The following is a 57,671-nucleotide window of genomic DNA, read 5'->3' as shown; positions in this document are numbered from 1 at the left end:
AGTACAAGGAATTTACTTATGAAGAACTTGAAAAAATAAAATAAAAAAACTTCCGATAATAACTAAGCTTTCGTCTTGTCCGCAGGACAGAAGATGAAAGCCCGTTGAACGGAAGCTCCGGTAGCTTTTCAGCAGTATGATGGTCCTCTTATGGGGATGTCGTTTTTAGAATTTAGAGGTGCAAAGCAGTTTTTCAGAAGGACTGCTTTTTTTGTGGTGTTGGGTAGCCTTTGGAAGTGGTTTCTGCGGGGTTTTACTGGCTGTAGGGCACAACTTCCCTTACCCGCAAGTTTATTCCGCAGACAAAGGTTGGGTGACGAAAAGAAAGTCCTGCGGCGGACCGCGCTGCCCGAAAACAGCAATGGTCACCAGGTTTCCCTCCTTGCAGCACCGGCATTTATTGAGCAGCGTTTTGGGTGTGAAGCTTGATATTCCTTACTTCCATACAGCGCAGTCCGCAACCGTAGATCAGGCCGATGAGCAGTTTGTGTTTCAGGAGTTCGGCACTTTGAAGCATTCGCCAGATTTCTTCACGGCTTAAAATAGTGGGAAGTTTTTTCACTTTTGGAATCGCGGGAAGATGGAGGTAGCTGTAAGGCAAGCCTTCGGTTTTCAGCAAAAACCGCAGTCCATAAACGGTATGTTTGAAGTACGTTTGTGACGGAGTTTTGGAGCGCTGTTGAAGTTCAAAAAGGTAATCTTTGATGTCTTCCGGGTCTAATTCGGTAGGGACTTTACCGAAATGAAGCGCTAATGCTACAACGTGACGGGAATAATTTTCGAAGGTACGCTTGCTTCTGCCCAGGATGGAAATATTTCTTTCGAAGCGTTGCAGAAGTTCGGCAAAACCGTTAACTTCGCTCGAGGCACGGTTCAGGAATTTGTTTGTCCTTAAATCCTCCGGAGATTTTTTTTTGTAGCCATTTGATGAGTTTTTAAAAGGTTAATAAAAACAAAGTTACTAAAACGGCGAATGGGAAAAGCTACCGGAGGTTTAGTTCAACAAGGGTTTGGCAATAGCGGGCGGAACGTCAAAAGTTCACGTTTTGTGCTTCGGTAGAAATTTGTATTTTAGTTGAAAGTTTCGGCTTCGATTTGCCCGCCATCGCCAAGCCCCGAAACGTTAGCGGTAATTTAACCTCAGAATAGACATTTATGTTAAAGATCGACATTAAAAAAGAATATAAATCAATTGCTCCTTGTACTTTTGAATTACCTTGTTTTTCAGTATTGACAGGTTTAAATGGTAGTGGAAAATCTCACTTATTAGAAGCTATATTTAATCAAAGCCAAAATACCGTACATAAGGACGGCGTACTTGTCAAAAATATATTATATATTCAATTCAATGGTTTAAATCCTAAAATTGAAGAAAATTGTGACCCTGTAACAATTACAACTTTCGTAAAAGACTTTTATCAAAAGTTTAAGAACGCATTAAATAATTCTAATTACCAAAATAATAAAAATAAAGGTACATTTTTACAAACTTTTTACAACCCGAATGAAATGCGTATAGCTACAAAATTCGTAGATAAAATTGATATTCCTTTTGATGAAGTTGACGAAAATTATTTAATTGACATTTTCGATACGTCAATGATGTCTCAAGATGATTTTTTTACGGGGCAATTCGCATTAATTTTCAAAAATTATCATAAACTTTTAGAAGAAAACAAAATAAATAAGTATTATAAAGACCAAGGTCATACCGACATTTCTCATATTTATTCTGAAGAAGAGTTCAATCAAAAATACGGAATACCACCTTGGGAATTTGTAAATAGTATTTTAGAAAGTATTAATGTTCCGTATAGAGTTAATTCTCCTTTAGGTACAAGAATGGATGCTTCATATACTTTTAAATTAATTAGTATTGATGGTACTTATAATATTTCACCTCAAGATTTATCAACAGGAGAAAAAGTTTTAATGTCATTAGCTTTAGCAATATATAACTCTAATGGAAAAATTAATAAACCAGACTTATTACTAATTGATGAACCTGATGCACCGCTCCATCCATCGATGTCAAAAAAAATGGTTGAAATTCTAAAAGAAAAAATAGTTGAATTATCAAATATACCTATAATTATTACTTCACATTCTCCAACAACTATAATTTGTTGTGATGGGTCAGCAGTTTACAAAATGGAACGAGGAGTTTCAACTCCCATAAAAACGTCAATACAAGACGCCATCGAAACTCTTTCATCAGATATCCCATTTTTAAAAATTTCAAATGATAATAGAAGACAAGTTTTTGTGGAAAGTAAATACGATGTAAAATATTATGAATTAATAACAAATATCTTAAATCGAATAGCTACAATGCAATCAGAACCTATTTACATTCCTGCTAGAACAAGTACTGGTTCAAATTGTACTGATGTAATAAATGTTGTAAATAATCTCTTTGATAATGGAAATGAACAAGTCTATGGAATAATTGATTGGGACACAACTAACATATCACTAAACAGGATAATAGTTTTAGGAGAAAACGAAAGATATAATATTGAAAATTATATACTTGACCCTTTATTAATGGGCTTGTTTTTTCTACGAGAAGCTAAAATTACATATCAAGAAATGGGATTAAATGGCTATAGTTCTTATGCCGATTTACAATCATTAAAAAATGATGATTGCCAAATAATCATTGATTTTGTTTTAACTAAACTTGGAATAGATTTGTCAAATAAAACTAATTACTTTACACATAACGAAACTGAATTATCAATATGCTTAGATTTCAATATTTATCAAGGACACGACTTAGAAACATTATACAAAAGTAAATTTCCATTCCTACATGTTTATCAAAGAGAAGATACTTTAAAAGCTGAAGTAATTAATAAAATTATAAACGATTTTCCGTATTTAGCACCGAAAGAATTATACCAAACAATTCTGAAAATAAAATAAACTACAGCTAACACACGCTACAAGCAATTTGGGCATTTGGCTTAATTGAAAGATTGGTTTGTATTTGGAAGATTTGGCAAATCCGAAAGATAACGCTGATTTAATCCCAAACTGCTTGTAGCGCGAGAACGTTACCGGCAAGCCTAAAGAACGACAAAACAAAAATGAACGACAGAAATAAACATAAAGTAACGGGACAAATGAAACAACAGACAGCCGACACAAAAGCCAACGCTTCTGTATTTTATTTTTCCTCACCGCATATTTTTTAAAAACAATTTTAGCCAGCTCGCAAATGGCACATTTGGTTTTGCCCGCCAGAAGCAAAACCTTTTGCAAATCAAAAGAGCCATTTTTGCCAACGCACCGATAAGATGATAAATTTGACATATTAACAAGATACTGAAACCATTAAATGCAAGGAAAACAACTTAGAAAATTAGAAGCTGAGCTATGGAGAGCGGCCGACCAGTTAAGAGCAAATAGCAAACTGACAGCATCGGAATATTCGATGCCTGTTCTCGGATTGATTTTTTTGAGACATGCTTACAACCGTTTTCAGAAAGTAAAAATTGAAGTTGAAAAAACCTTGCCTTCGCATCCTCAAAGGGGCAAACGACCTTTAACCAAAAAGGACTTTGAAGAACAAAACTCAATGTTTCTGCCCGACAAGGCTCAGTTTGATTATTTGGTTTCACTGCCCGAAAGTGCCGACATAGGCGAAGCCATTGACAACGCAATGAAACTGATTGAGGACGAATACGACAACCTCAAAGGCGTATTGCCAAAAAATTTCTCCATTTTCAGCAAAGACTTGTTGCGTGAACTGCTCCGCATTTTCAATAAAGAAGTATTGCAAAAAGCCGAAGGCGATTTGTTCGGGAAGATTTATGAATACTTCCTCAACAAATTTGCGATGACAGGTGCTCAAGAAGGCGGAGAGTTTTTTACGCCTATGAGTTTGGTGCAAACCATTGTAAACGTCATTGAACCCGACCACGGCATTGTGTTTGACCCTGCCTGCGGTAGTGCGGGTATGTTTGTGCAAACGGGTTATTTTATAGAAAGCGAAGGACTGAAACCTGCCGAAAAGGTTACCTTTTACGGACAGGAAAAAGCCGAACTCAATACCAAACTGGCAAAGATGAACCTTACCGTACACGGATTGGAAGGCAACATCCAGGAAGGAAACACTTTTTACGAAGACAAACACAACCTCGTGGGAGGAGCTGACTTTGTAATGGCAAACCCACCGTTTAATGTCGATGGCGTGGACAAATCCAAAGATGCAGTAAAAAAAGACCCTCGTTTGATGATAGACGGCAAAGTAAACTTGCCGAAAAACGATAACGCCAATTATTTGTGGATTCAATATTTCTATAACTATCTAAAACCAACAGGAAGGGCCGGTTTTGTAATGGCTTCGTCTGCCAGCGATGCCGGGCATAGTGAAAAAGACATTCGGGAAAAGCTGGTAAAAACCGGTGCAGTAGATGTGATGATGGCTATTGGCAACAACTTTTTCTATACCCGTACATTGCCTTGTACGCTGTGGTTTTTCGACAGAGCAAAAGAACAAGATATTGAAAGAAAAGACAAAGTGCTGATGCTCGATGCCCGAAAAATTTACCGCAAAGTAACCAGTAAGGTAAACGACTTTAGCCCCGAGCAATTGCAAAACCTTGTTTGCATTGTAAACCTGTACAGAGGCAACACCGAAAAGTTTGAAAGCACCGTAAAAGGCTATTTACAAACTTCTGCCGACTTAGCCGCAGCAACAGCCGAAGCCACCACCGAACTGCAAAAGCAATTGCAGAAAGTATTGAAAACCGTTAGCGACTTTGCTACCAAATACGCCAAAGAAAATAAAGAAGCAAAGGCGTTTGTAGATGCTTTGAACATTGAAGAAACCGCAAGCATTTACGAACAACAAAACAAGTTGATAGCAGAAGCGAAGAAAGCAAAGGCCGACATCAATATTTTAGAAAGCATTGCCCACTTGTGCAAAACGCTACGCAAACCACAAGACAAACTGATTAAACAGTTGCTGGATGCCATAAGCACAGCTGCCAAAGAATACCAACTGAGCAAAAATAAAGACTGGAAAGAGCTTAACCTGAAAGAACAACTCGACCAACTAAAAGCCCTGCAACAGAAACTCAGCGGCAACCCCGATGAAGAAGAACCCGGTTTGCTGCACGAAACCGAATATTTCTACAAACAGGCCCATTGGCTTACAAGCCGTTTCCCCGATGGCGTTTATACCGATGTGGAAGGTTTGTGCAAAGTTGTAACCCAAAAGGAAATAGAAGCCAAAGATTGGAGCCTAAGCCCGGGCAGATATGTAGGCGTGGACACCGCTACTGATGATGACTTTGACTACGAAGAACGCCTGAACGAAATACATATTGAGTTGGACGGACTGAACGAAGAAGCCATTGCATTGGCAAAAACCATTTCTGAAAACTTTAAAGAGTTGGCGATATGAAGTGGGAGAAAGTTGAAATAGGAAAGGTTTCAAAAGTGATTTCAGGTTTTGCTTTTAAGTCGAAAGATTTTCAGCCTATTGGGACTCCTATTGTCAAAATAAAAAGTATAAAGGATGAAAATATTGTATTGGATGAAGGTGATTGCGTTGATTCAGCTATTGAACTTCCTTTAAGATTTCATTTAAGCAAAGGTGATATTTTAATTTCACTCACAGGCTCGCATATTACTCTACCGTCATCTGTTGTTGGACGAGTTGCAAGATATAGACACGAAATAAATTCATATCTAAATCAGCGAGCAGGAAAGTTCATCAACATTGATAATGAAAGATGTCATAAGGACTATTTGTTCTACTTTCTTTTACAAAAAGAAACATTAACCAAAATTGCAAATAAGGCACAAGGAGCAGCGAATCAGGCAAACATTAGCCCTGGTGATGTTGAAGGGGTTGAAATTAATCTTCCCCCACTCCCCACCCAACGCAAAATCGCATCCATTTTATCAGCTTATGATGATTTGATAGAGAATAATTTGAAGCGGATAAAGTTGCTGGAGGAGAAGGCGTTTTTGAGGTATAAATCAGAATTTGATTTTTTCAAGCCTTCAAATGAAATCAATAAAATTCCAGAAGGTTGGTCTGTTAAACGGGCAGATGAGATTTTCAAAATTAACATTGGCAAAACACCACCAAGAGAACAGTCGGAATGGTTCAATGATGATGATTCAAAAGTTAAATGGGTTTCGATAAAAGACATTAACAATTCAACGGTCTTTGCCTTTGAAACAAGTGAAACCGTGACTGAAATGGCAGTGAGCAAATTCAATATGAATGTTGCAAAAGCACATACAGTTTTGTTGAGTTTCAAACTTACAGTTGGAAAAGTTGCAATTACAACTGAGGATATGACAACCAATGAAGCGATTGCTCATTTCAAAATTGAAGATGAAAATCAAATGTGTTCTGAATACATATATTTCTACCTAAAGAACTTCCCTTATGATTCATTGGGTAGCACATCTTCAATTGGAACAGCGATAAATTCAAAAGTTGTTAAAGCTATGCCTGTATTGTTGCCGCCTAAAAAGGTTATCAATGATTATAAGAAAGATGTTGAAAATGATTTCAACCTAATTCAGAACCTTTTGAAACAAAACACCAAACTCAGAGAGGCACGGGATATTTTATTACCTAAATTAATGAACCAACAAATAGGAGTTTAAACTATGGCTTGGCTACTGTATTTCATATCGTTAATTCCTTTGTTCGGGTACTTATTTATAAAGTACTTCGACAAGGCTGTTTTTACTTTAATAAATCAAGGACAGTTTGATAAAATCACCTGTGGTCAATATGCTTTTATTGTTTCACTCATCCTTTTTATAATTAGCGTATTGCTCATTTGTATTTTAAAATATCGTTCACGAAAGAACTTTGAAATACATGGCGCAAAAATAACATCAGCACCACAAAATATAAATCATGAGCTTATTGGAGTTCTTTCTGCTGTTGTTCTACCTTTTTTAACTGTAAATTTCAATACCACAAATGAAATATTTGCCAGTCTTTTCATGCTACTAATCATAGGCGTAATTACAACGCGGAGTACTATTTATTATAAAAACCCTGTATTGGCAATTCTAAAACTCAAAATCTATCAAATTGAAATCGAACATAAAGAATTTAAAGAAAATAAAACCGTAAATGTTATTTCATTCTACACACTTCAAGTAAATGATTCATTGTACTTAAAGGAAATGGGCGATAATGCTTACTATGCAAAAAAGACAGGCAATGGATAAAAACGAATTACTTCAAAAAGTCGCCTTTTTAAAGGACAAAGACAAAGTGGCTGCAAAGCTTTATTTCCATTATAACGATGGTAAAGATGATTTTTTGCTTGAAGCTCCAACGAATAACGCCACAGTTGACCAGAAAATATCGGGCATTTACACCGATAGCGTAGTTTTGAAGTTCAACGAAAATCGTAGTTTCCAATTACTTGATATTTCTAATGTAGAGGAGTTTGATACTACTGCTACACACTATTATTACGATAAAGATTATCCTGATGATTTGGCTTTTCTGTTTATGCACAAACAAGGAAAATTTATTTTTAAAAATCATCCTTATGCCAATATTAAAGGGTATTTAATCAATTTGACTTACGGCAAAGATTCAATCTCACTATATAAATACAGACACAATTTCGATATTCATATTAAGCCTACCTTATTAACATTGATAAGGGTTGACAATGAATTAGTTTCGCCTTCAAATGAATCTATTATCATTAACGAAAAATTTGATTATGCAATCATTAATGAATATTTAATCGCAATGAGTCTTTCGACTTTGGAGCGAAAAATAAAATTTGATGAAAGGGTCAATCGTCAATCTGAAGAAGTAATTCAATCAATAAAAGATAACGAGGTTCAAATAGTTGAAGGTTTTGATAAGTTAACAGAGTTTTTAAAGGATGATTTTGGCTTTGCTAAAAAATTGAAGTCAATTGATTTTAATGGTTTATTGTGGACAACTCCTTTCAATGATGTTAAATCACAAATTGAATCAAGGTCAAAGCTGAGCAAGTATTTAAAATTCAATAAAAAAGGAGACAAATTTTATATAAGTAGTAAACAGGCAGCAAGAATTTTCTTCAAATTGTGTAACAATGAGGTAATGGAATCGGTGTTAAATGGAGATGTTCATTTAGTTGGCGATGTTGAATCAATAGACGAATAGTTATGACACGTCAAGAAGCCGAAATACAATTACAAAAGCTGTTTGGGTTCAAGCAGTTTCACGATTTGCAATGGCAAGTGATTGAAAACTTACTTGCAGGCAGGCGTGTGTTGTTTATTGAAAAAACTGGTTTTGGAAAATCATTGTGCTTTCAGTTTCCTGCCACCCAATTGCAAGGTGTTACGATTGTTTTTTCTCCCCTTATTGCTTTAATGCGTGACCAGGTGCGAAGCATGCAAGAGAAAGGCATTCGTGCTTCTGCTATCAATTCCAGTCAGGAAGATTTAGAAAATGCCACCATCATTGCTAAGGCACAAAATAACGAACTGGATATTCTTTACATCGCTCCTGAACGTATGGAGAATGCAACTTGGATAACTGCTGCACGGGAAATGAAAATTGCAATGGTGGTAATTGACGAAGCCCATTGTATATCAATGTGGGGGCAAAGTTTTCGACCCAATTACCGAAGAATTGTAAACCTTGTAAGGTTATTGCCAAAGAATTTTCCGGTATTGGCAACTACAGCAACGGCTACGCCAAGGGTTCAGGAAGATATAATTGAACAGGTTGGAACTGATTTAATTCCAATTAGGGGACAATTGTTGCGATCAAACATACGCTTGTTTGTAGTAACAGTGCAAAGTGAAGATGAGAAATTCTTTTGGCTTGCGGAGTATTTGCCTAAATTGAAAAAGACGGGCATTGTGTACACAGGAACTCAGGCCAACACCGATATTTTTTCAAACTGGCTTCAGTTTTTGAAATTCAATTCTGCGGCATACAGCGGTCGTTTAGATGCAGAAAGCCGAATGCGGGTAGAATCTGATTTTATCAACAACAAATACGATTGCGTGGTTTCCACCAATGCACTGGGCATGGGCATTGATAAACCCGATATTAGATTTATCATTCATACCCAAATTCCACAGTCGCCTATTCACTATTATCAGGAAATTGGTCGTTCGGGCAGAGATGGTCAGGAAGCCTTTGCCATCTTGTTGTACAATCCAAACGCGGACCAAGAATTACCGAGAAGTTTTATAGATGGAAGCAAGCCTTCGGTATCAAAATACGAAAAGGTAATTGCAGTGACTAAAAAATCTTTGTTAGGCAGAAATGAAATCATCAAAGCTACAAATTTAAAACAAACACAGGTAAGCGTAATTCTGGCGGATTTAATTGACCAAAAAATCATCAATGAGCAAATTGTTGATAAAAGTAAAAAGTATTTCTTCAACCCAGATGCGCCAGCGTTAGACCCTTCGGCATTTGAAACATTGAGAAATGCGCAGAATCAGGAGTTGGACAGGATGCTCGAATACACAGGTATTACTTCCTGTCGGATGCAGTATTTATGCAATTATTTGGGTGATGAAAGGCAAAGTACTTGTGGTGTTTGTGATATTGATGCATGTCAGCATATGCGTGTAGTAGTATCAGATGCTATGAAACAGAAATTACAAGAATTCAGGGAAACATTTTTTCCTGTTTTAGAAGTAGAAACCCAGCGTAGCAATATCATTAATGGTGTGGCAGCTTCCTATTACGGTGTTTCTAATGTAGGTGCTGCATTGCGACATTCCAAATACGAAGGTGGTGGAGATTTTCCCGATTGGCTTTTACGCTTAACATTAAAAGCTTATAGAAAATACTATGGAGACCCAAAGATTGATTTGATTGTATATGTTCCACCAACCGAATCAGGAGATTTAGTGAAAAACTTTGCAGAGAAAGTATCTTCGGTTCTAAATATTCCGATTTCTCATAAATTAGTTAAATCTTCTGCAACAGAGCCTCAAAAGGTTTTTCAAAGTGGCATATCAAAAAAAGACAATGTGCATGGAAAATTTATATATCAAAATCCTGAGGAAATTGTTGGGAAAAGTATTTTATTAGTAGATGATATTTTCGATAGTGGTTATACTATCAAGGAAATAGGCCAATATTTAACAAACATAGGAGCAATACAGATCGCTCCTTTAGTAATTGCAAGAACCGTAGGTGGTGATATTTAAAAAAATTGAAATGAACGAATACATTGACAAAACATATTGGATTGCGGTAGCTCATCTACCCAAGTGGAATGCAGAAAGAACAAACCGCTTTATTATTCAGATAATCCACGAAAATAAAATATCGTGGGCTGATTTTTTTGAACTGGATAAAAAGGGTTGGAAGGAATTATTTGCCTTTACTGAAAAGGAATTGACGGACTTGGAATATGCCAAGAATGATATGCCCCGCCTTGCATTTATAGCTGAACAGTTGCAAAACGAGGGCTTCCAAATCATCCCTATTAATTCGCCTGATTATCCAGTTGTGTTGAAGGAAAATTTGAAAATCAAAAGTTCACCGCCTGTTTTGTATATCAAAGGCAGAAAAAGTTTGCTTCAGGAAGATGCAGTGGCCATTGTAGGCTCAAGAAAAGCTGGTGCAAAGGCACTTGAATTTACAGACTATGTTGCTAAAAAAAGTGTGAAAGAATTTAAAGTTGTTGTAAGCGGGTTTGCCAAAGGAGTTGACAAACAAGCATTGGACAGCACTATTGAAGCCAATGGGAAAAGCATTATTGTTTTACCACAAGGAATTCTAACGTTCCAGTCTGGCTTTAAAAAATATTACGAACCCATTGTAAATGGGAATGTTTTAGTATTAAGTACATTTTTTCCAAAAGCAGGATGGGATGTTAGCTTGGCAATGGCAAGAAATGCTTATATATACGGATTGGCAAAGGAAATATACGTTGCAGAATCAGACAGTAAGGGCGGTACTTGGGAAGGTGCTATGGATGGATTGAAACGACAACGTAAAATTTATGTCAGATATCCTGAATCAAAGGAAAAGAATGCTAATTTAAAATTGGTTGAATTAGGTGCATTGTCTGTAAACATGGATGGAGAAATTGTAGATTCAAAGGTGATACCCTCAAAGGAGTTATTTGAAGCCGCGACTAAAAATGAAGTGAGCGAACCATCAGCAACTTATGAAGCTGGTAAACAAAATATTGAAAAAGACATACTTGAATTATTAAACAAAGGCACATACACAACTAAGGAAATTTTACTGGTATTGAAATTAGATTGGGATAGCAGAAAACTAACAAGTTTTTTAAAGAAGAACCCAAATGTAAAAGCAATAGCAGGAAAACCAGCAAAGTTCACCCGAAATGATGTGATATCACCTTCTTTATTTGGATAACATGACTTGGGAATACTCAGAAGATCATTTAATAGAACAAACTGCGATTGATTTATTTTTCAATCAGTTGGGTTGGGATACGCTATTGGCTTACAACAAAGAAAGCTTTGGCGAAGGCAGCACTTTGGGCAGATTAAACAAAAAAGAAGTTGTGCTGAAACGAATTTTCTTTGAAAAATTGAAACAGTTTAATCCCAACTTGCCAGAGCAAGCCTACAATCAGGCATACGAAAAACTCACTGAGGAAAGCATCACCAAGTCGTTAGCTGAAATTAATTATGAGAAACATCAATTATTAAGAAACGGCATTCCTGTTGATTTTATAGATACAGAGGGCAACCTCAAGGGATTGCCGAAACATAAAACGCTAAGGATTTTTGATTTTGACAATGCCGACAACAACAACTTTTTAGCCGTTCGCCAACTGTGGGTTCAGGGCAAAAGCAACCGAGAACGCAGACCAGATATTATAGGTTTTGTAAATGGGATTCCGCTGCTGTTCATAGAACTAAAAGCAGCTCACCGCCAATTAGAAAACGCGTACAACGATAATTTAACCGACTATAAAGATGTCATTCCAAAACTATTTTATTACAACGCTTTTGTAATATTGAGCAACGGAATAGAAAGCCGCATTGGAAGCGTTACCGGCAAATACCAGCACTTTCACGAATGGAAACGCATAACAGAGGAAGACGAAGGCATTGTGGCACTAGATAGAATAATTGTAGGCGTTTGCGAGAAGAAACGCTTTTTAGATTTATTCGAGAACTTTATTCTGTTTGATAATTCATTGGGCAAAGTGGCAAAACTTATTGCCCGAAACCATCAGTTTATTGGCGTAAACAAAGCAATTGAAAACATACAGCACAAAGAAGAACTCTACAAATTGGGTAAAATCAGTTTGGAAGAAAAACAAAAACTCGGGGTGTTTTGGCATACGCAGGGTAGCGGAAAATCTTACTCAATGGTTTTCTTCTGCCAAAAAATCCACCATAAGTTTACAGGCAGTTATACCTTCTTAATTGTTACCGACCGAAACGAATTAGACAACCAGATTTACGGAACTTTCAGCGGAGTGGGTGCAGTGCCACAAATAAAAGCAGGCACTAAAGATTCATTGAAAGCCAGCAGCGGAAAGCATTTGAGAGAATTACTCGGTGGCGAGCACCGCTATTTGTTTACACTCATTCATAAATTCAACTTTGAAGAAGAAATAACCAAGCGGGATAATATCATTGTTATTTCTGATGAAGCACACCGAACACAAGGCGGAAACTTAGCAATGAACTTGCGAAATGCTTTGCCAAACGCTTCCTTTATCGGGTTTACAGGAACACCACTTTTCAAAGATGATGAAATTACCAAGCGGATTTTTGGTGATTACGTATCCCGTTACGATTTCAAACGAAGTGTGGATGATGGTGCAACCGTTCCACTTTACTACGAAAACAGAGGCGAGTATTTAGGATTAAAAAACCCTGTCATCAATGAGCAAATACGAGCCGTAATAGATGCCGAAAGCGAAGATTTGGACAGTGACCAACGTAGCAGGGTTAAACAACTTTTTGCACGAGAATATCCAATACTTACCGCTAAGAAACGATTAGATGCCATTGCCAAAGACGTAGTATGGCATTTCTGCAACCGTGGCTACAAAGGCAAAGGAATGTTTATCGCATTGGATAAACTCACTGCCGTGAGAATGTATGATTTAATCACGCACCATTGGAAACTGACCGTTGAGCAATTGGAAAAAGAAATTTCGAAAGGAAAATATGGCGACCAGGAACTTTTGGAGAAAAGCCGAGAATTGCAATGGATAAAGGAAACGGAAATCTGTGTTGTTGTTAGTTCAGAGCAAAACGAAATTCAAAAGTTTCAGAAATGGGATTTAGACATTGAACCACACCGTGAAAAAATGAATACGCAAGACCTTGAAACAAGGTTTAAAGATGAAGATGACCCTTTCCGTTTTGTAATTGTTTGTGCCATGTGGATTACAGGTTTTGATGTGCCTACCCTTTCTACATTGTATTTAGACAAGCCGTTGAAATCCCATACATTGATGCAAGCCATTGCAAGAGCCAACCGAATCAGCGAAGGCAAAAACAACGGTTTGATTGTGGATTATATTGAAACTTATACTGCCTTACTGGATGCTTTGGCAATGTATGGTTCTGGTGGTGATGAAGGTAGTAACGGTGGTGGCGAAACACCCGAACCACCCGTAAAGCCAAAGGAAGAACTTATCAGGCAATTGGAAGAAGCTTTAGAAGCCACCGAAACCTTTTTGCAAGACGAAGTAAATTTCGATTTACAGGAACTCATCAAGGCAGACGGTTTGCACAAATTGGCTGCAATGGAAAAAGCCGTAAATGCTGTTTACACAAATGACGAAACCAAACAAAAATTTCAGCTTTTGGCAAGAGAGGTTTTTAAGAAATATAAAGCCCTTCAACCCGACAAAGTATTAAATCAATATGCACCGAGAAAGAACGCCATTGATGTCATTTACACTGCAATTGAGGATAACGTAGAAAGTGCAGATGTTGCGGATATAATGAAAAAAATCCAAGCCGTTGTGGATGAATCTATAGAAAATATGGTGGCCGAACCAAGCCACAATGAGGAGAAAATCATTGACCTGAGCGGGTTGAATTTTGAATTATTGGAGCAGTACTTTTTGAAAACAAATAATAAAAACACCGTTGTTCACTCACTCAAAGACAAGATTGAAAAACAATTAAAACAAATGGTTGAACGAAATCCTTTGACTGTCGATTATTATAAACGCTATCAAGAGATTATCGAAGAATATAACAGAGGAAAAGACGATGTTGTAATCAAGGAGACTTTCAGAAAACTGATTGAACTTGTAAACGCCTATTCTAAAGAAGAAGCCGACACCAAACGAGAAGGTCTGACGGACGAGCAAAAAGCAATTTTCGATATACTTAGACAAGGCAAAAAACTTGAAGAAAAGGAAAAGAACGAAATAAAGAAAATTTCTATTGAGCTACTTGAAGAATTGAAAAAAGAAAAATTAAGAGTTGACCAATGGGCAGATAAATCAGTAACAGCAGCAGCAGTTTTCAATACAGTAAGTAAGACCTTATTTGAAACATTGCCATACCCGACTTATCATACTGATGACATTGACTTAAAAACGAACTTAGTATATGAACATTTAAAGCATCAATATTTTGGAGGAGGAATCAGTGTTTACGGATCATATTAGCCCAAGCGGTCAACCACCGTTGACCTCAACGGGAAAAGCCGAAACGACGTTGTCTAACTTACAGTTTTGTGTATATTTGTGTTGGTTCGGTATTTTTTTGGTTCGCCACTGAGAGCAAGCTGTAGAAAAGATATTGCAGGACTAAAATGGCCAAAAAACTTACCAAAATGACGGATAAAGTAAAGCTCCAGCCCCACAATGCCACATTTTTTTCCAACGCATTAACCAAAAAAGCATAAATTTGAAAATTAAGAAATCCACAATATGAGCATTGTGCAAAGCTTAACTTTAGACTAAAAAAACGAAAAACAGGTTGAAAGCCAACAAAAAGTTTTCAAAAACTAATTCAGGTAACCAATATGGTGTTGACCTCTAAAGAGTATCAAAGCCGAAACCCATTAGCACCTATTTTAAACTATTAAAAATGAACAAAGGCATTTGCAACGTTTCCATCGCACCGCTGCGGGCAGACTGCTCCGACAAAAGCGAAATCGTCACCCAGCTTCTCTATGGCGAATCTGCCGACATCATCGATGTTTCGAATAACTGGACAAGAATCCGAACGCACTACGACAACTATGAAGCGTGGATGGATACCAAACAAATCACGCCGGCTTCCGATGACTATTTGGCCTCCCGAAAGATCAATCTGATCCAAGAACCTTTCGAATCGACGATGACGGAAAGCGGGCGGACGCTCCTATCAATGGGATCGGAAGTGACCTTTGAAACCAGCTCTCCCACGCGCGGGCAAAACCTCAGCGAAAGCATAGCCAACTGCGCAAAAGAGTTTTTGAACGTGCCTTACCTCTGGGGCGGCAAAAGTTTTTTCGGAATCGACTGCAGCGGATTTACTCAAATTATCTACAAAATTCACGGCATCAAAATCCCAAGAGACACCTATCAGCAAGCAGAACTGGGCAACGTGCTGACTTTCATCGACGAAGCCAAACCGGGCGACTTGGCGTTTTTTGAAAACTCGGAAGGACGGATTATTCACGTCGGATTCATCCTGGCCGATCAAAAAATCATCCACGCACACGGAAAAGTGCGCATCGACAGTCTGGATTCCACGGGCATTTTCAACAAAGATCAGAATAAACACACGCACAAACTGCGGTTTATCCGTTCCTATTTTTAACCAATCTTTCTTTTCTTCGCACATCCACACAGCAAAAAAACTCCCAAAAAAGGAAGTTTTATTCTTTTATTTTTGAAAAATCCGGCTTGCTAAAGTTTGAATTCTATCTTAACATTGAAGAATCTTCCCGTCAACCTCACCGGAACCGGATAATACAATTGCGGCGAAGAATTGACATCGCTGATCCATTGGTTCGCAATCGTATTATTGATGTTAAAGGCGTTGAAAATCTGAACTCCTAAGCTCAGTTCCTTAAATTTGCCCCAGAAATCGCCACTCGCCTTGTTGTCTTTTTGATCGATGAAAACCTTTGTCATACCGATATCCACCCTTTTGTAAGAAGGCAAAGTTTTCTGATAACGATAAGCCGCCAAATAATCCGGCAATCCGTTGGCATCAAACAAAACCGGCGTTCCCGACGGCAATCCGCTGGCAAACGTCAAGGTCAAATTGACCCTCATACTTGGAAATTTGGGCATATAATCCTGATAGAACATAGAAAAACGGAAGCGCTGATCCGTTGGTCTCGGGATGTAGCCCATCCCATCAATATTCTGATAGACTCTCGCATAACTGGCAGAAACCCACGAATCGATTCCCGGAACAAACTGGCCAAACAAGCGGGCATCGATACCATAGGCGTAGCCCTCTGCGTTATTTTTGCCGGAATATCTTACCCGCATATTATCCAGATAATACGGGATCAGCTTATCCATCTTTTTGTAATAAGCCTCGGTGGTCAGTTTGAAATTCCGTTCTTTGAATTTGAATTCATAATCGTTGGCAAGAATGACCTGATAAGACCTTTGCGCTTTAATATCCGGGTTGAAAGCGCCCGTCAAATCTTTGATTTCTTTATAAAAAGGCGCTTGATAGTAAACCCCTCCGGCCAATCTGAAAAGCATATCCATATCCCAATCCGGCTTGATGGCAAACTGCGCTCTCGGGCTTACCAAGGTTTCCTCGTTGAAGCTCCAGTTCTGAATTCTGGCACCACCATTGATGAAAACCCTGTTGCTTCCCCAATAGAACTTTTTGGAAAACTGCGCATAAGCAGATATGCGAGTGGGATCGATGTCGTTTTGTCCGGCGATAGAATAGTTAAGGTTGAGGGCAGAAGCGTCCAGATTTCCCGGGATCACAAAATCTCTCGGATTGCTGTAGCCGATGGAATCGATAAACTGCCATTCATTGGTAAAATCTTTGATGCTTTCTCTTTCGTATTTCACGCCGACTTCGAAGTCTGTATTGACATCGGGAGAAAATCGGGTCCGGAACTGCGAACCGGCGACCCTCACCAGTAAATCGTTTCTCGCGTGGTCTATCTGTCCGCCCGCATCGTAGCCCGCAACAGGATTTCCTTCCTCATCAAAGGCTTCCAAAATATAACCCGCCGCAAGGGTGTAATATTCTCGTTCTCTGTTTTGATAGGCGAAATTATCGAGTGACAAATGCCATTTTTTGCTCGGCTTGAAGTTGACGCTCACCGTTCCCATCATATTCTTGTATTGGTCATCTTCCTGCCCATTGTAGAAAACCGTGAGTTTCAGCGGTTGGAAAAGACTTCCAAAGTCCACTTCCTTTTCTTTGGGAACCATCTCGTAATCATTTTTGGCATAATATCCCAGGAATGAAACGGACCATTTGTCGTTGAACTGATAATTGAGATAAGTCTGCACATCGCCATAGCGTGGGTTAAAATCGGTATCTTCGTTCAAAGTATTGAGAACCAGATTGGTATTGCGATATCGCCCCGAAATTAATCCTGTAAATTTTTTGTTTTTGGAGGCAAATCCACCCGTCAATCTTCCGCCGATTAAACTGGCCTCGCCGGAAAGCTCCATATTTTCAGGCTGGCGGTAGTAGATATTGAGTGCAGACGACATTTTGTCGCCATATCGCGGCTCGAAACCACCGGCAGAAAAGTTGATCGTCGAAACCATATCTGGATTGATGATGCTCATCCCTTCCTGCAAAGAATTTCTGATCAAAAACGGTCTATAAAGCTCGATATCATTGATGTAAATCAGATTCTCGTCGTAGCTACCGCCTCTCACCATATATTGCGAACTCAGCTCTGCATTGGAGTTTACAGACGGCAAGCTTTTCAAAAGACCTTCTACGCCGCCTGCTAATGAGGCCACTTCTTTGGCTTCCTTGGCAGAGATTTCTACGGAAGTGATATCGTTGGTCTTGAATCTCGCCCTTTTCTGAAAAACAACTTCTTGAATCTCGTTCTCCTTGCCAGAGGGCAGAAAAAGCACATTCACATTCTGCGTTTTCGGCGTCGTTTTAATGACCTTTGAAAACCCTTTGAAGTTTCCTTTGGAGACCGTCAAGGTTTGCTCCGAATCAGCAATGGGGATTTTGACATAGCCGTTTTTGTCGGTTTGGTATGTTTGGTTGTTGTAAGCAACTTGGGCATCGGAAACTGCTTTGCCATCTTCGTCCAGAACTTTTAGATTGATTTGAGAAAAACCCAGCACGGGCAATAAAAAAAGAATGAGGAGAATATAGTTTTTCAAAGTTGTAATTTTTTTCGATGGATATTTTTTGAAAATGAATCTTAATAAAGGCAAAAATAACAATTAATCTAAAGAACGGAAGAATATTTGCATTTGTTGTACAAAAAACTGAAGGATTGCGCCAAACTTCTTTTTCCAAGGGAAAACATTGAATTTACAATTTTGATTTTTACGGGTATCAACCACAAAAATATCCGGAATTTCCGGACTTTATATTTTATAAGATTGCTTCTCGTATTCTCGTCAGTTTCCCAAGCAAAGCGTCCAGCAGATCCAGTTTCAGCATATTGGCACCGTCGGATTTTGCACACGCCGGATCGGGATGCGTTTCTATGAACAAACCATCGGCGCCCACGGCAATTCCGGCTTTGGCAATAGTTTCTATCAGTTCCGGCCGGCCACCCGTGACGCCTGAGTTTTGATTGGGCTGCTGCAGGGAATGGGTGACATCCAAAATAACGGGCGCGTATTGCCGCATCGTCGGGATTCCTCGGAAATCGACCACCAAATCTGTATAACCAAAAGTGTTCCCGCGTTCGATGATAGCCGTCTTCTCGTTCCCAGAATCTTTGACTTTCTGAACGGCAAATTTCATTGCTTCAGGAGAGAGGAATTGGCCTTTTTTGAGCGTCACCGCCTTTCCTGTTTCGGCGGCCGCAATGAGAAGGTCGGTTTGCCTCACGAGAAACGCGGGGATTTGCAAGACGTCTACATATTCTGCCGCCAGCGCTGCGTGAGCGTTCTCGTGAATATCGGTGGTTGTTGGGATATCGAAGGTCTCTCCTACTTTGCGCAGGATTTTCAGTGCTTTTTCATCGCCAATTCCGGTGAAAGAATCTACGCGGCTGCGGTTGGCTTTCCGGAAAGACCCTTTAAAAATGTAGGGAATATTATATTTGTCCGAAAGTTTTACGATGTGTTCCGCGATTTGCAGCGCCATAGTCTCCTCCTCGATGGCGCAAGGGCCGGCAATGAGGAAGAAATTGGTGGAATCTTTGTGATGAATGTTATTTAGAAATTGTATCATTTTTTAATTTTGAATTTTTGACGTTAAATTCTCTAAAATAGGTCTGCAAATGTAAGATTTTTATAAGAAACCCTTTCAGGAGCAGAAACTTCGAAAGGGTTGTTATTAAAGTATTTCTTCACATTGGGAATCCTAATAGATTCTTTCAATTCCAAATTGGGCAGATTTCAGGTATTTGATATGAAGCACTCGTGCATTTCTTTTTTAACCATTTCCTCATCGCCCACCTCATTATTTTGAGATTCTTTTATTCTGGTTTCTAATTTTTTAATAAAATAGACGCACGATGACCGCATCAATTTCCTTTCATCGGGAAACTGATCAATATGCATTTTTAGTTTTTTTGATGATCATTTTTTCTGAATTTGGTATTGCTAAAATAATGAAAATAAAATGAAAATAGATTCAAATCTTTTTTATAATCTTTTCAAATGTATTAATATTCCGGCTGGTCATCTTATCTTTCAGGCTTTTTCTGCCAAGGATTTTCCCAAAAGCACTTTCCAAAGTCTGCCCTTTTGCGACCTGCCAATAGAAGATTTCATTGACCATTTTTCCTTGCTCGCCTTCTTCTTTTTTTGACTGTTCAAATTCTTGCACCAAAGTTTGTTCTACTTTTCCGTTGCCAAGAAATACATAGTTGTGGAAATTTTCTTTTGCTGAAAAAGGATTACGCTTTACGATTTGATTGATTTCATTTTCGGTTTTAATGAAGAGAAAAGCGTCGTAACTGAAATGATCCGACAATGCTTTTTCTAATATTTTCTTTAAATCCGAAGCCGTTTTATCAGATTGAAACAGAATATTTCCGGAAGCCAAAACGGAAGTCACGTTCTCCATACCCGCATCTGAAAAGACTTTGCAGACATCGGCCATTTTCATATTAGTTCCTTTGACGTTGACGCCGCGGAGGAATGCGCAATAGTTGGTCATCGTTGATTATCAATTGGTTAATAGTTGTTTGTTGTTAGCGAAACATATTCTTATTTTCTTGGAAATTTCTATTGATCGATTAGGTTTTAATCTTTGTTGTAAACCATTAGCCCCGATTGCAGCGGCATCCTTTTTTGTCTTGGTTTGAGCGCAGGCGAAGACCAAGACAAAAAAGATATAGCGGAAAGCGGGAAATAGCTCCTAAAAATCTGGCTAAATAAAAAAACGCCCCGAACTTTCGGGACGCTTGATTGGTTTACTGTGTGACTTTCATCAGCTTTTTCGTGATTTGATCCATCTTTTCGGCTTCATAAGTGGTGTCGTAATCCCTCATAATATCGAAGAGATAGGAATAGAATGAGGTAACGTGCTGAACGTCATCGGCTTTGTTGTAGGCTTTTTCCTTGCCCATTTCCTGTAGATCTTTGATAAAGCTGTCGAAGCGTTTGTCTATGACATTCAGAGAGTTGACAAGATATTGGTAACCTTTTTCTTTCTGACCGATCTTGTTGTAAGCATCCGAAACCGCGCCTACGACGAGCGAATATTCCATCGGTTTGGTTTTCATCTGCCGCGCGGCATACGCTTGGAATTTTGGCGACAATCTGGTGTAATAATCGTATTCTTCGAAGATTCCTTTTTTGAGATCTTCCGCCAGTTGCAGGCCTTTTTGTTCTTGTCCGGCCACGATGTAGGCATAAACGATAGAACTCAGCGATCGGGGATCGTCGTATTTGGAAACCGGAATTTCGCGGTTGGCCAGATCCAGAATTTCGATGGCTTTGTTCCGCTCGCCTTTTGCAACTAATGCTTCTGCAGCGCGGCTTGCCGAGGACCGGTAGCTCACGATATTTTGTGTACAAGTCTCATCAAAATGGGTTTTCAGGTTTTTGAAATTGCCCCAACGGTAGTTTTTGACCACCTTGTAAAGTTCGTCTGCATTGACCATTCCGAGTTCGCCATCCGGGGATTCTTCGGTTTTGATGGGAACCAAACGGTAGCTGAAACCGTCAAATTTCAGGTAATTTGAAAGGAAAAAGAGGTTGCTGCCGTCGTAGATGCCGCCACTTGAGAAGTTGATCGGGCGTTTCCAATCAAAGTTGGCAAGAATGTCCATCATCAGCAAATTATTTTTGAACATGCTGGATCCTTTGTAATCAATAAGGATTTGTTTCTCGGCATTTTTTGCTTCTTCCGGCGTGATAATCCCGGATTTGATGGCATTATCGATGTTAACCGGAAGCACAAATTTGGAAACGGGAAGGAAGTTGAATTTCTCATACCGCTCTTCTCCGAAGATCATTTTTATGATTTCGTCTTTCTCGGGCGACTTCATTTTCAGGAAGTTAACGGCTTCCTTCAAAGTCATAGAATCCTGCGTGAGATATTTTCGGAATCCCGCCATCTCGGTATCCGGCACGCCCTGATCTTTCATATTGTCAAAGATATTGGCCCAGTCGTTTTTCGACATCATATACACCTGATCGTTGGAGCCTTCGCGGTAATCTTCGTGCGTGAAAGTTGATGGAACCGGCATCGAATCGTAGGTTCTTCGCTTCACCTGATCGATATTCCAAGGTGTCGAGAGCAGGGTAAAATTCACCACTTTCACATCCGGGCGGAATTCCTCCGTTTCTTGGATTGCCCAAACCGGATAGGTGTCATTATCGCCGTATACGAACATTATATCGTTTTTCGGAAGTGATTTTAAACTGGAATAAGCGTAATCATAAGCGGCATAACGCTCGCTTCTGTCGTGAACATTGTAGTTCTGGAAGCCCATCATCAATGGAATTCCCAACAACACCACGCCCACCAACACCTGAGCACCTTGGCTCTTTATTTTTTTCTGAAGCATCCAATAGATGGAAGCGACTCCCAGCCCGATCCAAATGGCAAATGCGTAAAAGGAACCCACCATCGCATAATCTCGTTCGCGTGGTTCGAAGGGTTTCATTCCGGTATAAAATACGATTCCCACGCTCGTGAGAATGAATAAGGACAGGATGGCATAAAATCTACCGAAATCTTTGTTCAATTGAAAGAAAAACCCGAGTAGCCCGAGGATTAATGGAAGCATAAAGAACTTGACCGTACTTTCGTTGTGGAATTTGGCCGGCATCTCCGCTTGGTCTCCCCAAAGATTATTATCGATGAACGGGATGCCTGTGATGAAGTTGCCGTTGGTATTTTCCATATGACCTTCCAGATCATTTTGCCTTCCGGAAAAGTTCCAAAGCAGATAGCGAACGAAGTAGTAATAGTTCTGGAATGTGATGAAATAATCGAGATTCTGAGCCAAAGTCGGGCGCTGAACCTTAATCAGTTCATACTGTTTTGCCTTCAGATAATCCTCCATTTTGATGGTGCCATTCTCGTATTTCTGGCGGAGCTCGTCAAAGAATTGCTTTGCTTCGGGACTTTCTGCAACTTGCTCATTATCGTAATTAAATGTAAAATCCGGCGCGCCGTACATTGAAATATAATTCGGAATCACCGACTTGTCTTCGCTGAACATTCTTGGGAAAAGGCTCACGTGCTGCGGGTTGAAAACATAGTTGAACTTCTCTCCCACCAAGCGATAGCGACCTGTCTTCGGATCTTTCTCATAGGTATCGCCGGTTTTTTGTGTTTTGTAACTTCCGTCTTCATTTTTTAGAATACCGTTTGCATCCAGATAGGCGGTATAATTTTGACCGTAGATCGTAGGCCAGTCGCCGTATTGCTCGCGGTTGTAATAGTCCAACATCCCCAAAGCATTGTCGGGATCGTTGAGGTTCATCGGCGGGTTGGCATTCGCTCGGATTGGGATGACCAGCCAGCACGAGAACCCAATCATCATATAAACGAGAGATAAAGCAATCGTCTGATAGATGGATTTTCCGGTTTTTCGTGTATAATTGATTAATAAATAGGACAGTAAAACCAATATTACAAAAGCAAAGACGGTTCCTGAGTGGAATGGCAGACCAAGACCATTGACAAAGAAGATTTCCGACTTTCCGAACAAAGTTATTATCACCGGGAAAACGACCTTAAACACCATAATCAATATTAATAAAGTTACCGCATTGGCTATGAGGAAAGTTTTCCAGGTGAATTTGTAATTTCTTGCATAATAAATCAGGCAAACGGCCGGCAGAGCCAGCATACACATCATATGCACGCCAATGGAAAGCCCTATCACGAAGAATAAAAGAATGATCCAGCGTTCGTTGTCTTTTTCCAGATATTCGTTTTCCCATTTGGTAATGAGCCAAACGATGAGCGCAATAAACATGGTTGCCATGGCATACACTTCGCCTTCCACCGCCGAAAACCAGAAAGAGTCCGAAAATGTGAAACACAAGGCTCCGACTGCACCCGAAAACAAAATGGCGATCTCCTCGGCAATCGTAATATTTTCAAACTCTTTGTCGAGCAGCCGTCTTACGAGATGCGTGATCGTCCAGAACAAGAACAATATCGTGAAAGCACTGCACAAAGCCGACATCGCATTGATTAACAAGGAATAATGCTGCCCATCTCCAAACGCAAACAGGGCTACCACCGCGCCCACCAATTGGAACAATGCGGCGCCCGGCGCGTGCGTCACCTCCAGTTTGACCGCAGATGAAATGTATTCTCCACAATCCCAGAAACTGAAATTTGGCTCTATGGTTGATAAATAAGTAACGAGTGCAATGGCGAAAACAAACCATCCCAAGACGTTGTTCCACTGTTTGAAAGTCCAGTTCTTCATCTTATAAAAGAAATATCGGCGAAATTAGTATTTTTGATTTAGTTATGGCTGTTTTTAACAAAATTTAAACTTTAAAAAATGGATGTAAAATTGATATTTTCTACTTATTAAGTTGCGATATATCAGTCCTGTATAATATTAGTGTTTTAAAACTAAAAAACATTACAATTTTTTTTTTATTTTTGCAGACAGTTTTTTGAGAGAAAAAATGATTACAATATGATGAATGTATACGATAATATTCTTGGTTTGATTGGCAACACCCCGTTGGTCAAATTGAATCACGTTACCAAGGACATTCCCGCGACAGTATACGCTAAGTTGGAGTCTTATAATCCCGGCCATTCTACGAAAGACAGAATCGCCCTTCACATCATAGAAAACGCAGAAAAAAGAGGACTGATCGATCCCGATTCTGTCATTGTTGAAACCACATCCGGCAACACCGGATTTTCTATTGCAATGGTTTGTATCGTGAAAGGCTACAAATGCATCCTGGCCGTCAGTGATAAGACGAAAGCCGAAAAAATAGCGTACCTGAAAGCCTTGGGCGCCACAGTATACGTTTGTCCTGCCTCGGTTGCAGCAGAAGATCCGAGATCTTATTACGAAGTGGCCAAGAAAATCGCCAGAGAAACGCCGAACTCGGTTTATATCAACCAGTATTTTAACGAACTTAACATAGACGCGCATTACCGCACAACGGGTCCTGAACTTTGGGAACAGACAGACGGCAAGATCACCCACCTTTTCGCTTGCACAGGAACTGGCGGTACCCTCTCGGGAACGGGAAAATATTTGAAAGAAAAAAATCCCGATATCAAAATCATAGGCGTGGATGCCGACGGATCTATTCTCAAAACTTACCACGAAACAGGGAAAATCAATAAAACAGAAATCCATCCTTATCAAATAGAAGGTCTCGGAAAAAACTTGATTCCTGGAGCCATTTTGTTCGATAAAATCGATGAATATGTACGCGTGAACGACGAGCTTTCTGCTTACAGAACGCGGGAAATCGCCCTCAAAGAAGCCATAATGGGTGGCTACACCACCGGCGCAGTGACGCAAGCATTGATTCAATATGCCAATTCCCACGAGTTCAAAGAGGACGATCTGGTGGTACTCATCTTTCCGGATCACGGCTCCCGCTACATCACCAAAGTGTACAGCGACCAATGGATGGCAGAACAAGGCTTCATCAACAATTGTTTTCACAATTACAATGAAATCTTCAAAACAGAAATTATCAAATAATAATTCAAAATATCAGAAAACCTTTTGGACAGACAAAAGGTTTTTTCAGTAAAATCTAAAAAATATCAGCTAAAAAAAATGGACATTTTTGAAAGAATAAAACAGAATCCGGGTCCGCTGGGTCAATTTGCAGATTATGCCGAAGGCTATTACATTTTCCCACGCTTGGAAGGTCCTATCGGTCCGCGAATGAAGTTCCAAGGGAAAGACGTGATCTTCTGGAGCGCCAACGATTATTTGGGACTTTGCAATCATCCGGAAGTTCTGGAAGCCGATGCAAAAGCCGCCGCAGAATACGGAATGTTCTATCCGATGGGCGCCAGAGCAATGTCGGGCGAGACCGATCAGCATTTGCAATTGGAAAAAGAATTGGCAGAATTTGTCCAGAAAGAATCAGCATATCTATTGAATTTTGGTTATCAGGGAATGGTTTCCTGCATCGATGCCTTGGTCTCGAGAAATGATGTGATCGTTTATGACGTCGATTCTCACGCCTGTATCGTGGACGGCGTGCGACTGCACTCCGGAAAACGGTTTACCTACAAACATAATGACATCGAAAGTCTTGAGAAAAACCTAAAAAGAGCCAAAAAAGTAGCGGAAGAAACCGATGGTGGAATCTTGGTAATCACCGAAGGCGTTTTCGGAATGCGAGGTCAGCAGGGCAAACTGAAAGAAATCCTTGCGCTTAAAGAACAATACGGTTTCAGAATTTTGGTGGACGATGCACACGGATTTGGAACGCTGGGCGCCACCGGTGCCGGTACCGGCGAAGAGCAAGGCGTTCAGGACAAAATCGATGTTTATTTTTCGACATTCGCAAAATCGATGGCCGGTTTCGGGGCTTTCCTTGCAGGAAATAAAGAAATTATCCGTTATCTGAAATTCAACATGAGATCGCAGATCTTTGCAAAATCTTTGACTATGCCAATGGTAATCGGCGGTTTGAAGAGATTAGAACTTTTGAGATCGAGACCCGAAATCAAAGCGAAACTTTGGGAAAATGTCGAAAAACTGCAAGGTGGTCTCCGTAAAATCGGCTACAACTTGGGCGACACCAATACCTGCGTCACGCCTATTTTCATCCAGGGAAGTCCGGTTGAAGCCATGCTTTTGGCCAGAGATCTTCGGGAAAACTATGGCATTTTCACATCCGTCGTGTGCTATCCTGTAATCCCAAAAGGTATGATTTTATTGAGATTGATCCCAACCGCTTCTCACACCGATGCCGAGATCAACGAGACTTTGACCGCCTTCGGCGCGATCTATAAAAAACTGGAAACTGGTTATTATAAAGAATTGGAAGCGCAACAGATTAAAGAACAGAATTTGGCGTTCAAACCGCTATAATTCTAGGTTATAATACTGAATAAAACCTGTCGGAGTTTGGAAATTCCGGCAGGTTTTTTTGTTGATTTCTTAACTTAAAATCAAAATCAGAAGGCTGGCGACAAAAATCCTGAAAATCGTTACCAAAGGATAAACTTGGGCATAACTCTGAATAGGAATATCGCTATCGAGGTAATTTGTGCTGAATGATAATGCCGCAGGATCTGTATAACTTCCGCTTAAAATCCCGGCCAACTGGAGGTAATTGATTTTCATAAAAAACCGCCCGACCACGACGGCGATAATCAACGGAATATAAGCAATAGCACATCCATAAAGCAAGAAAACCCAACCATTGAATTTGATAAAATTTTCGTAAAAATTTTCACCCGCGTGGATTCCTACGGCTGCAAAAAATAAGCAGATCCCCAAATCTTTCATAAAATAGACCGCGCCATTATTAATATAAGAATGGATAAAAGAAATGCCACCATAGCGGGAAATCAAAAGCGCAACAATCAATGGTCCCGCTGCAAAACCAAGCTTGATGGGAATCGGCAGGCTCGGAATCACAATCGGAATAGAGCCCACAATGATGCCCAGCAGCAATCCTCCGAAAAGGGAAAGAAAATCGGGCTCTTCCAACTTTTTCTCCTGATTTCCGATGATTTTCTCCACTTCAGCGATGCCTTCTTCGGAACCGATAATGCGAAGTTTGTCTCCATAAAATAATTCCAACGAGGGTCTGGGAACGATCTCTTTCCCCGCACGGAAAACGCGGGTCACTTTGATATCGTAGGTATTGTACAGATCCAGTTCCGCCAGTTTTTTATGAACGGCAGACGGGTTGGTGACAAAAAGATTTTTGACGCAGAGCTCCGAGTCCGATTCTATAAACAGATCGGTGGATATCCTGCCCGTTTCTTCGATAAAATGATCCACGTCCTTTTCTGTTCCAACGATCATGAGCACGTCTCTTTCCCGAAGCAGCGTATCCAAAGTAGGAGAATGAACCGCCTCCGAACCACTGTTTTTGAGGCGCGAGACCACGATATTTCCACCCACTTCTTTCAGCGTCTGATGAATGGATTTTCCAAAGAAGTGGGGATTTGTAATTCTTACTTTTTTATGTATCAATGCTTCCTCGGTATTGATTTTCATCAGACGGAATTTCCGCATTTCGACCTCTGTATCGATTTTCAGAAGCACTTTGGAAAGAATAATGCTGGTAATAATCGCAAAAACACCCATTGGATAAGCAATGGCATAACCCACTGCGGGATCATCAAAATGCTTCCCGGGAAAGCGCTGCGCCAGTTCCTCGATGGTGTTTTTGGCTGCTCCCAGACCCGGCGTATTGGTAACGGATCCGCTCATAATGCCCACCAGATTTTCGATGCTCAAAGTGGTCGTTTTTGAAAGAATAAAAGTAATAAGGCCGCCCATCAATACCACCGAAATCGCCAGAAGATTGAATTTGATTCCTTCTTTTTTGAAAGAGGAAAAAAAGGAAGGTCCCACTTGCAGACCGATTCCGTACACAAAAAGAATAAGCCCAAAATCTCTGATGAAGTCGAGGATATCTGCATTGATTCTGTAGCCATAATGCCCCAAAATTAATCCGGTAAACATCACGGCGGAGACCCCGAAAGTAATCTTCCCGAGCTTGAGTCTGCCAAAGAAGATGCCTGCGCCAATGACCAGCATAATGGTCACAAGAGACTGCACCAAACTGGGATTTTCGGCAGGAGAAAGCAAATTTATCAGCCAATCGAACATTTTATTTTATTTTTGAATTGTGCCACAAAGTTACTGCAATTCACGCCGTCATTCCAGAAATAAAACATTGAAAGAAGTCAGTATTTTAACATTTTTATAGAATCAGGATTCGTTCCTGCGTATTGCAGTGTCCAAATCACAAGAAGCACATCGAAAAAGATTTTTTACTGCTCAAAAACTTGCCCGGATCTGCATACTTCCTATATGAATCGTGCGGTCGCCGGAGTTCCGCCCTTCATAATTCACATTCAGTTGGATGAAGGAATTGATCGATTGCTGGATGAACAGCGACCAAACCTGATTTTTCCCCACCTTCAAGCCTTCCAGCATTTGATTGCCAACGATGCTGTAATTATTTCCTGTAAAATCATTATTGATGAAGGAAAAATTGGCGCGGATGGAGGTTTTTACTTTTTCCCACTGCAAGGTTCCAGAGATTTCGTAGGTTTTCAAAAGCTCCAGACCATCGGTTCTTTTCTTCTGCCGAAGCGCTCCATAAAGCTCTGTTTGCAAGGTTTGCGTCAGTTTATACGTGGCTTTCGGCTTGGTTTCCCAGTTTTGCAACTCGTAGTTGCGGGATTGGTAAACCTGCGAACTGTTGGTGACGTTTTGAAAAGAATTTTCCCAATCGGTTCGGAAAGCTTTGGTGAAGGAATAGCCGACGTTCAGGAAGTGCGATTTCTGGCTGTGTGCTTCGTTGCTGAAGTTCGCATTCACCAAGTTATCATTGTCGGTGTAGCGATAGCTGCCGTTCCAGCCCGATTTGTCGTTGGAATTAAAAATGGCGGAAGCCAAAATATTCTGCGTCCGCAGCAGCTGATCGCTTTCTTTTTTGAACGGATTCCAGACCAGCACCTGATCATTTTTGAGATAAGAATTCTGAGAAAGCAAGGACAGATTGAAGTTCCAGCGTTTCAGAAATTCATTTTTCGAACTGATAATCAATGAGGGATTGACGAATAAGGCGAGCTGCAGCTTATTCTTATTGGATGCCAGATAGTTGACGCTGTTCGTATAAACCCTGATGTACTGAGCCAAATCTGCATATTCCGCCGCCTCGAACTCGTCCAATTGTTGCACGCCGTCGTTGTTGTAGTCGGTCCATTTGTAAACGCCTTGCCCATCCGTCACTTTGATGTACTGAAATTCCCGTTGCGCTTCCTGCCCATTGCCCAGCTCGTAGAAAAACTGAAGGCGCATACCGTTTCGGAACAGTTGCTGGTTGTACAGAATATTTCCCACCACAAAATCCTGATTCTGACCATTGGCCAGCGTTTCATTTTCATAAAAGAATTTTCGGTAATGCGCCAAAGCAGATAATTGGGTTTTTTCAGTTTTGATGATCTGACTTTCTGCCATTATTCCCAAGATGTCGTTCACCTTCTGCAGACGGTTGTCTTGCACCGAGTCGTTGCTGCGGAAATAGACCTTCGTCAGCAATTGGGTTCTGGCAGAATCCGCGATTTTTTTCTGAATGAAGAACTCCTTCCAGCGGTAACTCGTAAGGTCGAGATTTTGCGTAGCATTGTATTTTTTCTCATTCTGTTCCATAGATCCGCCAAGCATCCAGCTTCCTTTTTTGCCCATCAATTCAGTAGAAACGGCACCGCGCAAGAAATTTGTGTTGAGGTCGGTCGATTTCGTGTCGAGGTAGGAGACGGCCGCCAGATTGTTGAATTTCCCGATTTTCCAGACGGCATCGATGTCGTTTTTAATGCCTTTGTAAGTGTCTTTTTCTTCGAGATAATTTAATTTGTAATTGATTTTGGAAGTTTTGTTAAAATCATTTAGAAAAGAAAAAATAAAACGGTTCTGTGTAATCTGGCTGAACTCATTTGTCAAATTAAAATCCCGCCAGAAATCGACATTATTGATCCGATCCAGGATATGAAAATTCTTCTGAATGACTTGATATTCCACCATTGGCGTCCCCGCCCAGCCGTTGGATCTGAAGGTTTTGTTGGCATAGATTCTGGCCGCATAACCGATGTTTTGGTCATTATCTTTAGACGAAAAGGCATTGAGATCATAATTACTCAAGGATACATCGGTGCCGATGACGCCGTAGTTCAGCGCGTATTCTGCATTGGCGCTATAAACCTGCGATTTTTCCGGTGCCGGCAATTTCCTCACCGCGAGATAATCGCCCAAACCGGCCCCGACGTATTGGAAAACTCGCCCGTTGTTGGTAGATTGCTGCAACTGATAATCGCCTTTTCCCGTCCCAAAATAGGTGAAGGAAACCTGATAAAGCGTCTGCGTCTGATCTGTCGAAAATTCGTAATAAAAAGAGCTGCCCGAGAAAACTTTTTTGTACAGGATTTTGTTGACATCATATTCTGTTTCCACGCCCGATGGCGAGTACATCAGGCTCGGATCGTTGCCGGCATTGGCGAGTTGCTGTTCATCTTCTTTGCTAAGGTTGAGGGAAAGAGGCGCGTTTTTGTTATCATTTTCCATAAACCAGCTCAGTCCCATTTTCAGCCTTTCCCGCTGTTGCTTGATACTTCCCGTGATGAGAAATCGCGTGTAATTGCGGTTGGTGTAATTATAAGAAACGTTGATGAAATTCTGCTTGTAAATCGGTCGAAAACTGGTGAAGGTGATTTCCCCGGTGTTGTAATTGATGATATAATCCTGATTTTCGCCGCGCTTCATCAAGATGCCATCGATGAACACCTGCTCCGAACCCGAGATGATGGTGATGAAAAGTTCGCCGTTCTTGCCCGTCAGCCGGTAGGGTCCTTGGTTTCCTTCGATCCCCTGAAAACGCATCCGGAAAAACTCACTTCTGGCAACGCCGCCCGAAACATCCAGTGATGTTTTGTTGCCGTTTTTTTCCCAATTGGTGAGAAATTGCAGTCCCATACTTCTTCTTTGGTAACGCCCGAAATACGTGGTATCGTCATTCAAATCCAAATGGCCGGCTCTGATGATGGTATTTTGTTTAATATTCAGCTGAAGATAGATTTTGTCGAACTCCTGAAGAGTTTGCGTATAGCCATCGGCCTGCACCGGAAGATTGTGATCCGAAATGGAAGCGAGGATCGAAACATCCGGGCTCAGTTTGCCCGAGATCTGCATATCCATCGAGCTTTGAACCGAGGAACCTTGATTGTTGCCAAAGGTAATGCCGCGGATGATGGAGCCTTTGGAATTGAGCTCGCCGAGGATTCTTTTTTTGTCGTTTTTCACGAGCACTTCTTCGTTGTAAATGATTTTATTTTGCTTTTTGATGAAGTCGAGCGTGTCTTTGGTGAAAAATTCGCGGTCGATTTTGGAAGCGAGGATGCTGTCTGTTTTGAGGGAATCTTGGGGGATGTTTGGGTTTTTCCAGCTGAAAATCTGTGCATTAGCGGGATTTAATGCAAAAAAAAACAGTATCGGCAGAAAAATTTTGGTTACGTTGGTCACCCTTTTGATATGATAGCAAATGTACTTATAATCGGCTTTGGAACGAATTAACAATAATTTAAAACGGGAAAGGCAGTTCTAAAATTGTAATTCAGGATTAAATTTTATATTTGCGACAGATTAACATAACAAATCAACAACAACAAATTTTTAAATTTTTAGTATGAAAAAATTCTATTCTTTAATCGCAGCAGTTGCTTTGACGGCAACGGTGAATGCACAGACCACTGTCGTAAACGAAACTTTCACATTTACAGGTGCATTAAATGCAAACGGATGGACGACACATAGCGGCACGGCTGGTCAGTTACAGTCTAACGGTTCTCAAGCTGTATTAGTTGCCGGAAATAGTGAAGATGTCAACAAGGCATTTTCTACATCTTATCCTTTAACTAATAAAGCCGAGTATTCTGCCACAATAAATGTGTCAACGGCTACCGGATTGTCAACCTCGGGTGATTATTTCTTAATGTTTGGTGGTACAGCAGGAACTACTGTAACTACTTTCTACGGAAGATTATATATCAAAGGATCAGCAACAGGTTATACTTTAGGAATTTTAAATAACAGTGGCGGAACAGCTACTCCAACTTATGGAACAGAGATAGCTTATGGAACACCGGCAAATATTTTGGTTACCTATAATGCAGCAAATATTGCAACTTTAAAAATTGATGGCCAACCATTATTAATTAATTCTACCGGCACAAGTGCAGTTGCTACAAATTTAGCCTCGATAGCAATCAGACAAGCCGGCAATGCTACAAGTGGCACAGGAGCTGTTTCAATAGACGATTTAATTGCTAGAACATATACTGGAACCTTATCAGTTCTAGATCCTTCAAAAACAAAAGCCAACTTGGTGAAAAATACAATTGTCGGCAATGAAATCATCTTCGGAGCAGCAGCAAATGTATCCATTTACAACGCCGCCGGACAAATGGTGAAAACAGCAGAGGTGTCGGAAAATTCAAGATTGGATGTTTCTGCTTTGCCAAAAGGGAACTACATCGTAACCGGACTTGTAAAAGGACAGGCAGTTTCTCAAAAAATCATCAAAAAATAATAACAACGGTTAAAAAAATGCTTTTAGAAAGCTAAGGCATTTTTTTTTCCTTATTTTTGTAACAATCAATTTTAAATTTTAATACAATGAAAAAAATCTTTACAATTTTAAGTATTGTGTCTGTTGCTTCGATTGCAAATGCACAAATCGTAATCAGCGAAGTGTATGGAGGTGGCGGTGGTGCTACAGCTGTATATATCAATGATTTTGTAGAATTAAAGAACTTAGGCAGTTCATCTGCAACCCTTACAGGAGCTACTTTACAATATGCTTCTGCTACAGGTACTTTCAACTCTTTTATTTCTTTGCCTACGGTTACACTTGATCCAGGTCAAAAATTCTTGGTTGAGATGGTTCCTAGTTCTCCTAATTCAGCTGGAGCTGCTTTACCAACTGCAGATTTCCAAGCGACGTCTAATGCAAGCACAACTACAGGAACGGTTTACCAAGGCGGGTTTAATATGTCAGCTTCCAATGGAAAAATTGTTTTAGCAACTAATTCTACTCAGGTTGCTTCTGCAACAGCATCAAATGTGATTGATTTTGTTGGTTACGGAACTGCTAATCAATACGAAGGTGGAGGTGCTGCTCCCGCACTAGATGCTGGTAGTTCGGCTACAAGAACTGCAGGTGATACTAATAATAATGCAACTGATTTTGCTAAACTAGCACCGACTCCAGAAAACAAAGCAAGTTTAGCTGTTTCTGATGTGGCAAGTTTCGAGAAAGCCGTTCAGTTCAACACCATTGTGAAAGACCAAATTACCTTCAAACTTCCGGTAAAATCTACTGTGAATATCTATTCGCTTGATGGTAAATTAATCTCTTCCAACAGGGTGGAAAACGGAGGTTCTGTCAATACCCAGTCTCTGCTTAAAGGTGCTTACATCGTAACGGTTGACAGCGGCGCCAACAAAATCAGCAGAAAAGTAATCAAAAACTAATCTAAAGTTTTTTCTTAAAACTTAGAAAGGCTTCTCAATTCGGGGAGCCTTTTTCTATTTGGAAATTGAACTAATTTCTAAAAAACACCGCGTCTTAAATTATTTACGAGCGCCCCAAGATTCAGAACCAAAGTGTATCGAATTCTGTAACCATAATCCTTGAACGACGGCTCGAAACCCAGCCTGGAAGCTACAGGAAAATAAATTTCGAGAAAATCCGGAATCACCTTCACTTTGATGCCCGTATCCCAAATGAATTGTTCTGCTCTGCGCCTGTTTTTATAAATGCCGGCATCAGCATAAAGATTGAACCAGCGCCACAGATGAGAATCCACATTAAGACTCGTGATAAAATGATTGACCGACGTGTTAAAAAACGATTTGAAACCGCCTTCTGCCAAGACAAATTGCTGCGCGAGAATCCCGGATGTGGCACTTTGGCCCAACAATCCATAAGAAAACGAGTAGTTGGAAACCCGCGAGATTCCGTAATTGAAAAGACTATTTTTCGTCTCATTCTTCACAAAATAACCGGCGAACCATCGGAAACTGATTTTTTTGTTCTTTGCAAACTCCCAGCGGAAATAGGCTTCTGTAGAGATCTTCTGGAAATCTTCCATCCACTGCACGTTGGTGCTGATGTATTGCTCGTGAATCAGGCGGTTGTCGGCATAAGAATAGCCCAAACTCCACAGGTTATATTTGGCGTACAGATTAGCGGCAAGCATCGATGGCGTGAGTTCGCGCTCGTAATAATTGTAAGAAAAATAAAGACTTCTGCCGACGGCACTGCGGGGATTTTTATTAAAACTCAACGAAGTAAAAGCACCCAAACGCTTGTAGGCCAAATCATTATCGTAATGAAAATAGGAGCCCGATGCGCCGAAACTCCACCTTCGGAAGAAACTGTCGGGCGGCATAATAGAGTAGCCCACGGCGGCAGAGCCTGTGAGTTTTCCCGTTCCCGAACTGTAATACGGCGTTGCCGAATAATCAAATTTCTGATCGAAAATCCCCTGATTCTTGAAGTTGACGCCAAAGAGAATCTGGTCATAAGCGTTGAAATTAATCCTTGGCGCCACGAAAATCTCGTTGTATTCCGGATTTTGAATATCCTTGATCAGCTTGAAACGAAGCTTCTTCATATTCGAAAAAATACCTTTCGTGTATAGGTAATTGTCTCTAAAATTGGTCTCCGGAAAGATGTAACTGTCGTTCAGAACAATTTTTTCAACGAGCGCTGTTGGCAACAAAACGGTGTCTTTTCTTTGGCTGTTTCCGTCTTTCCAGAAAGTGCTTTTGTCTCCCGATTTCTCTTCTGTTTCTATTTTTAAAGGAATGATTTTCGAAGTATTTTTTTGAATATGAAGGAGATAATGGTCGTTTTGTAATTGGTAATTTTTGAGATCAAAATTGATTCTGTGTTTCTCTGCCATCATCTGCTGCAAAAACGCCGACTTGCCTTGCGTGAAGATTTCCAGACTTTTTAGGAAATTCGCTCCCGAGATTTTCTGTCTGTAATTTTCGGAAAAATATCGTTTCAAAAAAAGTTCAAAAGAAGGTGTTCCTTGGTATTCCGAGAGGTAATCGAGAAGGCTTCCTGTTTCGAAGTGGCTGATGACCGTGGTGTTGAAGTTGCTCAATTGATGAAACGGCGTCGTTATCTTCTGATCGAGATTTTGAGTATAAATATAATGATACGCCAAACCATAGCGTTCCGACAGCTTCAGCTTGGAGGCGTGAAAGATTTTTAAAGGCTTGAGGCCGAAGAATTCCGCATTGTCGGGGAGATTTCCCAGCAATCTGTGTTCAGGATAGTTTTTTTTGAGATATTGAATTTCGAGGTAAGATTTCAAACCGTTTTTCAGCCAGTGGTCTTGGGTTTTATTGGTGATAAAAAATTCGTCCACCACTTTTTTGGAAATGACGCTGAAATAATCCAGATCTGTCTTTTCGTAGTCCGTAAACAGTTGAAATTTGAACTTCCAGAATTTGAGATCATCGATGCCGATAAACGCTTCTTTCTTCAAGAATTTTTCGGATATGAAAAGCTTATTGGGCAGTTTTCCTGTTCGCGCTTTGATGAATTTTAACTGATTGGTTAGCACCGCTGCTAATATTTGCTTTTGATATTCAGTAATTTGATAGCCCAACTGGACTTTTATACTTTGATCATCAATTTTTAAGGCAAACTCTGGATAGGTGATTCTCGAAATCAGAAATTCGGGATCATTGAGAGATTCGCCTTCAAACTCCAGCTCATTATTTTGAGACAGATTAGAATAGATTTTCCACATTTCGGGAACGTCGAAAGTCACTTTCCAGAAGGATCCTGCGTTGGCGGTTTCCTCTGTATCGCGAAAGTAAGAATTGGTTTGCGCTTCGTCTTCGTAGGTTTCCGGGATCAGGAAAAAATATTTCAAAAGCAGGTGATTGGCGTCGATCCCGTAGCCTGTGAAACGTGCGTCGGGCAGTTTGATTTGATATTTGAGATGGATGCGAATTTTTCGGCCGGGCTGCAGTGGCTCGGTAAGCGGGATGAAAATATTCTCCTGAGCGGTGTTTAGAATTTCGGAAAAACTGTTGTTGTAGGAATACTGCAGGCTTTCTAATTCTCCCAATTCATCAGCTTTTGCAAAGTAAAGATCGCTTTTCCGGTCTTCTATTTTCCTTTTCAGCAGTGGCGTTTTTCTTTTCCGGTAGGCTGCAACCCAGTTCAGAAGTTTGATTTGATGGATGGCTTTCTGATGCGGATTGTGATAGTCCAAAGTCTGCTCCACAGAGATCGATTGGTGGTCATCATTCAATTTGACATTCAGACGAATGCTGTCTTGCTGCGCCATAGCCCAGGAATTGAATAAAAACAACAAAAAAGCACAACAAAAACGCTTCATCGGGTACAGTCTGCACATCGGAAAACTACAATTTATTCTGATGAAACGGTGTTTTGAAATTTTAAGTATAAAAAATGGTAGCGAAAGACCAATTCAAATTGTTTGCAGCTGCCTAAAATGTTTGTATACGATGGCTTTGCAGGAAAATTTCAATACTTAAACCGGACTTCACTACGGGCAATTCGGATTCGATTTTGTTCAGCTCACCTTTCTATTGATCCATTTAAAGTGGAAATTCCTCCTAATATTATATTTTCGTCACAACTTTGTTTTTTAAAAAATAAGAGCAATGCAAAAACTAATTTTATTTACAATAGGCTTTTTAATGCATTTTTCTGTTCATACGTATGCGCAGACCAACGACAAGATCTTAGGCAAATGGACGAACGAGGAACGTACCCGTGTCATTGAGTTCGTCAAAAACGGAAATACGTACGAGGCATTGATCCGCAGTGCGGAGGATCCAAGCCTTATTGGCAAAAAGCAGATTACCGGATTGAAAAATAAAGGCAATGAATATTATGGCGGAACGCTGCACATCTTCCAAAAAGACAAAACATTGAAATGTTCTGCTTCTATTTCTTCTGACAATCATCTAAAGCTGACAGCAAGCTATGGATTAATATCCAAAACTCAGACTTGGAAAAAGCTATAACTATCCAGATTTGAAGGAATGAAAAATTTGATGATGGTTCTTTCTGTTGCATTGTGTTCCAAAGCACTTTCGCAAGTTCAGTTTAAATCTTTGCAGGATGTGCTGGTCTTTGCAGATAAGCATTCGTACGCTATCAAGTCCTCTATTTTGCAACAGAAAGTGGATATTTCGAGATCTAAGCAAGCGCAATCATATCTGTATCCTTCGCTAAACGGCGTAGCGGGCTATAATGACAACATTACGTTGCAACCTACCTTGGTTCCCGCGAAACTGTTTAATCCCAATGCACCCGAAGGAACTTTTGAGGAGCTCGTTTTCGGAAGACAATATGTTTACAATGTTGGAATACAAGCGCAATGGGATATTCTGAACTTTCAGAAAAAATTTACTGCGCAGACCGCAAATCTACAGTTGGAATCCTCCAAAGCCTCAACAGAATATGCGAGGTACAACCTTTACAACCAATTGGCCTCCACTTACTATTCTATTTTGATTACTTATAAATCATTAGACCTATACTCCGAAAACGTAATCGTCACAGAATCTCTTTTGGAAAGTGCGAAAGATAAATTCAAAAAAGGCATCATCAGCGAGGCAGAAGTCAATCTGGCTGCCATACAACATCTTCAGAATCAAAAAAATAAGGAAACTGCGCTCAACAACCTCCAGCAATTGACTATTCAGCTTCAGAGCCAACTGAATACAGAGGAACAAATCGTAATCCAAGACGACATTGAACAGCCCAAAGCAATGGGAACTCAGATTACAACTGCCAATCCTGAAATATTGGTACAAGAAAGTCAGATTAAAATCAATCAATCCTTGGTAAAGCAAAACAAGGCTTTGTATTTTCCCAGTTTAAGCATAATATATCAATATGGCTACTTGTGGGCAACAGATGATTTTATGAATTTCGATACGGCCAACGAACTATCGTCGCAGATTTTTGGACTAAAAATGAGCATACCGATTTTCAACGGTTTTGCCACAAAAGAAAAAGTAAATGAAGCAAAGGCACAGCTGGAACTGCAGCAATTGGAACTGGAAAATCTCAAATTGACCAAAAAAAACGAAGATGAAACGCTGGTATTGCAATACGAAGAAGCCTATCAAAATTTGCAAAAAAACAAAACTATATTCGAATTACAGAAAAAAAACGACATCCATTCTGAAAATAAATACAAAAGCGGCATCATCAGCCTAGATGAGAGATTGACGAAATATGGCGATCTATTGACGGCACAATACAATTACCTTAAAAGTTTGTCGGATTTTTCTATCTCTCAGTACAAAATATATATAAGACAAATGGACTATCAGCAAAATATTTTCCAATAAAATGAATTCAATTTTAAAATACAGCATCATCGCCTCTTTGGGAGTTTTTGTAATGTCTTGCAGCAACAAAGAGAAAACCTCGCCCGTGAGAAAGGATATAAAAGATGCCGTATTCGGCAACGGTTTTGTAGAACAGGAAGATGAATACATCATTTCCTCGACTACCGGCGGGATACTTACAGATTTGTGGATTTCCGAAGGACAATATGTCCACGCCAACGCGCTCGTAGCCAAAATAAAAAGCGATGTCCAATCTTTACAATTGCGTGATGCAGAGGTAGTACATAATGATGCGGTGGAAAGCACGGCTAATACTGCTCCCGAGCTGGCACAAGTGGAGGCACAAATCTCCCAAGCAAGGCAGCAACTGCTTCTGGATAAAACCAACTATGAACGATATAGAGAATTAAAACAAAAGAACTCGGTTTCGCAATTGGATTTAGACAAAGCCGAACTGCAGTATAAAAACACGTTGGAAAATGTAAAGCTGCTGGAGCAGAAGTATGATCAAACTAAAGACGATCTGTCGCTGGCTGCACTCCGCAGCAGCATACAGGTGGATGCCCAACAAGCAACCTTGGGAGATTTTAAAATTATAACTTCTAATGCAGGAAAAGTGATCGAGGTACACAAGAAAAAAGGAGAATTGGTAAAAGTAGGAGACCCTATTGCAAAAATAGGAAGTGGCAGTTTTGTTATCAAATTATATATTTCCGAAGATGATATTTCCAAAGTTGCAACGGGACAGAAGGTGGCAGTGCATCTCAATACTTATCCGCACCAAATTTTTTCGGCGAAGATATCCAAAATTCTACCCGGCTTTAATGAGGAAGAACAATCCTATGAAGCAGAAGCAAAGTTTGACTCCTTACCGCCAACGATTTTTTCCGGAACGCAACTGCAGGTAAATATTGAAACAGGATACCGCAAAAATGTTTTGACCATACCAACGTCCTACATCAGCAAAGGACAGTATGTAACCTTGGAAGACGGTACGCAAAAAGCAGTAACGATAGGTTCCCAAAACAATGAATGGACCGAGATCCTGGCAGGAATAAGCGAGAAAGATGTCATCGTTAGGAAAAAAGAAGATTAATCTATGAGTGTCAATCGGAAAATATCGTGGGTCCATCTCACATCAAGAGTCAAACAACTAATAGTGGCGGTTCTGAGCGTCACATTTGGAATTTCGATGTATATTTTTTTGAATAGTTTTATGTCGGGCGTCAATGATGCGCAGTCGGATATCACTTTTACCTCGATGGCTCATATCAAAATCTATAATGATTTATCATCGGACGTGCCGGTTTTTATTGAAAATCCCAAAGACGAGAACACCGTTGTAATGGTAAGCAATAACAGAAACATCAAGTATACAGAAGGAATAAAAAACGCAGCTCCCATCATCAACGCCGTCTCGAAGTCCGATGAGGTGGTGGGCATTGCGCAGCAGGTAAATCAAAATGTTATTATACGAAACGGAGTCACAAAATACAGCGCGCTTCTATCGGGGATAGAAGTTACTAATGAAAACCAGTTGTTCAAAACTTCGCAGTATATGATTTACGGAAGCTTATTTGATTTGGAGAAGCGCTCGGATGGGATTGTTCTTGGAAGTAAGCTGGCAAAGAATCTGGGAGTTTCCTTAGGAGACAACGTATCCATCTTAACATCGGACAATGTAACGAAGATTTATAAAATCATCGGGATTTTCGAGACAGGATCGGCAGGCACAGACGGCTCCAAAGCAATGGTATCTATCCAGACGGCGAGGCAGCTATTGTCCAAAAATAAAAGTTTTGCCACAGACATTATGGTCAATATCAAAGACTATTCAAAAGCTAAGGAAGTTGCAGCAGAAATGAAAGACATCACATCCTACAAAACAGAACCTTGGCAAGAGGGAAACAGCCAATTAGATTCGGCAAACGTCATTAGGGATATCCTCGCAATGGCAGTTTCGCTTACCATCTTGATAGTGGCAGGTTTTGGAATCTACAATATTATGAATATGACTGTCAACGAAAAGATAAGAGAAATTGCCATCCTGAAAGCAATGGGTTTCAATGGGAAGGACATCGTGGAGATCTTTTTGACGCAATCCATCATCATTGGATTGGTCGGCGGATTGACCGGAGTGGTTCTGGGAAATATCATATCGCGCATCGTCGATAATATTCCGTTCAAAATTGCTTCTTACGATACCTTGCCCATCAACTTCAGACCTTCAGATTATATTCTCGCTTTTATTTTTGGACTCTTTATTACCGTTATTGCCGGTTATCTCCCGGCCAGAAAGGCTTCTAAGGTAGATCCTGTTTCTATTTTGAGAGGTTAAAATAAAATCACAAAATACCACACTATGAATCACGAAGCCCAGACTTCCGAACGGTTATCTTTTTATTTATTTATAGTAATTCTCGCAATGTTGGCAATCGTCGAGCTGAATTTTTGTGACGCAGGCACCGTTAGCCGGCAGAACAGTACATCAGAAAAACTAAAAAATGAAAGCACTATCCATCAAAAATATTAATAAATTTTTCTACGAACCTCAGAAATTTCATGTTTTGAAAGATATCAGTTTTGATATAGAACAAGGAGAATTTGTGGCGATCGTTGGGAAATCGGGATCGGGAAAATCTACACTTTTATATCTACTTTCTACGATGGATACCGATTATGAAGGAGAAATTTTCATCAATGAACAAAAAGTTACCGGCCTGTCCCAAAATCAATTGGCAGATTTTCGGAACGAACACATTGGTTTTGTATTCCAGTTTCATTATTTGCTTCCGGAATTTACGGTTTTGGACAATGTGATGTTGCCTGCCCTGAAACTCAATAAAAAAAGCAAAGAAGAGATTCGCGAAAAAGCGATGGAACTTTTGAGAATGCTCGATATCCAAGGTCAAGAAGACAAACCCGCCTCCAAAATATCCGGCGGGCAGCAGCAAAGGGTTGCCATTGCCAGAGCCCTCATCAATGATCCGGCAATTATTATGGGCGATGAACCTACCGGAAACTTAGATTCCAAAAACACAGATATAGTTTTTGATATCTTCCGACAATTGGCAAAGGAACGCGGCCAAACCATTGTAGCAGTCACCCACGATGATGATTTTGCCGCCAATTGCGACCGAATTATTGAGTTTTCCGACGGGAAAGTCATTTCTTAATCTGTAATATGAAATATAAATTATTATCATTTGTCTGCATTGTATCTGCAATTTCATTTCCTGCCCAAAAGCAGATGCTGGATTTTGCAGGTGTAAATTACAGTCACAATACACTTAAAGATCATGAGATAAATGGAAAAAGCAGTGAAGTAGATGCATTTATTAATTTTCCTATTCTCAAGAAAGAGAAAGACTTAGTAGGTGGTAGATTAACTTTTCATCATTCCACTACCAGCAATGTAGATTCCAATTTTAATCAAACATTGTCAGGACTGGATGCTAATATATTCTGGGAAAAAAAATTATCTGATAATAGTAAGCTGCAAGTTCTAGCAATGGCCGGCATTTTTTCAGATTATGAAGACCTAAGCTGGAAGGATTTCCGCTATAGCATGGGAGGGCAATACCGTGTAGAACTCGGTGAAAAATTTTCTACGGGTGTTGGCTTGGCTTATGCAAGACAATTTTCGGGACACCAGATTAATCCCTTCGTTTCTATAAATTATAAAATAAATGAAAAATGGGAATTATCCGGCCTATTACCAATTAAGCCGAAGCTCACCTATCATATCAGTAAAAATTTAAAATGGATCAATGAACTTTCAGGAAAAGTAGAAAGTTATCGACTATCGGAAAATCAGTTTCAAAACTCTATAATTGAATATTCAGGATGGCATGCGATGACTGGTCTTGATATATTTCTCAAAAAACACCACCATTTAAATATCGGAGTGGGCTACGCTCTCAGGCAAAGGATGAGACTTTATGAGGATGCTGATACCAATAACTGGAAGATATTCACCTTCAACCTGTCAGAAAAAAGCAAGCCGGTTTCGGAAATTGTATTTTCTGGTTTCAAATGGACCGTTGGCTATAGTTTTCAATTTTAAACTTAAACATTTAAATTAAAGCCATTGCAAATACATTTTAAAAGCAAGGGTTGCCATTTCAGCTCTCGATTTGTTCAGTTTACCCAATTTATAAATGTTTTTCTTTCCGAGTGGAATTACTTTTGAATCATCAATAACAACCAAAAAAAGAAGATATTATGAAAAAAACAATCGAAAATTTAGGATCTCTATTTTCAAGCTATTCAAGATTAGCTCTGGGAATTTTTTTATGTGCTGCAACACTATCTGCAACTGCTTGTTCGGACGATGATGATAATGATAGTCCTGAAGAAGTCGTCGTAGAAGCGGATGCGGTAGACGTCGTGGAAGGAACTTTGGTTTCTCAAACTTATGGACTGACAGAAAGTGTGGCGGATGCTTCCCAAACTGCAGCAACCAACGAGGTATATGCCGGCAAATCTGCTTTAGTTTGTGGGCAACCCTACAATAGTTCTTTTTCAGCATCCAATTCGCAAGCCACATACTCGTATGCGTACTCCGTTCAGAAAAGTTATCAACTCAACTGTAATTCTTCTGGCTTGCCACAATCCTTCGCATATAGTCACAGCATGAGTGGAACCTATGATGCCGTGAGAATGTCTAGCAACGATGGCGCCGAAGGTGCTTTTACGTTGACAGGTTTGGACGCTTCCAGTGCCACTGCAGATCTCAATGGAACGTATAAACGTAGCGGTACGCAAATCTCCAAAGTTCGAAATCAGAGAACATTTAACAGCAATGTCCTCTACAACATTTCTAATTTGAAAGTCAACAAATCTCTGCACAAAATCGAAGGCGGAACGGCAACATTGGTAATTGAACTAAGCGCAGACGGCGTTACTAAATCTTATAATGCCACGATAACATTTACCGGGAACAACAGTGCCACTTTGGTAATAAACGGAAATAGTTATGTCATCAAATGGTAGAACAATTAGAAAAGTTAGATAAAAAAAATATACAAAATGAAACACCTTACATTAACCATTGTTTCTTTGCTCACGATCGCAAGCACTCTGAATCTAAAAGCTCAAACACTTGATCCGCAACAAGAAGCAAAACAATTTACAGAAAAACAGAAAACAGAGCTCTCTCTCACCGATGAGCAATATCCAAAAGTCGAAGCAATAAATGTGGCATTTTTCACCACCGTTGATTCCCTGAAAAGCACCGATGCGAGTAAGATGGCGAAACTTAAAACATTGAAAAAAGCCGACGAAGCCAGAACAGACTCTTTGAAAAAAATTCTTACAGACGAGCAATATGCAAAGTTTAAAAAACAAAGAAGTGAAAACAAAAAAGAGTTCAAAGGGCGGTACAAAAATAGAGGATAGCCTCTGTAAAACATCAAGAATCAACAAACGGTCTTGATGTTTTTTTTGTATTTTTAAATTCAGAATAAAAAAGCTTCTGTGAAAAAACTAAAAATAAATGCCGAAAAACTTCTTCCCATTGCCTTGGCAGTATTTCTACCGGGGCTGAATCTTTTTTCGAATTCGGCGCTACAAGAAGAATATGAGCTGGATTTTTATAAAAAGTGGTTTTATGCTACCTTGGTGTTATATCCTCTATGGCTTGTTTTGGAATGGGTTTCTAAGATGAAATTCAAATACAAATTTTTGTTGATTATTTTATCCATCATCCTATTTACCGCCATCATCTACTTCTTACTGGCACTTTTCGAAGAATGGATCGCCATACGATGGGTTTTTATCATCAAATTTTTCTCCGCTTCTATGCTGTTTTTGGTCATCCAATACGCTTTGCAAACGCAGAAAAACGTCACGCAGCTTAAGATAGAAAAAGAACAGATGCAAACGGAAAATTACCGAGCCCAGCTGGAGTCTCTTCGGGCAAAAGTAGACCCTCATTTTTTGTTTAATTCTTTGAATACGCTTCGCACTATGGTGCGGCACAATGATGCCAAATCGGAACAATTTATTCTCAGTCTTTCAGATTTTTATCGGCAAACATTAAAATACAATGAAGCAAAAGTCATCAAATTGCTTGATGAAATAAAATTGTTGGAATCTTATCTTTTCTTAATGAAAAACAGGAATGGAGAAGCCATCAGCATCACCATAGACATCCAAAAAGAATTGTATAAAATGCACATTCCGACCCTGGCGATGCAAACCGTGGTCGAAAATTGTTTCAAACACAATATGATGACTTCCAAAGCTCCGCTAAAAATCGAAATCATCAATACTGCGGATGATGCTATCGAAGTCATCAACAATATACAGCCCAAACTGGTGAAACAGCCGACTTCCGGATATGGATTAGAGTTTCTGAAAAAACGCTACGAATTGCTGGGAATCTACGATGGCGTAGAAATCGACCAAACGGAAGAGGAATTTACAACCCGATTAAAATTGATATAGAAGATGAACGTACTTATTGTAGAAGACGAACTGCATACTTCTAAATTACTGAAAGAAATCATTGAGCAGGACGAAAATTTCCTGGTGACAGAACGCTTGGAATCCATCGCCGAAGCCGTGCAATATTTAAGCAGCCATCAGTCAAAAATAGATTTGATATTCTTGGACATTCAGCTGGCCGATGGTCACAGCTTTGAAATTTTTAGTCATATCGAGATTACGGTTCCGGTTATATTTTGTACGGCGTATGACGAATTTACTCTGCAAGCCATTAAAAATAACGGGATCGATTATATTTTAAAACCCTTCAAAGAAGAAGATATTCACGCTGCATTGCAGAAATACCAAAGATTGGCTCAGACTTTCCGGCAGCGGGCGGCACCCTCACTGCAATTCCCTGTTTCCGGTGAATATCAGCATAGTTTTTTGACACCCTACCGAGATAAAACTTTGGTGAAAAATGTCAAAGATATCGCCCTGTTTTTTATAGAATGGGAAACCGTTTATATGTACACATTTTCTGGAGAGAAATTTCCCTTGTTCAAAAATCTCGAATATATAGAATCGGTTTGTAATCCACAGCAGTTTTTCAGAATCAACAGACAAAATCTCATCAACAGGGATGCGGTGCTGTCTATAGAACCTTATTTCAACAGAAAAATTATCATACAAACCAACCTGAAACTCACGAAAAACCTAATAGTGAGCCGATTAAAAGTGACGGCCTTTAAAGAGTGGTTGGAGTCTTGAATCTGAAATTTATTTTTGTCTTATCCATTCAATTGGTAAGCTATTTAAAGGCAACTCAGATACGCTTTCCAGCCTTCGGTTTTGTAGCGCAGCGCTTCCAGTTCCGGATCATCGGATTTATAAATTCCCCGACCCACGATGATGAAATCTGTTCCATAATTCCGGATGACGTGCTCCGGAGCATGGTATTGCTGCCCTTTGTCGTCGCCCTTTTTTCCCAGATGGACACCCGGCGTAAAGAGCAGCAGCTGATCCGAAATCTCGTTTTGAGCCACGCAACCGATGACGTTCGGATGGTTTTCGATCACTTTCAACGCTTCTTCGCGGTAATGAGAATCCGTCAAAGCGCCCTGCGAAGACATTCCCAAGATGGCGACTACGCCGACATTCACGAAGCAATCCAAGCTTTTGCTGCCGCCAATCACGTGAGATGTCACGAGATCTGCCCAGTTGGAAATCTCAAAAGTCCCGTAAGAAAATTGCAAAGCCTGCGTATTCCCGATGTCCGCAAATTTCCGATCTTCCATCAAAAGGAAGTTGTGCTTTTGGGCTAAGTTTTTTAATGGTAAAATGGTTTCGTCCTCATCAAAATCATTCAGAATATCGACGTGGGTTTTCAGAGCAACGATGTGCGGACCCGCAATATCGGCGAATGCAAGCAGTTCTTTGGTGGTGACAAAATCAGCGGAAGCGATGAGATTTGATCTTTTTTCAATAGCGATTTCTAATATTTTTTTGGCAAAGGAATGTTCTGCAATCTCCAATTTTTCTTCGTAAGACAAGCGTTTTTTCTCCTCAAAAACCACCTGATTTCCATTTACAAAATCTCGGATTCTGGCGACTTCGTCTTCATCGATGTAATGCATTTCCCTCAGAATTTTCACCACTTCCGAAATTTTGAAAAGCGAATGAACCTTGTAACCTTTGGCCTCCAATTTCTCTCTTCCGCCTTGCTGGCGATCCAGCACCACCACGATATCCGAGACTATGATACCTTCATTTTCAACTTCCTCAATGGTTTCGAGAATAGATTTTCCGGAGGTAATCACATCTTCCACCAAAAGACAGTTTTGCCCCTTGGCAAAAATCCCTTCGATGAGTTTCTTGGTACCGTAGGATTTGGCTTCTTTTCTCTTGATAATCAGCGGAATATAGCTCTCCAAAGACATCGCCGTCGCCATCGGAAGCGCCGCGTAAGGAACGCCACAAATAATATCAAAATTGTCCAATGGAAGCATTTCCAAAAGATAGTTGGCGAGTTTTTTCAGGATTTTTGGGTCAGAAGCGAGCGGCCGAAGATCTACGTAAAACGGACTTTCGATGCCGCTTTTCAGCGTGAAACGGCCAAACTTGATGATCCCGAGTTTGTAGCACTCCAGGAAGAATTCTTTTTTGCTTTCCATTAGCTTTTCTTAGATTTCAACAAATTTAAGGCTATTTTTTTAACCACAAAAGGCACAAAAGATTATTCAAAAAACACTTAAGTCACTTGCTATTTAAATAATATCACCAGCCACGTTCCACATTGGCAAACCTTTGACTTCCGAAATCTTTTATGGGATTTTTATGATGCTTTCTGGTTTATTCCTGTTTCCACTTCGGATTCGTCAATGATATTTTTTCGTTAATCCAGCAATTTTCCGAGTGCGCTCCCTTGAGATAGCCGATGCTCATCAGAAATTCGCCAACGATTTCGCCGCCCGTGAATTTAAAAGTTTTCTTGAAGAGTTTTACCCATTCTTCTTTAGTTTTGGGATGATGATGCTCCAGCCATTTTTCGAAAGAGCCAAATTCTTTTTTCAGTTCCAGGATGGTTTTAGCATTTTCTATCGCAGCATTTATTTTCAATTTATTTCTGATAATTCCTGGGTCAGAAAGCAATCTTTCTCTGTCTTTTTCTGTGTAATTCGCAATTTTTTCGATGCTAAAGTTGCTGTATGCTTTTCGGAAAGCATTTTCTTTTTTCAGAATGGTTTCCCAGCTGAGTCCGGCTTGGTTGATTTCCATAATCAACCTTCCGAAAAGTTCATCATCATCGTGAATCGGAAAACCGTAATGATTATCGTGGTAATTTTGGTGCAATGCTCTCCTTTCTTCCGGTTGCATTGTTTCGATTGAGGCGCAATAGGACATATATTTTTTCTTGTTAACTGAACCACGCAAAGATAATCAAGCTGAGACAATTAATCATTATAGACAATTTCTTATCTTCGTCCAAAAGCTTTTTTAAATATGTACAAATCCTTTTCTTTTTTCTTTTTGCTTTTCTCTTTTGTCTTATTCGATGCGCAGCTCGACGAAAAGAAACTCGATGAACTGATTCAAAACTCCTTGTCAACCTTCGATGTGCCGGGGATTTCCGTTGGGATCGTAAAAGACGGCAAGTTAATCTACGCCAAAGGTTTCGGCGTTCGTTCTCTCAAAAACAAGCAGCCGATGGACGAGAATACCTTGGTGGGAATCGCGTCCAACAGCAAAGGTTTTACTTGCACCGCTCTCGCCATTTTGGCCGATGAAGGCAAACTGAAATGGGATGATAAAGTGAGCAAATATATTCCCGAATTCCAAATGGCAGATCCGTACGTTTCTCAGAATGTGACCATTAGGGACTTGGTGACGCATCGCGCGGGGCTTGGTTTGGGACAGGGCGATCTGATGTTTTTCCCGGAAGGTGGCAGCCTTACGGTAAGTGATATTGTTCACAATGTTCGTTATTTGAAACCTGAAAATCCTTTCCGAACGACTTTGGACTACAACAACATTCTGTTCATCGTTGCCGGCGAGGTGATTCACAGAGTTTCCGGCTTGCAATGGGCAGATTTCGTGGAACAGCGCATTTTGAAACCGGTCGGGATGACTTCAAGTTTTGGAAGTTATAAAAACGCCATCTCTGCAAATTCTCAAAATATCATTGATGCGCACGCTCCGGTTGACGGAAAAGCGGTCGCCGTTTCTCACGATTGGAATGAGACGGCAAATGCGGCAGGCGGAATCCTGAGCAACATTAAGGATATGACGACTTGGGCAGCGTTTCTTATGAACGGATTCGTTACCAAAGACGGCAAACGATTGGTTTCTGAGAAAAACGCCCACGAACTTTGGAGTCTTCAAATTCCCGATAAAGTTGGTGCGAATTCTCCTTACGACACTCATTTTTATGGGTATGGTTTAGGCTGGTTTTTGAGCGATGTCAAAGGGCATTTGCAGGTTCAGCACAGCGGCGGACTGATAGGAACGGTAACGCATTTTACCCTGATTCCGGATTTGAAATTGGGAATTGTAGTCCTGACCAATCAGCAAGCCGGTGCGGTGCTTTCTACGATTACCAACACCGTGAAGGATTCTTATCTCGGCATCAACGATCGCAATTGGCTGAAAATCAATGGTGATAAAGCCAGAAAAAATGAAGCGCTCTTTGCCAAGCAGAAGAAAGAAGTATTTGCGAAAACTTCCAAATTCGAATCAGATTTGAAAGACGAGCAGTTTATCGGCTGGTACAAGGATAATTGGTTTGGGATTGTCGAAATTACCAAAGCCGGCAAGTCGTACAGATTAAGCTGCAAATCTTCTCCAAAACTGAAAGGAGAATTGTTACCCTATTCTGCCAATGCATTTGTGGTGAAATGGGACGACCGCAGCTACGATGCCGATGCCTTCTTCATTTTGAATTTTGATGAAAATGGAAAAGCCGTTTCTGCAAAAATGAAACCGATCTCTGATGTGACCGATTTCAGTTTCGATTTTGAGGATTTGGATTTGAAAAAGATGAATTAGGATTGTTAATGCAATAACGCTTAATTAGGTTTTAATTAGTTGAAGGTCAGTCAATAAGCTGGCTTTCTTAGTTATCATTCCTTCATACTTTTCATTGAAAAATGGTTGTGGAAAATCATTTTCTTTTTATTAAGCTGTATTCAACGACAAAAAAAATGATGAGATTCAGATAGATTAGAAATGTTAAAAGCTCTTTAATACTGATTTTCGGAGTCGTTTTCATATCAACTATGTCAAAAGATTTGGAACTAAAATTGTAAATCAAATGCAGAACAAAGTGATACAAATACAGCGAACTTTTGGAAACGATGGAGGCCGCAAAATAAAAAGATGAAAAATAAAACATTGGAAATTGTTTGTTTCCTCAATTGCAGATTTTATCCATAAGTAACTTAAGTTGGTTCTTAAAAAAATATCAAACAAATATTAAATTAATTAGATTTGCGAATCTAAAAAAGTAAAAATGGAGGCATCACAAGAAAAAATCCTAATTACAGGCGCTCTTGGGCAGATTGGGACAGAGCTAACGGCCAGATTATCAGAAATTTATGGGAGAGAGAAGGTCGTAGCATCGGGCTTAGACAAATGGAAAGAAGGCATTACGGAAGCCGGCTACTACGAAAGATTGGATGTAACTAATTTTCAGGCCGTTACCGATGTCATTAAAGAGCATAAGATCACAACGGTTTATCATTTGGCATCGCTGCTCTCGGGAACATCGGAAAAACAGCCCCTTTTTGCTTGGAAACTCAACTTGGAACCCTTGATACACCTCTGCGAATTGGCAAAAGAAGGACTGCTCAAAAAAATCTTCTGGCCCAGTTCTATCGCCGTTTTCGGGAAAGGAATTCCGAAAGAAAATGTGGGGCAAGAAGTGGTTCTGAATCCTACAACAGTGTATGGCATATCCAAAATGGCAGGCGAGAAATGGTGCGAGTATTATTTCGAAAAATATGATGTCGACATCAGAAGCATCCGTTATCCCGGACTGATTTCTTGGAAAGCACCGGCTGGCGGCGGAACCACAGATTACGCTGTGGAAATCTTTTACGAAGCCGTCGAAAATGGTAAATACACCAGCTTTATCAAAGAAGATACAGCGATGCCAATGCTCTATATGGACGATGCCATTGAGGCAACAATTAAATTGATGACTGCACCGAAAGAACAGGTCAAAATCCGATATTCCTACAATCTTGGCGGGATGAGTTTTACGCCCAAAGAATTGGCAAACGAAATCAAAAAAATAATCCCGGATTTTGAGATAAAATATGAGCCGGATTTTCGCCAAGCGATTGCAGAATCCTGGCCGGCAAGCATCGATGATTCTGCCGCCAAAAGAGACTGGGGATTGGATTATAAATTCGATATTACATCGATGTCAATAGATATGATTAATAATCTAAAGAAAAAATTGGGAAAATAGGATTGCCTCGTTAATTACTTTAATTCGATAGCTTTTTAACATTTGATTTTAAATAATTTACAATAATTATATAAATTTTTATTTAAGTGGTTTTATTAACGTTTAATATATCTTTGGCGGAAAAAATAAGAGAAATTAATCAAAATTTTTCACAGCCAGAATTGCTTTTGTCTATCGAAAATAAAACCAGAATAATTTCTTTATTATTAGAATCGCATGGCTATAAAGCCACTTTTTTCGTGGAAATTTCCATTGCAGAAGCCTTTCAAAAACTCCTGAAAAGTTTGTCGGTCAGCGGCCACGAGATTGCACTTTACAACGTCAATTCCGATGCTGAAGCGGTCTCAAAAACAAAACAAAACTTAGAGCAAATTATCGGAAAACCGATCCGCGGATTGCGACAAAAGATTCACCGCATCGACAGTTCTCAAATCAAAGAATTGGGCTTTGCCTACGTTTCGAATATCGAAGAATCGAAGATCAATTTTCTGTGGAGAAAGCTAACCGAGAAGACCAACATCTATACGGAAAATGAGTTGACCGTCGTTCCGGAAAGTCAGTCTCCCTATTCGCAATTGCCTTTCAACGACTATGTGCTGCAGGTGATCCCCTTGAAATACTACGAAAATATGCTGCTGGAGAGTGTGAGATCCAACGATTATGTGATGATCTATGCCAATGCCTGGCAGCTTTTCAGCAAAAAAGAGTTGCCGTTCTCATTACCTTTTTTCAAAAAGATCAATCTGGGCCGAGCTTTTGAAGATCGGCTGGAAGACATCTTTCAGTTTCTGGACGACCACGAAATTGCGGTTTCCAGAATGAAAGATTATCTCTTTTAGGCCAAGCATAAAAAGCTATCATTCTATCAATCAATATCTTAAGTACGATTCGGTTTTACTGTTTTTTTTAACGGAGTTCAAAAACGGTAATCTCCGGCAACACTCCTACTCTACCGGGATAACCGATGACCCCAAAACCACGATTGACATAGAGATATTTGCCTTCGCTTTGGTAGAGATCTGCCCATTTAGGATACCTGTACTTCACGGGCGACCATCGGAAGTTCTTGAGATCGATGCCGAATTGCATGCCGTGCGTGTGGCCGGACAGTGTCAATTGGATATTTTTGGGATGATGTTTCACCACGGCGTCAAAATGTGAAGGATCGTGGGACATAAGTATTTTTGCAGCGTCGGCAGGGACATTTCGGCTGGCTTTGTCAAGATCGCCATATTGCGGAAAAGGCGGAAGTCCCCAATTTTCGACACCGAGAATATACAGCTTTTCGCCATTTCTCTCGATGATGCAGTGCTCATTTCGCAGCATTTCGAATCCCGCTTTCTTCTCGTAATCAATAAGTTGTGGAATATTTTTAGCTTTTTCTTCTTTGCTTTTAAAGTCGCCATAATCGCCATAATCATGATTGCCGAGAATTGCAAATTTGCCGTCTTTACTTTTGATCTGAGCAAAAAGATCAATAAAAGGAATGAACTCGTCCGCATAATTATTCACCATATCGCCGGTAAAAAGTACCAGATCTGCATTTTGCTTATTAATCAAATCGATAGCGTGCTGCAGGTGCTTTGGATTATGGAAACTTCCGCTATGCACATCCGAAATCTGAACGATTTTGTAGCCCCTGAAACTCTCCGGAAGATTTTTCAGTTTGAGTCTCACTATTCTTGCTCTGTGACGATGCTTCCCGAAGACAATTCCATCTAAAACCACAGCCGCCAACAAGCCGGCAGATCCAAGACCGAGTAGGCTAACAAATTTTCGTCTGGAAGGATAGTTGTGATGATCTGTCGCCACATAGTTATAACCAAAATTCAGCAGTCTAAATAGATCTTCTACCAATAAAAAAACCACCGCCAAAATCTTTGGCAAAACAAAGATTAAAAATACAGAAAAAACGATCTGCAGCCTTTGATAGTCGTGCGAAGCCCGGTTGAATGTGAAGACGGAGTAGGCCAACAATCCATAGATGAGAATGGTGGGAACCCAGTAAATGAATTTTGCATTATGATGCGTGTAAACTGTTTTAAAAGCTTGATAAACATAGACTTCCAACAGCAAGAAAATGCCCAGAATAAATAAAATACTTTTTTGCATACTAAAAAATAAAGGAATAAAAAATTTTATTCCTCTTGTAAATAAACGATTAAATTCCGATTTTACTTTAAATTTTTCCTTCCGGAAATTTGTAGATCGCGCAGTTGATGTTCATCCCTGCGCCCACCGATGTAAAAATAATGTGCGAACCGGGCGTGAATGCCTGACCTTCGATTTTCCCTTTCCGAATCAAATCAAACAAAGTGGGAACAGTGGCCACCGATGAATTTCCCAACGCCTGAATTGTCATCGGAGAAATGTCGTGATCGTAGTCTTTCTGGCCATATAGTTTGAACAGCCTGCCAATCATGGCATAGTCCATTTTTGCGTTGGCCTGGTGGATTAGGATTTTGCTAATATCCGAGATGTCGAGGTGGGCTTTTTCTATGGTTTCTTTTATCGCGTCGGGTACGTTTTTGAGCGCATATTCGTAGATTTTTCTGCCTCGCATTCGGATGTACATTTTGCTTTGATCGGCGTCCAGATTAAGAGAAGGTGCATTTTCCAAATAGCAGAGTTCTTCTCCGTTATCGCACAGAGTTTTGTCGGCAATCAGCCCGACGGTGGTGTCCTCTGTTGCTTGCACTACCACGGCGCCGGCACCATCTGCAAAGATCATTTTATTCCTGTCAAAAGGGTCTGTAACTCTGCTGAGGGTTTCTCCGCCGACTACCAAAATGGTTTTGGCTTTATGAGCTTTTATTAAAGTATCGGCAAGAATCAGAGACTCTACCCAGCCGGGACAGCCGAAGATCATATCGTAGTTGACGCAATCTCTTCTTTTGATCTGCAATTTCCCTTTGAGTCTCGCAGAAAGAGAGGGCATAAAATTGGGAATCCCGTTCACGTCGACCTCGCCAAAATTGGTGGCGTAGATAATGTAATCAATTTGTTCCTTATCAATGCCGGCATCTTCAATAGCCTCCACAGAAGCACGCAGACCAAGATCGGAATTAAAATCCTCGGGATTCAAATATCTCCTTGTCTGTATCTCGGTAATATCTACAAATTTGTTGATAATCTCTTCTGTTGGCTTCTCTATGAGCACGTTATTATCATCATAGAAAACAGAATCCTTAAAATGCGAACCTTCTATTATATTTTCCGGAATGTAACTTCCGGAGCCAACGATCACTGTATTAGGCATTGCTAATCTTAAATTTTAATAGGCAAAATTACGTAAAAATTAATTGTCCTAATTTTATATGGGTAAATTTTTAAGACCACACTACTTAAAATGCAGTCTGTCAAATACATAATGCATCTCTATCCATTCTTTTCAGATTGTTTTGAATTTATGGGTATAATCTCTACTTTTGAAGAATGTTTGAGTTCCAGACGATCGAGCACGAAACCGAAGATGTTCTTCTGAAAGAAAAAGGCAGCCGGTTCATTGGTTTTGCATATCCGGTGATGTCCGAAGCTGAAATCAAAAATAAACTTCAAAATCTTCGTAACCTGCATCCCAAAGCAACACATCATTGCTATGCTTATCGGCTGGGAGTCCAGGGAGAAAATTACCGTGCGAATGACGATGGTGAACCCTCCGGCAGTGCCGGATTGCCCATCTACAACCAATTGCTAGCTCATCACCTCACCAATGTATTGCTCGTCGTTATCCGTTACTACGGCGGGACTAAACTTGGCGTGAGCGGATTGGTAAAAGCTTATAAAGAAACTGCGAAATCGACCTTGGAACACACGAAAATCGTAACCAAAGAATTGGAATCGAGAATTGAATTGAAGTTCAAATTCTCTCAGCAAAATGTGATTTTTGGTCTGTTGAATAGATACAAGGCAAAAATCATTTCTTTCGAAGCGGCAGACATTTGCCAAATCGTGGCCTCCGTGCGCACTTCACAAAAAGAAAGCATCTCAGACGAATTGTCCGAAATGCTTTTGGAATTTAATATTTCATAACTTTAATCCCTTCTATTCCCAAAAAGCATCGAGGCAAAATAAAGCAGTTGTGCCAGCGAGCCGAGAGCCGCCACCACGTAAGTTCTCGCTGCCCATTTGAGCGAATCTGCTGCGCCGGCATATTCCTCCCGAGACACGGTGCCTGTAGATTCCAGCCATTTAAGAGCCCGATTGCTGGCATCGTATTCTACCGGTAATGTTACAAATGCAAATAAAGTAGTAATTGCGAACAGACCAACCCCAATCGCCAGTACCGAGGTGTTTCCGTTGGGATCTTCGATGGTACTCGTGGATGCCATTATGACAATGCCTGCCAGCAAGACATATTGCAAAAGGTGGGAACTGATGTTGACGATGGGAACCATTTTGGATCTTAACTGCAGCATAGAATAGCCGATGGCATGCTGCACGGCATGACCACATTCGTGCGCTGCCACGGCAGCCGCAGCGGCATTTCTTTGCATATAAACCCCTTCGGAAAGATTGACCGTTTTGGTTTCCGGATTGTAGTGATCCGTCAATTGCCCGGGAATGGAAACTACTTGAACATCTGTAATCCCATGGTCCCGGAGCATTTTTTCGGCGATTTCTTTGCCGGAAAGTCCGTTCCTGAGATGAACTTTGGAATAGTATTCGAATTTGGATTTGAGCCTTGCAGAAACAATCCAGCTCAGCAACATAGAAATCCCTATGATTAAATAGTAACCACTCATATTATTTTCGCTTTACTTTTAAAAGTTATTTCGTTTGAAGTAAAAATTATGCCAAAGCATTGCCGTTTTTTCCTTAAAAACTATCTTTGTCCTCTCTATTAAAAAAGGATATGGCAAACATTCATGTAAAGCAAGTGATTACAGAGAAAGAGCAGTTGGATTTTATCAAATTCCCAATGGAACTTTATAAGAACAATCCGAATTATGTTCCCCCATTAATCAGTGAAGAAAAAAAAATCTGGAAAAAAGAACATAATCCTGCGCTCAAATATTCTCAGGCAAAACAATTTCTTGCGTTTAAAGATAAAAAAATCGTTGGCAGAATTGCTGTGATAATCAATGGAAAAGAGGAAGAAGAGCTGGGTATCCGGAAAGTGAGATTTGGCTGGTTGGATTTTATTGATGATGCCGAGGTTTCCAAAGCTTTGCTGGATGAAGCTATAAAATTTGCAAAAGAAAATCATATTTCCAAAATCGAAGGTCCAATGGGCTTTACCAATCTGGACAAGGCCGGAATGCTGACTTTCGGGTTCGATAAACTGGCCACAATGATCGGTCTTTATAATGAGGCGTATTATCCGAAGCATATGGAAGATCTGGGCTTGCACAAAGAGAAAGAATGGGTAGAATTTCAGCTGCAGTTTCCCGAAATTTTGCCGGAAAAAGTGGAGAAATTCAGCGCTTTGATTGCCCAGAAATATAAATTGAGGACTTTGAAATTCCATAACAAAAAAGAAATCCTGCCGTATGTAGAATCGATGTTCAAATTATTAGACGATACTTACAAAGATCTTTCTACGTACACACCCATCTCCGACGAACAAATCAAAACTTATAAAGAAAAATATTTCGGATTCATCGATAAAGATTACATCACTTGTGTGGCGGACGAGCATAATGCACTGGTGGCTTTTGCCATTACGATGCCTTCCTATTCCAAAGCTTTGCAGAAATCCAAAGGAAAACTGTTCCCCCTCGGATGGTGGTATTTTTTGCAGGCAACAAAGAAGAATGACCGTGCTAATTTCTATTTAATAGGAATCCATCCGGAATACCAGAGACGCGGCGTTACCTCTATGATTTTCAAAGCCATCCAACAAAATTTGAAAACGAAAGGAATCAAATATCTGGAGACTAATCCCGAATTGGAAGAAAATAAAAGCGTACAATTGCTGTGGCAGGAATATCATCCTGTGAACCACAAAAGAAGAAGAACCTACTCTTTGGAAATTCAATAAGAAGAAACGCCTATTATTTCACATCAAGATTTAAAAGAATAGACCACTAACAAAACGCAACCTATTACAAAATATTAATCGTGAAAAAGCAACTCTATATCTATGCCGGCTTGATTATTTTGTTTGTAGCTTATAATTTCTACAAGCCTATTGAGGATGCACGGATCGACACCGGCATCAATATTCTATTTGCCAGCATTTTGTTTCTTTACATCGCTTATATTGCTTATCTCGTTCTGAAGAGAATGGGCAAAAAATAGAAAGCAATTCTATTTATACGAATTCTAAATTTTGTAAATAGATTTTTTCTTCTTTATAATAAGCGCCAATTTATATCTATATTAAATCTTTATTTAGTAATTTTGCATAGTTAATTTAATCCTAAATGAATTTACCTGCCAATTATATCCCCATACTTATTCAGGCCGCGGTTGGTCTGGGATTTGTCGCTATTTCCTTGCTTGGAGCTCACTATTTGGGACCTCAGCAGAAAGAAGGCGACTCCGTAAAAAACTCCAGCTGGGAGTGCGGTGTGCCTGTGGAAGGCAACGCGAGAACGCCGTTTTCAATCAGATATTTCTTAACTGCTGTTTTATTTGTTTTATTCGATATTGAGATTGTTTTCTTCTATCCTTACGCAG

The 57,671-nt window shown here is 40.1% G+C and carries 47 protein-coding genes and 1 pseudogene (2 of these 48 cut by a window edge); 33 read left to right on the top strand and 15 right to left on the bottom strand.

The window, feature by feature from the left end:
- Positions 1 to 44: the end of a DUF6624 domain-containing protein gene (locus tag DTW91_RS03400; RefSeq protein WP_125202012.1), read on the top strand. The gene continues 637 nt to the left of window position 1, outside the view; the window shows 44 of its 681 coding nt (coding positions 638–681); its start codon lies off the left edge, out of view; it ends in the stop codon at positions 42 to 44.
- 353 nt (positions 45 to 397) lie between these two features.
- On the opposite strand, the gene DTW91_RS13025 is transcribed toward DTW91_RS03400, so the two are convergent.
- Positions 398 to 619, bottom strand: a complete 222-nt coding sequence (locus tag DTW91_RS13025) for a hypothetical protein (protein WP_184909213.1) — start codon at positions 617 to 619, stop codon at positions 398 to 400.
- Between the two features lie 57 nt (positions 620 to 676).
- Positions 677 to 805 (bottom strand): annotated as a pseudogene (locus tag DTW91_RS13020) (integrase); the annotation flags it as partial.
- On the opposite strand from DTW91_RS13020, the gene DTW91_RS12935 reads away from it, so the two are divergent.
- From DTW91_RS12935 to DTW91_RS03350, 10 genes are all read left to right on the top strand, one after another.
- Entirely contained in the window at positions 764 to 895 is a 132-nt protein-coding gene (locus DTW91_RS12935) for a hypothetical protein (RefSeq protein ID WP_262696658.1), read from the top strand. The pseudogene DTW91_RS13020 and the gene DTW91_RS12935 overlap by 42 nt on opposite strands.
- Positions 896 to 1,155: 260 nt before the next feature.
- Complete coding sequence (locus DTW91_RS03390; protein WP_125202011.1) at positions 1,156 to 2,928, top strand: ATP-binding protein; 1,773 nt, start codon at positions 1,156 to 1,158, stop codon at positions 2,926 to 2,928.
- Positions 2,929 to 3,343: 415 nt separating this feature from the next.
- A complete protein-coding gene (locus DTW91_RS03385) occupies positions 3,344 to 5,416 on the top strand; it encodes a class I SAM-dependent DNA methyltransferase (RefSeq protein WP_125202010.1) in 2,073 nt (690 codons plus the stop codon).
- A complete protein-coding gene (locus DTW91_RS03380) occupies positions 5,413 to 6,639 on the top strand; it encodes a restriction endonuclease subunit S (protein WP_125202009.1) in 1,227 nt (408 codons plus the stop codon). The genes DTW91_RS03385 and DTW91_RS03380 overlap by 4 nt, the downstream gene beginning before the upstream one ends.
- A 3-nt stretch (positions 6,640 to 6,642) precedes the next feature.
- Positions 6,643 to 7,218, top strand: a complete 576-nt coding sequence (locus DTW91_RS03375) for a hypothetical protein (RefSeq protein ID WP_125202008.1) — start codon at positions 6,643 to 6,645, stop codon at positions 7,216 to 7,218.
- On the top strand, positions 7,211 to 8,161 hold the full coding sequence (locus tag DTW91_RS03370) for a Kiwa anti-phage protein KwaB-like domain-containing protein (protein WP_185144731.1): 951 nt from the start codon (positions 7,211 to 7,213) through the stop codon (positions 8,159 to 8,161). Before DTW91_RS03375 ends, DTW91_RS03370 begins: the two co-directional genes overlap by 8 nt.
- A 2-nt stretch (positions 8,162 to 8,163) precedes the next feature.
- Complete coding sequence (locus DTW91_RS03365) at positions 8,164 to 10,179, top strand: RecQ family ATP-dependent DNA helicase (protein ID WP_125202006.1); 2,016 nt, start codon at positions 8,164 to 8,166, stop codon at positions 10,177 to 10,179.
- A 10-nt stretch (positions 10,180 to 10,189) separates the two neighbouring features.
- Entirely contained in the window at positions 10,190 to 11,362 is a 1,173-nt protein-coding gene (locus DTW91_RS03360) for a DNA-processing protein DprA (RefSeq protein WP_125202005.1), read from the top strand.
- Between the two features lies 1 nt (position 11,363).
- Positions 11,364 to 14,603, top strand: a complete 3,240-nt coding sequence (locus tag DTW91_RS03355; protein WP_125202004.1) for a type I restriction endonuclease subunit R — start codon at positions 11,364 to 11,366, stop codon at positions 14,601 to 14,603.
- A 424-nt stretch (positions 14,604 to 15,027) separates the two neighbouring features.
- On the top strand, positions 15,028 to 15,744 hold the full coding sequence (locus DTW91_RS03350) for a C40 family peptidase (RefSeq protein ID WP_125202003.1): 717 nt from the start codon (positions 15,028 to 15,030) through the stop codon (positions 15,742 to 15,744).
- A gap of 89 nt (positions 15,745 to 15,833) precedes the next feature.
- Here DTW91_RS03350 and DTW91_RS03345 read toward each other — a convergent pair whose 3' ends face one another.
- The 5 genes from DTW91_RS03345 to DTW91_RS03330 all read right to left on the bottom strand — a co-directional run bounded on the left by DTW91_RS03345 (position 15,834) and on the right by DTW91_RS03330 (position 23,971).
- Positions 15,834 to 18,041 carry a TonB-dependent receptor plug domain-containing protein gene (locus DTW91_RS03345; protein WP_410493719.1) on the bottom strand — a complete coding sequence of 736 codons (2,208 nt, stop codon included), beginning with the start codon at positions 18,039 to 18,041 and terminating at the stop codon, positions 15,834 to 15,836.
- 445 nt (positions 18,042 to 18,486) lie between these two features.
- Entirely contained in the window at positions 18,487 to 19,296 is an 810-nt protein-coding gene (gene kdsA, locus DTW91_RS03340; protein ID WP_125202001.1) for a 3-deoxy-8-phosphooctulonate synthase, read from the bottom strand.
- A 167-nt stretch (positions 19,297 to 19,463) separates the two neighbouring features.
- A complete protein-coding gene (locus DTW91_RS12660; RefSeq protein WP_185144730.1) occupies positions 19,464 to 19,628 on the bottom strand; it encodes a hypothetical protein in 165 nt (54 codons plus the stop codon).
- A gap of 73 nt (positions 19,629 to 19,701) precedes the next feature.
- Positions 19,702 to 20,229, bottom strand: coding sequence for a DUF1697 domain-containing protein (locus tag DTW91_RS03335; RefSeq protein ID WP_125202000.1), 528 nt, complete (start codon positions 20,227 to 20,229; stop codon positions 19,702 to 19,704).
- A 256-nt stretch (positions 20,230 to 20,485) separates the two neighbouring features.
- Positions 20,486 to 23,971 carry a DUF2723 domain-containing protein gene (locus tag DTW91_RS03330; protein ID WP_125201999.1) on the bottom strand — a complete coding sequence of 1,162 codons (3,486 nt, stop codon included), beginning with the start codon at positions 23,969 to 23,971 and terminating at the stop codon, positions 20,486 to 20,488.
- A 219-nt stretch (positions 23,972 to 24,190) separates the two neighbouring features.
- On the opposite strand from DTW91_RS03330, the gene DTW91_RS03325 reads away from it, so the two are divergent.
- Positions 24,191 to 25,228 carry a PLP-dependent cysteine synthase family protein gene (locus DTW91_RS03325; protein WP_125201998.1) on the top strand — a complete coding sequence of 346 codons (1,038 nt, stop codon included), beginning with the start codon at positions 24,191 to 24,193 and terminating at the stop codon, positions 25,226 to 25,228.
- Positions 25,229 to 25,306: 78 nt separating this feature from the next.
- Positions 25,307 to 26,578: an aminotransferase class I/II-fold pyridoxal phosphate-dependent enzyme gene (locus DTW91_RS03320; RefSeq protein WP_125201997.1), complete on the top strand. Its 1,272-nt coding sequence runs from the start codon at positions 25,307 to 25,309 to the stop codon at positions 26,576 to 26,578.
- 69 nt (positions 26,579 to 26,647) lie between these two features.
- Here the strand turns inward: DTW91_RS03320 and DTW91_RS03315 are convergent, their stop codons facing one another.
- The gene (locus tag DTW91_RS03315; RefSeq protein ID WP_125201996.1) at positions 26,648 to 28,336 is read right to left on the bottom strand and encodes a putative transporter; all 1,689 of its coding nucleotides are present in this window, start codon (positions 28,334 to 28,336) and stop codon (positions 26,648 to 26,650) included.
- A 171-nt stretch (positions 28,337 to 28,507) separates the two neighbouring features.
- A complete protein-coding gene (locus DTW91_RS03310; protein WP_125202025.1) occupies positions 28,508 to 31,717 on the bottom strand; it encodes a hypothetical protein in 3,210 nt (1,069 codons plus the stop codon).
- A gap of 196 nt (positions 31,718 to 31,913) precedes the next feature.
- Here DTW91_RS03310 and DTW91_RS03305 point away from each other — a divergent pair, with 196 nt between their 5' ends.
- The gene (locus tag DTW91_RS03305) at positions 31,914 to 32,816 is read left to right on the top strand and encodes a T9SS type A sorting domain-containing protein (RefSeq protein ID WP_125201995.1); all 903 of its coding nucleotides are present in this window, start codon (positions 31,914 to 31,916) and stop codon (positions 32,814 to 32,816) included.
- A gap of 86 nt (positions 32,817 to 32,902) precedes the next feature.
- On the top strand, positions 32,903 to 33,760 hold the full coding sequence (locus DTW91_RS03300; protein ID WP_125201994.1) for a lamin tail domain-containing protein: 858 nt from the start codon (positions 32,903 to 32,905) through the stop codon (positions 33,758 to 33,760).
- 77 nt (positions 33,761 to 33,837) lie between these two features.
- Here the strand turns inward: DTW91_RS03300 and DTW91_RS03295 are convergent, their stop codons facing one another.
- Entirely contained in the window at positions 33,838 to 36,603 is a 2,766-nt protein-coding gene (locus DTW91_RS03295; protein ID WP_228412631.1) for an aminopeptidase, read from the bottom strand.
- A gap of 340 nt (positions 36,604 to 36,943) precedes the next feature.
- Between DTW91_RS03295 and DTW91_RS03290 the strand changes: the two genes are divergently transcribed.
- The 11 genes from DTW91_RS03290 (at position 36,944) to DTW91_RS03245 (ending at position 45,847) form a co-directional block, all read left to right on the top strand.
- Entirely contained in the window at positions 36,944 to 37,309 is a 366-nt protein-coding gene (locus DTW91_RS03290; RefSeq protein ID WP_125201992.1) for a DUF2147 domain-containing protein, read from the top strand.
- Between the two features lie 18 nt (positions 37,310 to 37,327).
- Positions 37,328 to 38,647: a TolC family protein gene (locus DTW91_RS03285; protein ID WP_125201991.1), complete on the top strand. Its 1,320-nt coding sequence runs from the start codon at positions 37,328 to 37,330 to the stop codon at positions 38,645 to 38,647.
- A gap of 1 nt (position 38,648) precedes the next feature.
- The gene (locus DTW91_RS03280) at positions 38,649 to 39,743 is read left to right on the top strand and encodes an efflux RND transporter periplasmic adaptor subunit (protein ID WP_125201990.1); all 1,095 of its coding nucleotides are present in this window, start codon (positions 38,649 to 38,651) and stop codon (positions 39,741 to 39,743) included.
- Positions 39,744 to 39,746: 3 nt separating this feature from the next.
- Positions 39,747 to 40,985, top strand: coding sequence for an ABC transporter permease (locus DTW91_RS03275; RefSeq protein WP_125201989.1), 1,239 nt, complete (start codon positions 39,747 to 39,749; stop codon positions 40,983 to 40,985).
- 24 nt (positions 40,986 to 41,009) lie between these two features.
- The gene (locus tag DTW91_RS12655; protein ID WP_185144729.1) at positions 41,010 to 41,180 is read left to right on the top strand and encodes a hypothetical protein; all 171 of its coding nucleotides are present in this window, start codon (positions 41,010 to 41,012) and stop codon (positions 41,178 to 41,180) included.
- Complete coding sequence (locus DTW91_RS03270) at positions 41,152 to 41,823, top strand: ABC transporter ATP-binding protein (RefSeq protein WP_125201988.1); 672 nt, start codon at positions 41,152 to 41,154, stop codon at positions 41,821 to 41,823. The genes DTW91_RS12655 and DTW91_RS03270 overlap by 29 nt, the downstream gene beginning before the upstream one ends.
- Before the next feature lie 8 nt (positions 41,824 to 41,831).
- On the top strand, positions 41,832 to 42,713 hold the full coding sequence (locus tag DTW91_RS03265) for a DUF6268 family outer membrane beta-barrel protein (RefSeq protein ID WP_125201987.1): 882 nt from the start codon (positions 41,832 to 41,834) through the stop codon (positions 42,711 to 42,713).
- A gap of 158 nt (positions 42,714 to 42,871) precedes the next feature.
- Positions 42,872 to 43,642, top strand: a complete 771-nt coding sequence (locus DTW91_RS03260; protein WP_125201986.1) for a hypothetical protein — start codon at positions 42,872 to 42,874, stop codon at positions 43,640 to 43,642.
- Between the two features lie 36 nt (positions 43,643 to 43,678).
- On the top strand, positions 43,679 to 44,047 hold the full coding sequence (locus tag DTW91_RS03255) for a hypothetical protein (RefSeq protein ID WP_125201985.1): 369 nt from the start codon (positions 43,679 to 43,681) through the stop codon (positions 44,045 to 44,047).
- Between the two features lie 78 nt (positions 44,048 to 44,125).
- A complete protein-coding gene (locus DTW91_RS03250; protein ID WP_125201984.1) occupies positions 44,126 to 45,097 on the top strand; it encodes a sensor histidine kinase in 972 nt (323 codons plus the stop codon).
- A gap of 3 nt (positions 45,098 to 45,100) precedes the next feature.
- Positions 45,101 to 45,847 (top strand): LytR/AlgR family response regulator transcription factor, encoded by a 747-nt coding sequence (locus tag DTW91_RS03245; protein ID WP_125201983.1) that lies wholly within the window; start codon positions 45,101 to 45,103, stop codon positions 45,845 to 45,847.
- 44 nt (positions 45,848 to 45,891) lie between these two features.
- Here DTW91_RS03245 and pyrF read toward each other — a convergent pair whose 3' ends face one another.
- Entirely contained in the window at positions 45,892 to 47,250 is a 1,359-nt protein-coding gene (gene pyrF / locus DTW91_RS03240) for an orotidine-5'-phosphate decarboxylase (RefSeq protein WP_125201982.1), read from the bottom strand.
- Positions 47,251 to 47,428: 178 nt separating this feature from the next.
- Positions 47,429 to 47,980 carry a DNA-3-methyladenine glycosylase I gene (locus DTW91_RS03235; RefSeq protein WP_125201981.1) on the bottom strand — a complete coding sequence of 184 codons (552 nt, stop codon included), beginning with the start codon at positions 47,978 to 47,980 and terminating at the stop codon, positions 47,429 to 47,431.
- Between the two features lie 99 nt (positions 47,981 to 48,079).
- On the opposite strand from DTW91_RS03235, the gene DTW91_RS03230 reads away from it, so the two are divergent.
- The 3 genes from DTW91_RS03230 to DTW91_RS03220 all read left to right on the top strand — a co-directional run bounded on the left by DTW91_RS03230 (position 48,080) and on the right by DTW91_RS03220 (position 51,886).
- Positions 48,080 to 49,621, top strand: coding sequence for a serine hydrolase (locus DTW91_RS03230; protein WP_125201980.1), 1,542 nt, complete (start codon positions 48,080 to 48,082; stop codon positions 49,619 to 49,621).
- Between the two features lie 463 nt (positions 49,622 to 50,084).
- Entirely contained in the window at positions 50,085 to 51,047 is a 963-nt protein-coding gene (locus DTW91_RS03225) for an NAD-dependent epimerase/dehydratase family protein (protein ID WP_125201979.1), read from the top strand.
- 167 nt (positions 51,048 to 51,214) lie between these two features.
- Positions 51,215 to 51,886: a polysaccharide deacetylase gene (locus tag DTW91_RS03220; RefSeq protein ID WP_125201978.1), complete on the top strand. Its 672-nt coding sequence runs from the start codon at positions 51,215 to 51,217 to the stop codon at positions 51,884 to 51,886.
- A 67-nt stretch (positions 51,887 to 51,953) separates the two neighbouring features.
- Here the strand turns inward: DTW91_RS03220 and DTW91_RS03215 are convergent, their stop codons facing one another.
- Together DTW91_RS03215 and DTW91_RS03210 are read right to left on the bottom strand one after the other, a co-directional pair.
- Positions 51,954 to 53,159 (bottom strand): metallophosphoesterase, encoded by a 1,206-nt coding sequence (locus DTW91_RS03215; RefSeq protein ID WP_125201977.1) that lies wholly within the window; start codon positions 53,157 to 53,159, stop codon positions 51,954 to 51,956.
- A gap of 67 nt (positions 53,160 to 53,226) precedes the next feature.
- A complete protein-coding gene (locus tag DTW91_RS03210; RefSeq protein ID WP_125201976.1) occupies positions 53,227 to 54,306 on the bottom strand; it encodes a 3-oxoacyl-ACP synthase III family protein in 1,080 nt (359 codons plus the stop codon).
- 176 nt (positions 54,307 to 54,482) lie between these two features.
- Here DTW91_RS03210 and DTW91_RS03205 point away from each other — a divergent pair, with 176 nt between their 5' ends.
- Positions 54,483 to 55,079, top strand: a complete 597-nt coding sequence (locus tag DTW91_RS03205) for an IMPACT family protein (protein ID WP_125201975.1) — start codon at positions 54,483 to 54,485, stop codon at positions 55,077 to 55,079.
- A gap of 2 nt (positions 55,080 to 55,081) precedes the next feature.
- Here DTW91_RS03205 and DTW91_RS03200 read toward each other — a convergent pair whose 3' ends face one another.
- A complete protein-coding gene (locus tag DTW91_RS03200) occupies positions 55,082 to 55,792 on the bottom strand; it encodes a zinc metallopeptidase (protein WP_125201974.1) in 711 nt (236 codons plus the stop codon).
- A gap of 110 nt (positions 55,793 to 55,902) precedes the next feature.
- On the opposite strand from DTW91_RS03200, the gene DTW91_RS03195 reads away from it, so the two are divergent.
- The 3 genes from DTW91_RS03195 to DTW91_RS03185 form a co-directional block, all read left to right on the top strand.
- Positions 55,903 to 57,030 (top strand): GNAT family N-acetyltransferase, encoded by a 1,128-nt coding sequence (locus DTW91_RS03195; RefSeq protein ID WP_125201973.1) that lies wholly within the window; start codon positions 55,903 to 55,905, stop codon positions 57,028 to 57,030.
- A gap of 80 nt (positions 57,031 to 57,110) precedes the next feature.
- On the top strand, positions 57,111 to 57,290 hold the full coding sequence (locus tag DTW91_RS03190; RefSeq protein WP_125201972.1) for a hypothetical protein: 180 nt from the start codon (positions 57,111 to 57,113) through the stop codon (positions 57,288 to 57,290).
- A gap of 125 nt (positions 57,291 to 57,415) precedes the next feature.
- Positions 57,416 to 57,671: the 5' portion of an NADH-quinone oxidoreductase subunit A gene (locus DTW91_RS03185; protein WP_125201971.1), read on the top strand. Its footprint extends 116 nt past the window's final position; only the first 256 of its 372 coding nucleotides appear in the window; its start codon is at positions 57,416 to 57,418; the stop codon falls past the right edge of the window.

The organism is Chryseobacterium sp. SC28 (assembly GCF_003932955.1).
Classification (GTDB): domain Bacteria; phylum Bacteroidota; class Bacteroidia; order Flavobacteriales; family Weeksellaceae; genus Epilithonimonas.
This window is presented reverse-complemented; position numbering and strand designations above follow the sequence as displayed.

Coding starts and splice junctions, on each gene's coding strand:
- DTW91_RS03390 (WP_125202011.1), top strand. CDS start 1,156: ATGTTAAAGATCGACATTAAAAAAGAATATAAATCAATTGCTCCTTGT.
- DTW91_RS03385 (WP_125202010.1), top strand. CDS start 3,344: ATGCAAGGAAAACAACTTAGAAAATTAGAAGCTGAGCTATGGAGAGCG.
- DTW91_RS03380 (WP_125202009.1), top strand. CDS start 5,413: ATGAAGTGGGAGAAAGTTGAAATAGGAAAGGTTTCAAAAGTGATTTCA.
- DTW91_RS03375 (WP_125202008.1), top strand. CDS start 6,643: ATGGCTTGGCTACTGTATTTCATATCGTTAATTCCTTTGTTCGGGTAC.
- DTW91_RS03370 (WP_185144731.1), top strand. CDS start 7,211: ATGGATAAAAACGAATTACTTCAAAAAGTCGCCTTTTTAAAGGACAAA.
- DTW91_RS03365 (WP_125202006.1), top strand. CDS start 8,164: ATGACACGTCAAGAAGCCGAAATACAATTACAAAAGCTGTTTGGGTTC.
- DTW91_RS03360 (WP_125202005.1), top strand. CDS start 10,190: ATGAACGAATACATTGACAAAACATATTGGATTGCGGTAGCTCATCTA.
- DTW91_RS03355 (WP_125202004.1), top strand. CDS start 11,364: ATGACTTGGGAATACTCAGAAGATCATTTAATAGAACAAACTGCGATT.
- DTW91_RS03350 (WP_125202003.1), top strand. CDS start 15,028: ATGAACAAAGGCATTTGCAACGTTTCCATCGCACCGCTGCGGGCAGAC.
- kdsA (WP_125202001.1), bottom strand. CDS start 19,296: ATGATACAATTTCTAAATAACATTCATCACAAAGATTCCACCAATTTC.
- DTW91_RS12660 (WP_185144730.1), bottom strand. CDS start 19,628: ATGCATATTGATCAGTTTCCCGATGAAAGGAAATTGATGCGGTCATCG.
- DTW91_RS03335 (WP_125202000.1), bottom strand. CDS start 20,229: ATGACCAACTATTGCGCATTCCTCCGCGGCGTCAACGTCAAAGGAACT.
- DTW91_RS03330 (WP_125201999.1), bottom strand. CDS start 23,971: ATGAAGAACTGGACTTTCAAACAGTGGAACAACGTCTTGGGATGGTTT.
- DTW91_RS03325 (WP_125201998.1), top strand. CDS start 24,191: ATGATGAATGTATACGATAATATTCTTGGTTTGATTGGCAACACCCCG.
- DTW91_RS03320 (WP_125201997.1), top strand. CDS start 25,307: ATGGACATTTTTGAAAGAATAAAACAGAATCCGGGTCCGCTGGGTCAA.
- DTW91_RS03315 (WP_125201996.1), bottom strand. CDS start 28,336: ATGTTCGATTGGCTGATAAATTTGCTTTCTCCTGCCGAAAATCCCAGT.
- DTW91_RS03305 (WP_125201995.1), top strand. CDS start 31,914: ATGAAAAAATTCTATTCTTTAATCGCAGCAGTTGCTTTGACGGCAACG.
- DTW91_RS03300 (WP_125201994.1), top strand. CDS start 32,903: ATGAAAAAAATCTTTACAATTTTAAGTATTGTGTCTGTTGCTTCGATT.
- DTW91_RS03295 (WP_228412631.1), bottom strand. CDS start 36,603: ATGGCGCAGCAAGACAGCATTCGTCTGAATGTCAAATTGAATGATGAC.
- DTW91_RS03290 (WP_125201992.1), top strand. CDS start 36,944: ATGCAAAAACTAATTTTATTTACAATAGGCTTTTTAATGCATTTTTCT.
- DTW91_RS03285 (WP_125201991.1), top strand. CDS start 37,328: ATGAAAAATTTGATGATGGTTCTTTCTGTTGCATTGTGTTCCAAAGCA.
- DTW91_RS03280 (WP_125201990.1), top strand. CDS start 38,649: ATGAATTCAATTTTAAAATACAGCATCATCGCCTCTTTGGGAGTTTTT.
- DTW91_RS03275 (WP_125201989.1), top strand. CDS start 39,747: ATGAGTGTCAATCGGAAAATATCGTGGGTCCATCTCACATCAAGAGTC.
- DTW91_RS12655 (WP_185144729.1), top strand. CDS start 41,010: ATGAATCACGAAGCCCAGACTTCCGAACGGTTATCTTTTTATTTATTT.
- DTW91_RS03270 (WP_125201988.1), top strand. CDS start 41,152: ATGAAAGCACTATCCATCAAAAATATTAATAAATTTTTCTACGAACCT.
- DTW91_RS03265 (WP_125201987.1), top strand. CDS start 41,832: ATGAAATATAAATTATTATCATTTGTCTGCATTGTATCTGCAATTTCA.
- DTW91_RS03260 (WP_125201986.1), top strand. CDS start 42,872: ATGAAAAAAACAATCGAAAATTTAGGATCTCTATTTTCAAGCTATTCA.
- DTW91_RS03255 (WP_125201985.1), top strand. CDS start 43,679: ATGAAACACCTTACATTAACCATTGTTTCTTTGCTCACGATCGCAAGC.
- DTW91_RS03245 (WP_125201983.1), top strand. CDS start 45,101: ATGAACGTACTTATTGTAGAAGACGAACTGCATACTTCTAAATTACTG.
- pyrF (WP_125201982.1), bottom strand. CDS start 47,250: ATGGAAAGCAAAAAAGAATTCTTCCTGGAGTGCTACAAACTCGGGATC.
- DTW91_RS03235 (WP_125201981.1), bottom strand. CDS start 47,980: ATGTCCTATTGCGCCTCAATCGAAACAATGCAACCGGAAGAAAGGAGA.
- DTW91_RS03230 (WP_125201980.1), top strand. CDS start 48,080: ATGTACAAATCCTTTTCTTTTTTCTTTTTGCTTTTCTCTTTTGTCTTA.
- DTW91_RS03225 (WP_125201979.1), top strand. CDS start 50,085: ATGGAGGCATCACAAGAAAAAATCCTAATTACAGGCGCTCTTGGGCAG.
- DTW91_RS03215 (WP_125201977.1), bottom strand. CDS start 53,159: ATGCAAAAAAGTATTTTATTTATTCTGGGCATTTTCTTGCTGTTGGAA.
- DTW91_RS03210 (WP_125201976.1), bottom strand. CDS start 54,306: ATGCCTAATACAGTGATCGTTGGCTCCGGAAGTTACATTCCGGAAAAT.
- DTW91_RS03205 (WP_125201975.1), top strand. CDS start 54,483: ATGTTTGAGTTCCAGACGATCGAGCACGAAACCGAAGATGTTCTTCTG.
- DTW91_RS03200 (WP_125201974.1), bottom strand. CDS start 55,792: ATGAGTGGTTACTATTTAATCATAGGGATTTCTATGTTGCTGAGCTGG.
- DTW91_RS03195 (WP_125201973.1), top strand. CDS start 55,903: ATGGCAAACATTCATGTAAAGCAAGTGATTACAGAGAAAGAGCAGTTG.